The sequence below is a fragment of the Vallitalea maricola genome, from assembly GCF_036985595.1.
Lineage (GTDB): Bacteria > Bacillota > Clostridia > Lachnospirales > Vallitaleaceae > Vallitalea > Vallitalea maricola.
The window spans coordinates 1-57,671 of sequence record NZ_BTPU01000060.1; the positions used below are offsets into that span (position 1 = coordinate 1).

Annotated in this window: 47 protein-coding genes and 1 riboswitch (1 of these 48 running past the window's edge); of the genes, 39 read left to right on the top strand and 8 right to left on the bottom strand. The window is 30.8% G+C overall.

Annotation, left to right across the window (positions count from 1 at the left end; all coding sequences use genetic code 11):
- Positions 1–63 precede the first annotated feature (63 nt).
- The 4 genes from AACQ14_RS16450 to galE are packed head-to-tail and all read left to right on the top strand — an operon-like array spanning position 64 to position 4,459.
- Complete coding sequence (locus AACQ14_RS16450) at positions 64–1,146, top strand: GHMP family kinase ATP-binding protein (RefSeq protein WP_339364681.1); 1,083 nt, start codon at positions 64–66, stop codon at positions 1,144–1,146.
- A 37-nt stretch (positions 1,147–1,183) separates the two neighbouring features.
- Positions 1,184–1,921 (top strand): sugar phosphate nucleotidyltransferase, encoded by a 738-nt coding sequence (locus AACQ14_RS16455; RefSeq protein WP_193774616.1) that lies wholly within the window; start codon positions 1,184–1,186, stop codon positions 1,919–1,921.
- A 59-nt stretch (positions 1,922–1,980) separates the two neighbouring features.
- Positions 1,981–3,387, top strand: a complete 1,407-nt coding sequence (locus tag AACQ14_RS16460; protein WP_339364682.1) for a phosphoglucomutase/phosphomannomutase family protein — start codon at positions 1,981–1,983, stop codon at positions 3,385–3,387.
- A gap of 55 nt (positions 3,388–3,442) precedes the next feature.
- Positions 3,443–4,459: a UDP-glucose 4-epimerase GalE gene (gene galE, locus AACQ14_RS16465; protein ID WP_339364683.1), complete on the top strand. Its 1,017-nt coding sequence runs from the start codon at positions 3,443–3,445 to the stop codon at positions 4,457–4,459.
- A gap of 66 nt (positions 4,460–4,525) precedes the next feature.
- Here galE and AACQ14_RS16470 read toward each other — a convergent pair whose 3' ends face one another.
- Entirely contained in the window at positions 4,526–5,518 is a 993-nt protein-coding gene (locus AACQ14_RS16470) for an SIS domain-containing protein (RefSeq protein WP_339364684.1), read from the bottom strand.
- Positions 5,519–5,734: 216 nt separating this feature from the next.
- Between AACQ14_RS16470 and AACQ14_RS16475 the strand changes: the two genes are divergently transcribed.
- From AACQ14_RS16475 to AACQ14_RS16510, 8 genes are all read left to right on the top strand, one after another.
- Positions 5,735–6,544, top strand: coding sequence for a histidinol-phosphatase HisJ family protein (locus AACQ14_RS16475; protein ID WP_339364685.1), 810 nt, complete (start codon positions 5,735–5,737; stop codon positions 6,542–6,544).
- Between the two features lie 96 nt (positions 6,545–6,640).
- Positions 6,641–7,360 (top strand): GntR family transcriptional regulator, encoded by a 720-nt coding sequence (locus AACQ14_RS16480; protein ID WP_339364686.1) that lies wholly within the window; start codon positions 6,641–6,643, stop codon positions 7,358–7,360.
- 445 nt (positions 7,361–7,805) lie between these two features.
- Positions 7,806–8,702: a PfkB family carbohydrate kinase gene (locus AACQ14_RS16485; protein ID WP_339364687.1), complete on the top strand. Its 897-nt coding sequence runs from the start codon at positions 7,806–7,808 to the stop codon at positions 8,700–8,702.
- A 154-nt stretch (positions 8,703–8,856) separates the two neighbouring features.
- The gene (locus AACQ14_RS16490; protein WP_339364688.1) at positions 8,857–10,176 is read left to right on the top strand and encodes an ABC transporter substrate-binding protein; all 1,320 of its coding nucleotides are present in this window, start codon (positions 8,857–8,859) and stop codon (positions 10,174–10,176) included.
- A gap of 74 nt (positions 10,177–10,250) precedes the next feature.
- Entirely contained in the window at positions 10,251–11,126 is an 876-nt protein-coding gene (locus tag AACQ14_RS16495; RefSeq protein WP_339364689.1) for a carbohydrate ABC transporter permease, read from the top strand.
- A gap of 10 nt (positions 11,127–11,136) precedes the next feature.
- Positions 11,137–11,994: a carbohydrate ABC transporter permease gene (locus tag AACQ14_RS16500; protein WP_339364690.1), complete on the top strand. Its 858-nt coding sequence runs from the start codon at positions 11,137–11,139 to the stop codon at positions 11,992–11,994.
- A gap of 159 nt (positions 11,995–12,153) precedes the next feature.
- Positions 12,154–13,131, top strand: coding sequence for an SIS domain-containing protein (locus tag AACQ14_RS16505; protein ID WP_339364691.1), 978 nt, complete (start codon positions 12,154–12,156; stop codon positions 13,129–13,131).
- 139 nt (positions 13,132–13,270) lie between these two features.
- Positions 13,271–14,116, top strand: coding sequence for a YitT family protein (locus AACQ14_RS16510; protein ID WP_339364692.1), 846 nt, complete (start codon positions 13,271–13,273; stop codon positions 14,114–14,116).
- Between the two features lie 113 nt (positions 14,117–14,229).
- On the opposite strand, the gene AACQ14_RS16515 is transcribed toward AACQ14_RS16510, so the two are convergent.
- The 4 genes from AACQ14_RS16515 to AACQ14_RS16530 form a co-directional block, all read right to left on the bottom strand.
- The gene (locus tag AACQ14_RS16515; RefSeq protein WP_339364693.1) at positions 14,230–14,760 is read right to left on the bottom strand and encodes a metalloprotease family protein; all 531 of its coding nucleotides are present in this window, start codon (positions 14,758–14,760) and stop codon (positions 14,230–14,232) included.
- A gap of 33 nt (positions 14,761–14,793) precedes the next feature.
- Positions 14,794–15,840, bottom strand: coding sequence for a tetratricopeptide repeat protein (locus AACQ14_RS16520; protein WP_339364694.1), 1,047 nt, complete (start codon positions 15,838–15,840; stop codon positions 14,794–14,796).
- A 367-nt stretch (positions 15,841–16,207) separates the two neighbouring features.
- A complete protein-coding gene (locus AACQ14_RS16525) occupies positions 16,208–17,881 on the bottom strand; it encodes a M56 family metallopeptidase (protein WP_339364695.1) in 1,674 nt (557 codons plus the stop codon).
- Between the two features lies 1 nt (position 17,882).
- Positions 17,883–18,260 carry a BlaI/MecI/CopY family transcriptional regulator gene (locus AACQ14_RS16530; RefSeq protein ID WP_339364696.1) on the bottom strand — a complete coding sequence of 126 codons (378 nt, stop codon included), beginning with the start codon at positions 18,258–18,260 and terminating at the stop codon, positions 17,883–17,885.
- A gap of 253 nt (positions 18,261–18,513) precedes the next feature.
- On the opposite strand from AACQ14_RS16530, the gene AACQ14_RS16535 reads away from it, so the two are divergent.
- From AACQ14_RS16535 to AACQ14_RS16595, 13 genes are all read left to right on the top strand, one after another.
- Positions 18,514–19,203, top strand: coding sequence for a GDSL-type esterase/lipase family protein (locus tag AACQ14_RS16535; RefSeq protein ID WP_339364697.1), 690 nt, complete (start codon positions 18,514–18,516; stop codon positions 19,201–19,203).
- 38 nt (positions 19,204–19,241) lie between these two features.
- Entirely contained in the window at positions 19,242–20,525 is a 1,284-nt protein-coding gene (locus tag AACQ14_RS16540) for a hypothetical protein (protein ID WP_339364698.1), read from the top strand.
- A 4-nt stretch (positions 20,526–20,529) separates the two neighbouring features.
- Positions 20,530–21,249 carry an LTA synthase family protein gene (locus AACQ14_RS16545; RefSeq protein WP_339364699.1) on the top strand — a complete coding sequence of 240 codons (720 nt, stop codon included), beginning with the start codon at positions 20,530–20,532 and terminating at the stop codon, positions 21,247–21,249.
- Between the two features lie 289 nt (positions 21,250–21,538).
- Positions 21,539–22,918: a carbohydrate ABC transporter substrate-binding protein gene (locus tag AACQ14_RS16550; RefSeq protein ID WP_339364700.1), complete on the top strand. Its 1,380-nt coding sequence runs from the start codon at positions 21,539–21,541 to the stop codon at positions 22,916–22,918.
- A gap of 148 nt (positions 22,919–23,066) precedes the next feature.
- The gene (locus tag AACQ14_RS16555; RefSeq protein ID WP_339364701.1) at positions 23,067–23,984 is read left to right on the top strand and encodes a carbohydrate ABC transporter permease; all 918 of its coding nucleotides are present in this window, start codon (positions 23,067–23,069) and stop codon (positions 23,982–23,984) included.
- Positions 23,985–23,998: 14 nt separating this feature from the next.
- Positions 23,999–24,853: a carbohydrate ABC transporter permease gene (locus tag AACQ14_RS16560; protein ID WP_339364702.1), complete on the top strand. Its 855-nt coding sequence runs from the start codon at positions 23,999–24,001 to the stop codon at positions 24,851–24,853.
- A 119-nt stretch (positions 24,854–24,972) separates the two neighbouring features.
- Positions 24,973–26,715 (top strand): sensor histidine kinase, encoded by a 1,743-nt coding sequence (locus tag AACQ14_RS16565; protein WP_339364703.1) that lies wholly within the window; start codon positions 24,973–24,975, stop codon positions 26,713–26,715.
- Between the two features lie 13 nt (positions 26,716–26,728).
- On the top strand, positions 26,729–28,108 hold the full coding sequence (locus tag AACQ14_RS16570; RefSeq protein ID WP_339364704.1) for a response regulator transcription factor: 1,380 nt from the start codon (positions 26,729–26,731) through the stop codon (positions 28,106–28,108).
- A 30-nt stretch (positions 28,109–28,138) separates the two neighbouring features.
- Complete coding sequence (locus tag AACQ14_RS16575; RefSeq protein WP_339364705.1) at positions 28,139–29,695, top strand: type 2 periplasmic-binding domain-containing protein; 1,557 nt, start codon at positions 28,139–28,141, stop codon at positions 29,693–29,695.
- Between the two features lie 39 nt (positions 29,696–29,734).
- On the top strand, positions 29,735–31,897 hold the full coding sequence (gnpA, locus tag AACQ14_RS16580; protein ID WP_339364749.1) for a 1,3-beta-galactosyl-N-acetylhexosamine phosphorylase: 2,163 nt from the start codon (positions 29,735–29,737) through the stop codon (positions 31,895–31,897).
- A 394-nt stretch (positions 31,898–32,291) separates the two neighbouring features.
- The gene (locus AACQ14_RS16585; RefSeq protein ID WP_339364706.1) at positions 32,292–38,405 is read left to right on the top strand and encodes an endo-alpha-N-acetylgalactosaminidase family protein; all 6,114 of its coding nucleotides are present in this window, start codon (positions 32,292–32,294) and stop codon (positions 38,403–38,405) included.
- Between the two features lie 253 nt (positions 38,406–38,658).
- Positions 38,659–39,144, top strand: coding sequence for a sigma-70 family RNA polymerase sigma factor (locus tag AACQ14_RS16590; protein ID WP_339364707.1), 486 nt, complete (start codon positions 38,659–38,661; stop codon positions 39,142–39,144).
- Between the two features lie 17 nt (positions 39,145–39,161).
- A complete protein-coding gene (locus AACQ14_RS16595) occupies positions 39,162–40,043 on the top strand; it encodes an RsiV family protein (protein ID WP_339364708.1) in 882 nt (293 codons plus the stop codon).
- A gap of 92 nt (positions 40,044–40,135) precedes the next feature.
- On the opposite strand, the gene AACQ14_RS16600 is transcribed toward AACQ14_RS16595, so the two are convergent.
- A complete protein-coding gene (locus AACQ14_RS16600; RefSeq protein ID WP_339364709.1) occupies positions 40,136–40,792 on the bottom strand; it encodes a GntR family transcriptional regulator in 657 nt (218 codons plus the stop codon).
- Positions 40,793–41,121: 329 nt separating this feature from the next.
- Between AACQ14_RS16600 and uxuA the strand changes: the two genes are divergently transcribed.
- The 9 genes from uxuA to AACQ14_RS16645 all read left to right on the top strand — a co-directional run bounded on the left by uxuA (position 41,122) and on the right by AACQ14_RS16645 (position 48,480).
- The gene (gene uxuA, locus AACQ14_RS16605; protein WP_339364710.1) at positions 41,122–42,213 is read left to right on the top strand and encodes a mannonate dehydratase; all 1,092 of its coding nucleotides are present in this window, start codon (positions 41,122–41,124) and stop codon (positions 42,211–42,213) included.
- Positions 42,197–43,804 carry a mannitol dehydrogenase family protein gene (locus tag AACQ14_RS16610; protein ID WP_339364711.1) on the top strand — a complete coding sequence of 536 codons (1,608 nt, stop codon included), beginning with the start codon at positions 42,197–42,199 and terminating at the stop codon, positions 43,802–43,804. The genes uxuA and AACQ14_RS16610 overlap by 17 nt, the downstream gene beginning before the upstream one ends.
- A 263-nt stretch (positions 43,805–44,067) precedes the next feature.
- Positions 44,068–44,865 (top strand): alpha/beta hydrolase, encoded by a 798-nt coding sequence (locus AACQ14_RS16615; RefSeq protein ID WP_339364712.1) that lies wholly within the window; start codon positions 44,068–44,070, stop codon positions 44,863–44,865.
- A 47-nt stretch (positions 44,866–44,912) separates the two neighbouring features.
- Positions 44,913–45,875 (top strand): DUF3137 domain-containing protein, encoded by a 963-nt coding sequence (locus AACQ14_RS16620; RefSeq protein ID WP_339364713.1) that lies wholly within the window; start codon positions 44,913–44,915, stop codon positions 45,873–45,875.
- 85 nt (positions 45,876–45,960) lie between these two features.
- Positions 45,961–46,512, top strand: a complete 552-nt coding sequence (locus AACQ14_RS16625; protein WP_339364714.1) for a LemA family protein — start codon at positions 45,961–45,963, stop codon at positions 46,510–46,512.
- A gap of 258 nt (positions 46,513–46,770) precedes the next feature.
- The gene (locus AACQ14_RS16630) at positions 46,771–47,181 is read left to right on the top strand and encodes a hypothetical protein (protein ID WP_339364715.1); all 411 of its coding nucleotides are present in this window, start codon (positions 46,771–46,773) and stop codon (positions 47,179–47,181) included.
- Positions 47,182–47,194: 13 nt separating this feature from the next.
- Positions 47,195–48,016: a glycine-rich domain-containing protein gene (locus AACQ14_RS16635; protein ID WP_339364716.1), complete on the top strand. Its 822-nt coding sequence runs from the start codon at positions 47,195–47,197 to the stop codon at positions 48,014–48,016.
- A 7-nt stretch (positions 48,017–48,023) separates the two neighbouring features.
- Positions 48,024–48,356: a hypothetical protein gene (locus tag AACQ14_RS16640; RefSeq protein ID WP_339364717.1), complete on the top strand. Its 333-nt coding sequence runs from the start codon at positions 48,024–48,026 to the stop codon at positions 48,354–48,356.
- A gap of 1 nt (position 48,357) precedes the next feature.
- Positions 48,358–48,480, top strand: a complete 123-nt coding sequence (locus AACQ14_RS16645; RefSeq protein ID WP_339364718.1) for an XkdX family protein — start codon at positions 48,358–48,360, stop codon at positions 48,478–48,480.
- A gap of 27 nt (positions 48,481–48,507) precedes the next feature.
- On the opposite strand, the gene AACQ14_RS16650 is transcribed toward AACQ14_RS16645, so the two are convergent.
- Positions 48,508–48,729: a hypothetical protein gene (locus AACQ14_RS16650; protein ID WP_339364719.1), complete on the bottom strand. Its 222-nt coding sequence runs from the start codon at positions 48,727–48,729 to the stop codon at positions 48,508–48,510.
- Between the two features lie 216 nt (positions 48,730–48,945).
- Between AACQ14_RS16650 and AACQ14_RS16655 the strand changes: the two genes are divergently transcribed.
- On the top strand, positions 48,946–51,729 hold the full coding sequence (locus AACQ14_RS16655) for a hypothetical protein (RefSeq protein WP_339364720.1): 2,784 nt from the start codon (positions 48,946–48,948) through the stop codon (positions 51,727–51,729).
- Positions 51,730–51,828: 99 nt separating this feature from the next.
- Here AACQ14_RS16655 and AACQ14_RS16660 read toward each other — a convergent pair whose 3' ends face one another.
- Positions 51,829–53,334 carry a S41 family peptidase gene (locus AACQ14_RS16660; RefSeq protein ID WP_339364721.1) on the bottom strand — a complete coding sequence of 502 codons (1,506 nt, stop codon included), beginning with the start codon at positions 53,332–53,334 and terminating at the stop codon, positions 51,829–51,831.
- Between the two features lie 454 nt (positions 53,335–53,788).
- Here AACQ14_RS16660 and AACQ14_RS16665 point away from each other — a divergent pair, with 454 nt between their 5' ends.
- From AACQ14_RS16665 to AACQ14_RS16680, 4 genes are all read left to right on the top strand, one after another.
- Positions 53,789–54,664 (top strand): hypothetical protein, encoded by an 876-nt coding sequence (locus AACQ14_RS16665; RefSeq protein WP_339364722.1) that lies wholly within the window; start codon positions 53,789–53,791, stop codon positions 54,662–54,664.
- 78 nt (positions 54,665–54,742) lie between these two features.
- Positions 54,743–54,854, top strand: a riboswitch (FMN riboswitch).
- A 365-nt stretch (positions 54,855–55,219) separates the two neighbouring features.
- On the top strand, positions 55,220–56,365 hold the full coding sequence (ribD, locus tag AACQ14_RS16670) for a bifunctional diaminohydroxyphosphoribosylaminopyrimidine deaminase/5-amino-6-(5-phosphoribosylamino)uracil reductase RibD (protein WP_339364723.1): 1,146 nt from the start codon (positions 55,220–55,222) through the stop codon (positions 56,363–56,365).
- Positions 56,366–56,367: 2 nt separating this feature from the next.
- Positions 56,368–57,015, top strand: a complete 648-nt coding sequence (locus AACQ14_RS16675; RefSeq protein ID WP_339364724.1) for a riboflavin synthase — start codon at positions 56,368–56,370, stop codon at positions 57,013–57,015.
- A 93-nt stretch (positions 57,016–57,108) separates the two neighbouring features.
- Positions 57,109–57,671, top strand: partial view of a bifunctional 3,4-dihydroxy-2-butanone-4-phosphate synthase/GTP cyclohydrolase II gene (locus tag AACQ14_RS16680; RefSeq protein WP_339364725.1) — the start only. 646 nt of this gene lie beyond the right edge of the window; only the first 563 of its 1,209 coding nucleotides appear in the window; the start codon lies at positions 57,109–57,111; the stop codon falls past the right edge of the window.

A 57,671-nucleotide genomic window follows, 5' to 3' on the forward strand; every position in this document is an offset into this window, starting at 1 on the left:
CGTATAATAAGTTTGTAGCCCAGTAAATTAGGTTACAGACTTATTATACGAGGAGAGTATGTAATGAAAATATCCGTATCAACACCTAGTCGTATATGTCTATTCGGAGAACACCAAGACTATCTTAACTTAGAGGTAATAGCATCTGCTATTAATCTAAGATTCAGGGCTGAGGGAACAAAAAGAGATGATCGTATTATTCATGTTCGCCTAAAAGGGGAAGGAATCAGTAGAGAAGAAGTAATTAATCTAGATGAAGAAATTGTTTACGAGAATAACAGGGACTACATAAAGAGTGCTATCAATGTACTTCGCAGAAATGGTTATAAAATTGAATCAGGATTTGACATTTTTATGGATTCTGATATTCCAATCGGAAAAGGAATGTGTTCATCTACAACAATGGTAGTAGTATTTATCAAGGTTTTACTAGAGTTGATTAATCATGAAGATAAGGATAATCCAGAAAAAATTGCTCTATTAGGATTTGAAGCGGAAGTCACAGAATTCAATGAGCCAGGTGGCCTTATGGACCAATATTCATCAGCTTATGGAGGTCTTCTACACTTAACTTTTGACAAGGATAAAACAGTGGTTGAACCCCTTGATACAGAAATTCCTGGTTGTTTTATACTTTTTGATTCTCTAGAAGATAAGCAGACTACTAAGGTATTGGCTAGTGCTAAATATCCAGTTCTTGAAGCCCTAGATGAACTAAAACAATATGGTATAAACAGTATTAGAGATTTTGTTAATGACGAAAAAAATCTTGCTTATCTAGAAAAATTGTCACCAGCAAAATTAGTTAAGGTTAAGGCAAATATTGATAACTATAAAACTTTGAAAGAAGCTCAGGAGATGTTTGAAACAGGAGTTGATTCAGTAAAACTAGGGGAACTTCTTAAAAGACATCATGGTAATCTTAGGGACGGACTTGAAATATCAACACCTAAGATTGAAGAAATCCTTGAAACAGCTTATGAAAATGGAGCCCTTGGAGGTAAAATCAATGGTTCTGGCGGAGGTGGCTGTTGTTACGTATACGCTTATGAAAAAGATGCACAGAAAATATTGGATGAAGTATGTGCCAAAGGATATTGGGGTGTAATCCTCAAGCAAGATTCAGGTGTAAGAGTAGATAGTTAATCAATAATGACATAATACAAACGAAGGGATGATTAATATGAAAGCAATCGTATTAGGAGCAGGAAAAGGTACAAGGTTACAATCAGAAAAATATAATATGCCAAAAGTTCTCAGAAAAGCTCATGGCAAGCCATTGATTGAGTATGTTCTAGATGCTTTATCTTTTATAGAGGAAGAAGATACAACAATAGTTGTAGGTTATAAAAAAGAAATGGTTTATGAAGAGATTAAAGGGGATTATAAATTTGTAAGTCAAGATGAACAGTTAGGAACAGGTCACGCTGTTCTAGTTACAGAAGATACGTTTAAAGATTACGATGGACCTATTTTAGTTGCATATGGTGATATGCCCCTATACAAGAAAAGTACATATGAAAAAATGTTTGAAATACATGAAAAAGAGAATGCAACTTGTACTGTTTTGACAGCTGTCATTGATGACCCACCAGCTTATGGAAGAATTATTAGAGATGAAAATGGTCAGATGGAAGGCGTTGTTGAAGCAAAAGATTGTACTAAGGAACAGTTAGCTATAAAAGAGCTAAATGTTGGAGTATATGTTTTTGATAGTAAATTTTTATTTGAAAACCTGAAACTATTGAAGAATGATAATATCCAAAAAGAATATTACTTGACTGATATACCTAAGATGGTTATGGAAAAAGGTGAGAAACTAGTAACTCATACTATCTATAATACTAATGAAGTTTATGGAGTGAATACAGTAGAAGAATTAGAGTTCTGTGAGAAAGTTTTACAAGAAGAAGCTAATTAATATACAGTTTGGTACTGACGTTTAATGTTGACTAATTGACAAGGGAAGGAATGAGCTATATGATTAAATTTGGTACAGGTGGTTGGAGAGCTATAATCGGTGAAGATTTCATCAAGAGTAATTTACAACTTTTATCACAAGGTTTAGCTAATAGAATGATACAAGAAAATGCTAATGAATTTGTTATTGGTTATGATAGAAGATTCTTGTCTGAGAAAAGTGCACAGTGGATGGCAGAAGTTATGGCAGGAAACGGAATCAAAGTGTATTTTATTAATAAGATTGCTCCTACACCAATGATTATGTTCAGTGTTAAAGAAATGAATTTACGTTATGGAGCTGCCATTACAGCCAGCCATAACCCAGCTGATTATAATGGAATCAAGATATTCACTGAAGGTGGACGTGATGCTTCAGCTGAAATTACTAATGAAATTGAAGTTGAAATTGGCAAAATTGAATCGAAACATATAAAAGTAATGAATTTTGATAAAGCTGTTAACGAAGAAAAAGTTGTTATATATAATCCTTTCAATGATTATATAGATACAATAATTAACATGATTGATCTAAAAGCCATAAAAGATAAACAGTTGAAAATATTACTTGACCCAATGTACGGTGTATCCAAGACATCTCTACAAACAATACTTATGACTGCAAGATGTGAAGTTGAATTGATTCATGATAGACATGATACACTTTTTGGTGGTAGATTACCATCTCCAAGTGCTGAAACCTTAGGCAGACTTAAAAATGATGTAGTTGAAAAAGGTTTTGATCTAGGAATCGGTACAGATGGTGATGCTGACCGTTTAGGAATTATTGATGAAAAAGGTAATTTCATTCATCCTAATGAAATTATGGCGCTTCTTTACTACTACTTATTAAAATATAAAAAATGGACTGGTCCAGTTGTAAGAAACTTAGCTACTACACATCTACTTGATAAGATTGCAGAAGGCTTTGGAGAAGAATGCTATGAAGTTCCAGTTGGTTTCAAGCATATTAGTTCTAAGATGGAAGAAACTAATGCACTTATTGGTGGAGAGAGCAGCGGTGGATTAACTATCAGAGGTCATATTAAGGGAAAAGATGGTGTTTTTGCAGCTTCCTTATTAGTGGAAATGATAAGTGTTACTAATAAGCATCTTTCAAAGCTTCTTGATGAGATTCATGAGCAATTTGGCAAATTTGAAATGGCTGAGCATGGATTTGGATTTGATGTTGAAGAGAAAGAGAGATTATTGAAGATTCTATATACAGATAAAAAGATTCCAGAATTCAGCTTTGAAGTTGAAAGAGTAAGTTACATGGATGGAGTTAAAGTCTTCTTCAAAAATGGTGGTTGGATTATTGCTAGATTCTCAGGAACAGAGCCACTACTTCGTGTGTTTGCTGAAATGGATTGTATGGATAAAGCAGAAATTGTTTGTAAGGAAATGAAAGAGTTCTTAGGAATATAGATTATATATTTTATATTATAATAGGAACAATGTTACTAGAATGGAGGGAAATTAGATGAATATATTAGTTACTGGTGGAGCTGGATATATTGGCAGTCATACAGTAGTTCAGCTTTTAGAAGAGGGATATGGAGTAATAATTGTTGATAACTTTTCTAATAGTAAACCTGAGTCATTGAAAAGAGTGAAAGAGATTACAGGAAAAGATTTTAAATTCTATGAAGTGGATTTATTAGATAGAGAAGCTCTTGATAAAGTTTTTGCTGAAAATGAGATTGATGCAGTAATCCATTTTGCTGGTCTTAAAGCAGTAGGAGAATCTGTTTCAATTCCAATGAAGTATTATCATAATAATATTACTGGTACACTTGTGTTATGTGAATTAATGAAGAAACATAATGTGAAGAACATGGTATTTAGTTCATCGGCTACTGTATACGGTATGAATAATGTATCACCTTTAACAGAGGATTTACCTCTTAGTACTACTAATCCTTATGGAAGTACTAAGCTTATGATTGAACAGATTTTAAGAGATATCTATGTATCAGATAATACATGGAGTATTGCTTTACTTAGATATTTCAATCCTATTGGAGCACATATAAGTGGTAGGATTGGAGAAGACCCTAATGGTATACCTAATAATCTTATGCCATATATCACTCAGGTTGCAATTGGCAAACGTGAAGAATTAAGTGTATTCGGTAATGATTATGATACACATGATGGTACTGGTGTGAGAGACTATATTCATGTAGTTGATTTGGCAAGTGGACATCTAAAAGCTCTTAATAAGGTTATAGGTATGAAAGGTATAGAAGCTTATAATCTAGGTACGGGTACAGGCTATAGCGTTCTTGATGTTATTAACAATTTTGAAAAGGCAACTGATGTGAAGGTTCCATATAAGATTATTGAGAGAAGACCTGGAGATATAGGCACATGTTATGCTGATGCTTCAAAGGCTTATAAAGAGTTAGGTTGGAAAGCTGAAAAGAATCTTGAGGATATGTGCAGGGATTCTTGGCGTTGGCAGAGTAATAATCCTAATGGGTATGTTGAATCTTAATTAGATTATGCTATATAAAAAGAGGCTGCATCATTTTATATGAATACAGCCTCTTTAAAATATTTGTTAATAATCTAGACATCTATAATATCTTCTAATAGCAAGAGGATGTCTTCTTTTATGTTCAAGATGAACAGATATTCTTTGACATATAGCTCTCATGACAAATGGAGAAATCAGACCTCTATATTTTTCATCAATATTATCAAATGAGTAATCTTTTGTGTCAAAAACAGTAACGTTTGCACTGATTTTTTGAACAAAGTTATCCACACGATTCATTATCTGACGAGAGTTATCCTCGCCAACAAATAGGATTACACTTGTATCTCTATCTATGACTTCTAGAGTTCCATGGAAGAAATTAGAGCCAGATACGAATTTTGTACGCATCCATTGCATTTCTTCTAGGATACACATGGCATAACAATAAGCCCATCCTTCCAAGTTACCAGAACCTATAAAATATTGTATAGGGGCATCTTTGTATTTTTCAGCATAATCTTCACATTTTGCATCTGCATCCTTTTGTACTTGACAAAGGATAGCAGGAAGGTTTTGGATGTTATTGATAAAATCTTCATAATCATCAAATTCACCTTTATTATACATAAATCTAAGTGAAGCACTGAACCAAAAATAATATGGACCACTATTACCATTCACAACATAATCAACTTTCTTAGACAAAATTGATTCAGGATTTCCAATATATCCAATCACTTTTGCTCCCAGTGTATGTACATAATCTACAGCATCAACAATTTCTTTGGTATCTCCTGACTTTGATTCAATTATAACAATAGTATCTTTGTTAAGATGACAATTACCTAAAGCTACCAAATCAGCAGCATTCTCAACATGAAGATTTAGCGTGGAATGAGATTTTACAATACTTTCTGTTTGTTTTGCATAAGCGATAGTTCCACCAATACCAACAAAGAATAGATTACTATAACCTTCTTTACAGATATTATCGACTATGTTTTCTACGTTTTTAATGATATCCAAACCGCTTTGTTCTGTTTGTAAAAACTCTTTTTCTTTAAAATTAAACACTAAGATTACCTCCTTGTATGATAGTCAAAATTTATACTTGTATTGTAACATAGTATATTGTATCATAATGTTATAATACAATCAAGAAAAATTTATCAGCCAATTTTAACTATTTAGCATAAATTGATTAAATATGCTATAATTATAAGTTGATAAATAGCTTACTAATAAGGTTGACATTAGGTAAAAAACGTAATTTATCTAGAAGGAGATACAATGAAAAGAATTTATCAAGATTATCATATGCACAGCAGCATTTCTCCTGATTCAAATACACCTATGGAAGAGATGTGTCAGGCAGCTATAGACAAAGGATTTCGAGAAATAGCTATTACAGATCACTTTGAATTTTATTCTACAGGAATAATTGGAAACAGATTCAATGAAGCATATTTGGATGAATATTTTAAAATAATATATGAATGTAAAGAAAAATTTGACGGTAGATTAATAATTAAAAAAGGAATTGAATTAGGGCAGCAGCATTTACAATTAGAAATGTCTGATAGAATAGTACAATCATATAAATTTGATTTCGTACTTGGTTCAGTACATAAAATAAAGAATGTAGACCTTAGTCAGATTATGTATAATAATAGTATTATAGATATCTATTGCAAAAGATATTTGGAACAGGTTTATGAGCTTGTTGATAAAGGTGATTTTGACTCTCTTGCTCACTTGGATTTAATTAAGAGATATGCATCAAAAAGAAATGTTGAAGTTAATTTAATTAATTATAGAATTGAATTAGCTCAGATATTTGATCGTTTAATTGAAAGAAATAAAGGTCTGGAAATCAATACTTCAAGTTTACGTCAAGGATTAGACGAGCCCTTCCCATCAATACCAATACTTAAGATGTATAAGTCTATGGGTGGAGAGATAATAACCATAGGTTCAGATTCTCATAATCCATTTGATATTGGTAGAGATTTTGATAAAGTTATCAATATACTTGAAGAAATTGGATTTAGGAATATATATACTTTTGATAATAGAAAAAATCAGCGAATTGAGTTGTAATAAATTCGTTATAATATGTCCTTGTTTTTTTCATTGGATATGATATACTAAAAATGAAGAGGTTAAGAATAATTATATTAAAAAAGGATGAAAGCTATGAATAAAACACCACTTGATAAAAATTCGAGTGTGCCCTTATATCGACAATTGATTGAGTCTATCAAAGAGGATATTAATAGTAATATTCTGAATCCAGGAGATCAGATTCTTACTGAAATAGAGCTAAGTGAAAAATACGAAGTAAGCAGAATTACTGTAAGAAAGGCTATTGCTGAATTAGTAGAAGAAGGTTTTCTTGTTAAACAACAAGGAGTTGGAACTTTTGTTGCAGAGGTTAAACTCGTAAGGAATATGAATAAATTCATGGGATTCAGTATGTCCTGTGAAGTATTAGGAAAAATACCATCTGCTACATTATTATTCGCTGGGTTAATTAATGCAACAGATAGAGATAGACGAGAATTAAGTTTAGATGATAGTGTTACTAACGTATTGTCAATTAAGCGTATACGATATTGTGATGGTGAACCTGTTATGGTAGAGGATACACATTTTCCAACTGAGTATTCTTATCTTTTAACTAATAATCTAGAAGGTTCACTTTATGAACTATTGAATAAACATGATATTGTTCCATCTGTGGGAAAAACAGAATTAGATGTATGTTATGCAACTGATGAAGAAGCTGAATTATTGGATATAGAGAGTAATACGCCATTGTTGCTATTGAGATGTGCCTGTTATGATAAGACAGGTAATTCTATACATAATAGTAGACAAGTGGTTAATCCTAAAAAATTCAAAATGATAATATAGACTGATTTCCTTATGGTAATCAGTTTTTTTATCCTATGGGAAATCTTCTGCTTTATCTCTTATAATATTATTTAATAAACGTTATGATACATTTTAATACCAAAAATACATAATATTAATAAATTAAAATTTGATTATAGAAAAATCAGTAATAAAAAACATATATTTATATAATAATATAATTATATGTTTTTTATTATACAATTATATGTATGAAAAAGCGTAAATTAATTGACTGAATTATTTTGTTAAATTAATATAAAAATATTGGAAGATAATCTACATGAGGCGAAAATGTAAATAATGCACAAAAATAGAATGAAATAATGTATAAAATAAACAAAATATACAATGAAATAAAATTTTCCATTGCAATTGGTATTATAACGTAATATAATAAATGCAAGAAGATATAAAAACACTACTTGTGAAGGGGGCAGTGATTATGATTCGTGTTATTGGATTAGGAGATAATGTAGTTGATAAATATATAAATACTAAAATAATGTACCCTGGTGGTAATGCTTTGAATTTTGCTGTTTATGCAAATATACTTGGTATAGAAGCTTCTTATATAGGTGTTTTTGGTGATGATAACGCTGCAAAACATGTATATCAGACTTCAAAGTCACTAGGAATAAAGTTAGACCATTGTCGATTTTATAAAGGTGAAAATGGCTATTCAAAAGTTAAATTGGAAAAAGGTGATAGAGTATTTGTAGATTCTAATAAAGGCGGGGTATCTGCAAAATATCCGTTAACCTTAAGTGGGGTAGATTTATCTTATATAAGTGAATTTCATATGGTTCATACAAGCTGTTTTAGTTTTATTGAAAAAGAGCTGGCTATCCTAAGACAGTATTCAAAATTTATATCTATGGATTTTTCTAATCGTTACACTAACGAGTATCTAAAGGAATGTTGTAAGTACATTGATTGTGCAAGTATTTCATGTAGTAAAATGAAAGATGAAGATATTATAACATTAATGAAAGATATTATTTCATACGGATGTAAGCATATTGTTATTGCTACCAGAGGAGCAAGAGGGGCATTAGTATTAGTTGATGGGAAATTATATGAACAATCACCTTGTTTGATTGATGCAGTTGATACTATGGGTGCAGGAGATTCTTTCATAACAGCTTTCTTAACTGGGTATATTAATGATATGAAAGAGACAGTAGATTTTTCTGTAGAATCAGGGAATAAAGGATTAACAAAGGTAGAAGAGTATAAAGATGTAGTAATAAGAGCAAATCTATATAAAGCAGCAATATTTTCATCTAAAATTTGTAGTTGTAATGGTGCATTTGGTTTTGGTAAAAGTTATAAAGAATAGAATTGATTTAATTAGAACTAAAAGCTATTTCTCTTTTGTATCTATTTATAAGTACATATTGTTCAAAAGAGAAATTTAAATAAATTATATTTATTTTATTTTCTTAAGATGTAGCCAAAATACTTTATTATTACTATTATGGGAGGACAATAATATGAGAAAAAAATTAGGTAAAAGTTTGATTGGAGTACTATTGATTATAGTCATGATATCTATGACAGCTTGTAGTAAATCTAATGATAATGATGTAAAAGATGAGGAGGAAGTAAAAGAAAAAAAAGTCATTAAATTATTTCACAGATTTCCAGATGAACCTTTTAATACATTTATTGAAGAAACTGTAGCTCAGTATGAAGCTGACCATCCTGATATTGATATTGTTGTTTCAAGTGCACAAAATCAACCTTATAAAGAAAAGATTAAAGTTGTAGTTGGTAGTAATGAGTGTCCAGACGTATTTTTCAGCTGGTCTGGTGAATTTTCAGAACGTTTTTTAAGAGAAGGCTTAATAATGAATCTTACTGAAGCTTTTAATAATGATACAGAGTGGAAGAGTTCTCTTCTGGAATCACAAGTAAATGAATACCGCAGTGGTGATGTTTTATATGGAATACCTTTTAGACTAGATGCTAAGATGATGTTCTATAATATTGATATTTTTAATGAGAATAATCTAGAAGTACCTAAGACTTGGGAGGAATTTATAGAAGTATGTGAAGCGTTAAAAGCTAAAGATATTACACCTATAGCATATGGGAATCAAGATCAATGGCCTTCATCCCACTATATAGGAAGTATCAATCAAATGCTAGTTGACAATGATACCAGATTAAAGGATTTAGACCCAGCCACAGGAGAATTTGTTGATCCTAATTACGTAAAATCACTAGAATATTATCAACAACTAATACCATATTTTAATGATTCGGTTAATGGTTTACCACATGATATGGCTCGTAATAATTTTGCACAGGGTAGAGCAGCTATGTTTTTTGCAGAATTAGTTGAAATACCATATTTGGGAGAAGAAAATGCAGACCTTAATTATGGAATGTTCGGTTTTCCACTTATTGAAGGAGAGGGTGATCCTACACTATTAACTGGTTCACCAGAAGGGTTTGTAATTTCTTCTAAAACAAAATATCCAGAAGAAAGTATAGAATTCCTAAAATACTTTACAGGACCAGAAGTGGGTACAAAAGAAGTTCAACAAGTAGGCTGGTTTAATGCAGGAGTTGGAATTGTTGAAGGACTTGATGACCAAAAATTACTTGAAGCCTATGATGTTATAAAAAATGCAAAAACTATGTCTGGATGGTTTGATGCTTCATTATATTCTACTATTGCAAATGAATATTTAACAGCGGTTTCTGCTTTAACTAATGGAGATATGACACCAGAAGAAGTTATGGAAAAAATACAAAAAGTTGCAAAAGAAGTTAAGGAAACATCTCAGTCAGAAGTTAAAGAATAAAATTATAAGATGTAAGGTGCTCTAGTTCTTATATAGATGCACCTTTCTAATACAGAAAGGTGGTGGACATAATAATGAAAAGGAAAAAAATGGTTCCTTACTATTATATTATACCAGGATTATTGATGGTTTTATTCTTTGTTTATGTACCAGTAATATCTAACTTTGTCTACAGCTTTTTCCATTTATCTTCGTATTCTTCAGGAAAAGTATTTGCAGGATTTGATAATTATATAAAACTTTTTACAAGTGATATTTTTCCTATAATGATTAAAAACAATACAATGTATGCAGTTATTTCATTAATTGTTCAAGTGGGATTTGGTACGATTATTGCGTTATTATTGGAAAGTAAACTTGCTGGAAGACTACGAAATGTATATCGAAATATATATTTTCTACCGGCATTAATATCTTTAACAGCAGTTGGTTTGTTATTTACATTTGTTTATTCACCACAAGTTGGACTACTTAATTCAGCACTTAGAGCAATTGGACTAGATAACCTTACACAATCATGGCTAGGAACTTCTAAAACAGCAATTTATTGTATAATTGCAATGAGTCAGTGGCAGTTCACGGGTTATATCGCTTTACTCATGGTTGTAGCTATACAGAATATACCAAAAGATTATCTAGAGGCAGCAGCTATTGATGGTGCTGGTCCAATAAAAAGAGCAATCAATATTATGATTCCTCTTGTAAAAGAACAATTATTGGTATGTTCCATTATAACCATTATAGGTGCGTTCAAACTTTTCACAGAGGTATATTCAACCACTAGTGGAGGTCCTGGCAATAGTTCACAGGTATTAGGAGTTTTCTTGTATCAAAATGCATTTTTACATGACAAAATGGGTTTAGCAGCTGCAACAGGAGTGCTAATTTTTATAATAACTGTTACTATTTCTGTCATACAAATAGTTGTTACTAAATCAGGTAAAGTATAGGAGGGTAGCCATGTTAACCAGCGAAGTAATACAGGGAAAGAAAACACAAAAAAATAACATATTAAAAGTTGTGTTAAATATATTCTTTATTATCCTAGTAATAAGTATATTCCTGCCTATAATATGGTTACTAATTAACTCATTAAAAAGTAATAATGAACTATTCAATAATTCATTAGCTTTACCTAGTAAATGGCTATTTAGTAACTACGCAGAAGCATGGGGAAAAGGATTATTTGCTTATTTTAAAAACTCTGTTATAGTAAGTTCGATTTCTTTATTATTAATTATTATCATTAGTGCATCATTAGCTTATGGTCTTACTAGATTTAATGTAAAAGGAGGAAATATTATTTTCTTCATAGTTCTTGGAGGTATGGCACTCTCAGAACAAGTTGCATTAGTTCCTCTTTATAAAATGCTGCAAACACTAAATCTATATAATACCTACTTTGCAGTTATTCTGCCTTATATAGCCTTTAGAATACCTTTTACGGTATTTTTAATGAGAGCGTATTTTCTATCGATTCCAAAAGAACTTGAGGAAGCAGCTTATATAGACGGTTATAATAGTTTTCAGATTTTTTATAAAATAATTGTACCTATTAGCAAACCAATATTTGCTTCTTGTGCAATTGTTAATTTGAATTTTGTTTGGAATGAATTTTTATTTGCCAATGTTTTTCTTGAAAGTAAAGAGATTATGACTATACCTATAGGATTAATGACTTTCCAAGGAGATATGAAAGCGAATTATACTGTAATGTTAGCTGGAATTGTTATTGCATCCATTCCAATGATAATGATTTTCCTATTAATGCAAAAGCAATTTATTAGAGGTCTAACCGCAGGTTCTGTTAAAGGTTAGAGGAATACAATTCATTATTTTATGTTTAAATGCATAAAATGATGCTTAAAATAAAGAATGTTTTAACGTTAAACATAACGTTATATAATGTTATATATTAATTATATACATTTATTAAATATAAATTTATAAAATAAAATAAAAAAAGGAGTAATGAAAATGAAAAGAGAACATATTGAGCAAATTAACGCAGCAGTTGAAGCAGTAAAAGCAAAGAAAAAGATTAATCACTTTTATTTTGTAGCTTGTGGAGGATCAATGGCATTAATGATGCCAGCACAATACGTCATGGACTGTGAATGTGAAATACCAGCTACAGTATATACAGCTAATGAATTTATACATCGTATGCCTAAAGCATTAGGAAAGGATTCTGTTGTTATATCCTGTTCAATGCAAGGAAAGACTCCAGAGACAGTGGAAGCTACAAGGTTAGCTAGAGAAAAAGGAGCTTTAACTATTTCAATGTCACATAATGTAGGTTCGCCACTTTGGGAAACAACACAATACCCAATTCATTATGATTGGTTAGAAGAAACAGATATGAGTAACCATAATCATACAATTTTACATTCTTTAGTATTTAATATTCTTAATACTATACAACCTAATGAAAAATATGAAAGAGCTTGTAAATCTATCGAAAAAATGGATGCCATTTTCAAAGCTAATATAGAAAAATATGCTTCAAAAGCATTAGAATTTGGTGAAAATTATAAAAGAGAAGAAATTATTTATACAATGGCTAGTGGAGGTAGTTATGGTCCTGCATACTCATTTGCAATATGTTTATTAATGGAAATGCAATGGGTTAACTCTAATTGTATACATTCAGGAGAATACTTCCATGGACCATTTGAAATTACTGATTATGATGTACCATTTATCATAGTAAAAGGTATTGATCAAACAAGATATCTTGACGAAAGAGCACATAAATTCTGTGAAAAATTCTCAGATAAGATTACATTAATTGATGCAGCAGATTTTGATATGAAAGATATGGATGAAGATCTTAAAGGTTATTTTGCATCATTAGTTGTAGGGGTTGTTCTACGTGGATATGCAGATGCTCTTGCTGATTTTAGAGGGCATCCATTAACTGTTAGAAGATATATGTGGAGAATGGAATATTAATTATACGTAACACGTCACGATGTTTTATAGAAAAGTGACTAGTCTAAAGTAGAACAAGCTGATATCGTAATATAATTATTGCGGTGTCAGTTTTTCTCTATCTGTTATTAAATTCCTTTATGACATAGGAGGAAAGATCATGGGTGTTCGGCTTAGTAAAGATAAATTAACCAGCTATTTTTTTACAATCATAAGTTGCTTTTTTTTTGCGTTAGCAATTAATCTTTTTATTAAACCTAATCATATTGTTGGTGGAGGAGTAACGGGTGTCGCTCTAGTAATTAATAGATATATACCTTGGGGCATTGGCTTAATTGCTTATTTATTAAATATACCTATTATGATTATGTCTTTTAGGATAAAAGGCGTGTCTTATACTATAAAATGTTTAATTGTAACAACCTTATTAAATTTCTTAATTGATGCATTAGCTTTTTTACCAGCTATGACAAATAACCCTCTAATCGGTGCAGGTTATGGAGGTGTTTTCTTTGGCATATCAATTGGGTTAAACTATAGATATAATGTATCAAGCGGAGGTACAGAACTTCTAGGACAACTCATTATTACCAAGTTTAAGCATATAACCATTGGGAAAATATTAATTATTATCGATGGATGCATCGTGCTTATTGGTAGTTTAATATTAAATAATCCTGAAAATGTTCTTCTAGCGTTAATGATGATTTTTGTTGGTGGCAAGGTAAGTGACTTAGTTGTTAATGGCTTTGATTATGTTAGAATGTGTTATATTATCACAGCTCATGAAGATGAAGTTGCTTCTGAGTTAATGCGACAATCTAATAGGGGTATAACGAAATTAAATGGAGTTGGAATGTATAGTAAAAAAGATTATGGTGTACTAATGACTGCGGTTTCAAAACAGCAGTTTACACGTGTAAAAGAAAGTGTTCTAAGAGTTGATAGAAATGCCTTTGTTATAATAGTTAATACAAGTGAGGTAATAGGTAAGGGATTTAAATAGAATAAGGTTTCTTTTAACCATAAAATTTTCAGTAGAATATACAACTCTGCTTAGCTTCCATTACAGTTAAACAGAGTTGGTTTTATAATTTATAGTGATTAAGTTTATTATAATTAAGCTAATATTTTCATTAAGAGATTTGGGATTAATAGTGCTATAGCCATTCCATAGAGCAGGTCAAGCCATACAACTGATCCTAAAGCACCTATGTATATTAAAACTACTATTGGAAAACATAAAATCTTAGTCAGCCAATTAGTGTCTTTACTTTTAATTAGTTCCCATATATTATTAGCATCTCCCCTGCTTGGGAATGCATGCATAGCTATAGAAATTCCTAACCAAATGAGGAAAAAATCTAGTAAATCACCGGAATTGAATCTCAGAACGGGTATTGCTGCTGACATAGCTATTAGGGCAGCTAATATTGTATTTATAATAAATGGTCCAACACTGATTAATACGTGTTGATAAACTTTTTTTGGTTCTTCATGTACAACATAACCACACGGATTAGCAAATCTGAAATAACAAACATCAAAAACAGCAACTCTTGAAATTCTACAGAAGAATTGATGTGCCATTTCATGTACTATTACTCCAGGAAAAGTAGCTAGTGATATTATTTGACCGGGTATTAACATGTTTTTAATTCCTTTCTTCTATTCTTGTGATTCTTAATCTAAGCTTTCTATAAATTCCTTATCTATAGGACTAATGTCATCATGTTCTTTAATAATATTTAAGATTTCATTTCTCTCCTCTATCATATCATTATAATGATATGTTTCTGCTAAAGTCTCCATTATAGAAAGATTGTCTGAATCAAGTTTATAAGCTTTTTCAATATATTCAAGTGCTTTTTTGTCATTTAATCTTTTTAATTCTATTCTTGCTAATGCAGCATATGCTCCTGCTGATTCTACGTTCATATCAAGAATATGATTACAGTGAGATATTGCAGAATCATAGTTTTCTAGTTCTCTCTCAATTGCTGCCATACATATTAGGGCATATTGGTTGTTTGGATGTTGTCTCAACATTATTTCCATGTAATATTTTGCTTGTTCATAGTTACCTTGAGTACAGTAGAGGTCAGATAACATATAAGCAGTCATATTATTATTAGGGTGTACATTAATATATTCAGTTAATTTTTGTATTTTTATATCATCTGTATCAGTTTCGATTATATCTATAAGATTACTAAGTTCACCATCTAGCACATAGATATCTTGCAGATCAAGACTTATATCATCTATTTGATCATATAGTTTTTCATTATCAATTGTAGTACCTTCTAGAGCTATTAATAGGTCAATAACGTCAGCATAATTACCATTGTAATATTGAGCTATAATTATTTTGGATTTTATATTTCCTGAGTTATTATACTGTTCATTTGCCTTTTTATATTCCTCTAAAGCTGTAGAATATTTCTTTTGTTCTTCTGCCTGTTTACCTCTTTCATAAGCTATTGCACCTTTCATTGTTGTTGGAAATCTCATCAATGAATAAATGACTAATCCTATAACAATCAAAAATACGAACTTGATTGATGGAGGAATAGGTCTTTTGGAAAGCTTGTCTCGACAATCTTTACATAAATTGAATTTGTAGCCTTCTTCAACAATAGAACTTCCACAGTTTTCACAACCATAATGATAGGTCTGGTCATAAAAATTGCCATAGTTATATTCGTTGTTCATGTTCTCCTCTGACATAAAAGTCTCCTCTCCTGTATATTTCCTCGTATAGCTATACTAAATATTGTTCTGCTATATAAATGAAAACTTAACCAAGATTATATTGTCATTTGATAATATGAGTTAATTTATCGCATATCAAAACAATGCCAGTAAATGTATCGGCATAATTATTATTAAAATTAGTATTAATTCTAATAAAATATTGTAATTATAGATTGTATTCAAAATTACCATCTTTAAAATATATAACAGTAGAATTACAGCATATCTATCCAAAAAAGATTGTAAAAGGTATATTTAACAAGGTAAACCTGACAAGTATCTATGGGTTTGTATTATATCACCAATTTATTTCCCAGTGATCATGTATCCTCTTCTGTTTTTATTGATTAAACAAATTATCATATTCTTTCTTACTTACTTTTACAACCCCTACCAAATCATTAGCTTCATTACGAATAGCCTTAGTATTGACTAACCCATTAGGATGGGTAAATAGAAAATAGCTGTTATCATCTTTTTTATCATAGAAACTTTTAACTGTTTTACCATCATAATAAAACATATCTTTATCTTTTTCATATATCAAACCATATTTTTCATATATTGAATATTTATTTGCTACTTTATCAGTTCGCTTGTTATCTTTATTTTCTTCAGCAATATTGGTGGAGATAGATTTATCTTCTTGTTTAGGTACAGGGATTTGATTGCTTTCGGTTGATCCCAATATTTTATCTGCTTCATCTTTACTCACTAAGGTAATACCTATCAACTCATTGTTTTTATTACGAAGAGCCTTGAGATTCAATTCACCACTGGGACGAATTATAAAGTAATATTTTTTTTCATCACTAAGTTTGTCAAAAAAGCATTTAACTGTTTTATTGTTATAATAAAATTTATCTTCATCTTCATTATAGGTCAAACCAAATTTCTCATATATAGCAGAATCTTGTTTGATTTTCCCTATACGTTTATCTTCAAATTCATTTCGTTCAGGTGATTTTACTTCAATTTGTTCAGTGATAATATTATTTTTTTCTTTAACTTGCTCTTTAGCATTAGAATTACTAGTAGCTAAAACTTCTCCTGTAGTTATAGTAGCTATAATAATAAAACCTAATATAAGAAAGCCTAATTTTTTCTTCGTACCATTCATGATAGAAATAATCCTCTTCTTCATACTACTTTTTCCTCCATAAAAATTAGTTGATAATGCAGTTTGATACCTTGTTTGTCTTCTGCTTGCATTAATAATTGTCTCAGCATATAGCTTTTTACCTTTTATATCCAAATATTTTGTTACCCTTTCATCACATGAGATCTCACATTGTCTATTGGTTATTTTCGCAATAAAATATACCATCGGATTAAACCAGTGAATACCTATAACCATTAACATTATTGCTTTGAATAATATATCTTTTTGTTTGTAGTGAATCAACTCATGTCTTAATACCAGGGATATTTCACTATAGGACATCTTGTTTTCGGGTAACAATATTAATGGTTTATAAAATCTAACAAGCATTGGAGTTGAGATACATGGGCATATTTTAATGTTGACCCTATGATTAATATTCATATTTGCCTTTAATTCTTCTAATAAGTCTAAGATTGAAATTGATTCAACTTCCTCATTCCACCTGTTTATCATTTTCATAAAATGAATATGTCGCAATATATAATAAGTCATACAAACAGCACAACCAGCCAGCCAAATGATAAATGCAACTTGAAACCAATGTATTTGGGGGGAATTCATAGATATAGAACTGGTATCTTCAACTATTGTACTAGTTGTAAATTCTATATCAGGGTTAACAATTGGTGTATTGATATAACTAGCTGTTGGTGGGTTAATTTCAATCAATGGATTACTGAATTGTGGTCTAAAGGGAATCAAAAGTCCGAAAATTATAATCAACCATCCAAAATAAATAGATCTAGCAGAGTATTTTTTTGATAGTAAAGGCTCTAAAACCATATATAACAATGCAATGGCTGACATGGTTATAGAACTTGTTATTAGAGCTGTCATAAAATATTCCAAATCATTCCCCCCAGTCTTTTAGCAAAGCTGACAATTCCTCTATATCTTTATCTTTTAGTTTTTTATCATTATATAATGTATTCACTAGGCTTATTATTGAGTTCTCATGAAATCTTTCTATAAAATTTTCTGTCTCGAATTTTAGATAATCTTCTTTTGTGACTAATGGCAGATAGGTTCGTTCCTTACCTTTTTTCTCTGTACTTAGGAATTCTCGTTTTACAAGTCTATTTAACATAGAAATCAGTGTTTGAACTTTCCATTTCTTTTTCTCGCCTAATCTCTCCATAAGTATGTTGGTAGTTATAGGTGGTGTAGTTTTCCAAATCTCATTCATTATTACAAATTCCGCATCTGGTAATTTTTTTTTACTGTTCAAGATATCATCTCCTTTTTAAGGCAAGAACATATAATAGATGTGTTCTTTGAATCATATTATACATTTGTCTAAAATGGATGTCAATAGATTTAAATAAATTTCTTAGACATTTGACTAAAACCCATATTGATTATATATGTCAAGTATTATAAACACTATATTTTAGATGGTTAAAAACTTCCTGAATAATTTTCCTTATTAAAACACCTACTAATAATAAAATAATAAAAATAACATTAATAAGGAGTTAAACATGCTTAAATGGATTATATCATCAACTTTTATAATTGTAGCCCTTAAAACATATAATATAATCTGTAAAATACCATCAACATGGTTATTTCACCATTATAACGAGAGGGTAGATTACTTTAGAAGATTAAATAAAAAACTAAAACCAGGGGGTATTGTGTTCATAGGAGATTCACTAACTGAACATTTCATGGTATCAGAATTCTATCCAGAACACTATGTAATTAATAGAGGAATATCTGGTGATACTACTTATGGCGTTCTATGCAGATTAAAGGAGAGTGCCTTTGACTTACAACCTAAAAAGGTCTTCTTGCTTATAGGAATAAATGATATAGGTAATGAAAAAGAATCTAGATATATAATAAATAATACTAAGGTGATTATAAAAAAATTAAAAAACAGATTACCAAAAACTAAGATTTATGTTCAATCAATATATCCAGTCTACAAAGATGTTAATAATAGAATCAAGAAGAGGATTGTAGGAAACAGAGATAACAAGCAGATACAGATAATAAATAGACAATTATATAGAGTATCAAAAAGATATAATTGTACTTATATAGATATGAATAAAAAATTAAGAGATAAACGTGGTCAGCTAAAATATGAATATACAACAGAAGGTTTACATTTATCCCCATGCGGATATGAAAGAGTTGCTAGAGAACTAGAAAAGTATCTTTAATAAAAATCAAACAAATCTATGAATTAGAAAGTGATTATATGGCAGCAAATAGAAGATGGTATAGATTAGATAATACCGGGAAAATATATCCTTCCATTACATCAACAAGAGTATCAACAGTATTCAGGGTATCAGCAACACTAAAGGGAAAAGTTGATCCTGTATTATTACAGAATGCATTAGACAACATAATAGAACGTTTCCCATATTTCAAAGTAAACCTGAAAAAAGGTCTTTTCTGGTACTACTTTGAATATGCATATCATAATCCTAAGGTTAAAAAAGAAGTTTTTTATCCTTGTATGTTCATGTTCTTCAAAAAGAAAAAGACATTCCCTTTTAGAGTATTGTACTATAACAGGAAAATAAGCTGTGAATTCTCCCATAGCATTACAGATGGAACAGGAGCTATAGCATTTCTTAAGACTTTATTGGTAGAATATTTTAAATTGAAAGGTATCAAATCAACCATATCAAAAGATATCTTGGATATAAAATCTTCAGTAAAACAAGAAGAATATGAAGACTCTGCTCACAAATATTATAAGAAGGATATACCACCTCCAGATTTACCTAAGAAGGCTATGCATTTTCCCTTTAAACTAAATAAAAAAGGGGAGTATTACATTATAACGGGAATATTAGATGTATCACAATTAAAAGAGCAGTCTAGAATATATGGTTGTTCAATAACCGAACTACTATTAGCATTATATTTTGAAACAATTCAGGATTTTGTTTATTCCCAGGATAAAAGGAAAAGAAAAAGATTGAAAAAAAGAGTAGTAATCAATCTGCCAGTCAATCTAAGAAGAATATTTCCTTCTAGTACCATGAGAAATTTTTTTATTAGTATAACACCTTCCATTGACTTAAGATTAGGGAAATATAATAGAGAAGAGCTGATAAAACAAGTTAAGAACTATCTTGAATTGAATTTGAATGAAAAATATCTAAGTATGTACATTAGTAGAAATGTGAATAATGAAAAGAATAAATTGATAAGGATAATTCCCCTGTTCATAAAAAATCTGATAATGCCAGTAATCTATCAGAGGTTTGGAGAAAGCGGATATACAAGTAGTATATCCAATCTAGGGCTTATAGTAATGCCTAGTGAAATAGAGGGATTAATAGAAAGATTTGAATTCTATCCACCTCCAAGCAAAGGTAACATAGTAAAGGTCGGGGTGGCTTCATATAAAGAGAATATCTATATATCATTTGGAAGATTAACAAAAAATACTGAAATAGAAAAAAGCTTTTTCAGGAAAATAAGAAAGATGAATATTTACGTGAAGGTTGAAACAAATTTGAGGTGATTTTATGCCCTATTGTGCAAAATGTGGTGTGGAAGTTGATAATAATATAAAAAAATGTCCTCTATGTGATTTCCCAATACCAGATGTGGGACAAGAAATAGATGAACAATCAATTAATGTATTTCCAGAAGCAGAAAATATATATAAGGATAGAGTAAGTATTGTTAAGAACAAAGTCTTTTTTATATTTGAGATAATATTAATTTTTGCCATACCAATACTGATAAGCATAAGAGTTTTCTATCCGTCAATAACATTAAAAATAAATTATATAATCAACTGTATAATAGCATCTGTTTTCTATCTTTTTTTCCTATTTGGGTATCTAAGGATTTATTATAATATATTAGGTATTGGTTTGATATCTATTGTTTTAACATATAAATTAGACAGTATAGATAATAATATTTCCTGGTTCTATAGTTATGCTATATTAATAATATTATTAGTTATGGCTATTTTATATATATGTGTTTTCTTATATAAAAGAAGTAAAAAAGAAAACAAAGCTATATATATTTTGAATTATATATTTGAGGGTATAGGCTTATTATGTTTAGGTATTGATTCAATTATATCATATAGGATTAATAATATGATAAAACCAAGCTGGTCAATAATTGTACTTATCAGTTCAGTAGCTATAAGTCTTTTGATTCTAGGATTATATCATGGTTTACCTGATAGAGTCAGAAATAAAATTAGGAGAAAGCTACATGTATAAAAAAGAACAAACACATTCCTTTCTATTGCATCTCCAGTGATTTCTATATAATGTTTATTGTATAATCAATGATGTTATCAATACAATATTAAAAATTCTTGAATTGGTATATTTCTTAGGTATTTATGTGTTATTCTTATATACTAATAGATATTAACAATAAAATCTAATTTTTGTTATAAAAGTTATGCTATTTGTATAATTTTTATCCATTGTATGATTTGTGTGGAATTACTATAATGTGAACTATAAACAAATATAAAATATAAAAGAGGAAGGAAGTTTAATTATGAAAAGAAAAATTTCTTTATTCGTTGCACTAATTATGGTTGTAGCAATGTTTGCAGGTTGTGGTTCAAAAACTAAACCAACTACAGATGATAATCAAAAAAGTACTACAGCAGATACATCAAAATCATCTGAAGAAAAAAACAATGAGCAAGAACCAGAAATAAAAGAACAAACTCTAAAAGTTTCTGTTTTCCAAGGTGGGTTTGGACGTGAATATTGGGATGAAGTAGCAAAAGCATTCGAAGCGCAAAATGAAGGTGTTACAGTAGAAGTTACAGCTGATCCTAATATAGGTGAAAGAATTAGAAATGACATTTTATCAAATGATTCACCAGACTTTATATACTTATCATCAAGAGATAAATCAGGTACAACACAATCTCTTATAAAAGATAAAGGAATCGCTGATATTAGTGATGTAATGAATAAATTAGAAGACAAAATGATTGATGGAGTGCTAGATAACTCACTTCTAAGTCCTTATGGTGATGGAAAAACATATCTTGCACCATTCAATTTCTCATCACTTGGATTATGGTACAATGAAAATTATTTCAAGACAAATGATATTACAGCACCAGTAACATGGGATGATTTCTTTGAACTTCAAAATAAAATAACAGACAGAGCACTTATTACATATGCAGGTATCTATCCAGGATATCTTGAATCATTAGTATTCCCTGCAATTGCTTCAGGTGCAGGAAAAGATACATTTGATAAGCTTGTAAAATATGATGTAGCAACTTTAGACTCAGATGAATTCAAAGCAATCATGGAAAAATTTGAGAAAATAGCATCAACTAAAGCGATCATGAATGGTACAGCAGGTATCAACCATACAACATCACAAGCAGAATTCCTTATGGGTAAAGCAGCTATGATTCCTAATGGTTCATGGATTGCTAATGAAATGAAAGATGCACCAAGAGAAGATGGATTCACATGGGGATTTGCAGCAGCACCAGTATTAAAAGCAGATAATGACAAGTATGTAGTTGCATCAATGGATGAAATGTATATACCAAGTGCATCCAAGAACAAAGAATTAGCTAAGAAATTCTTAGAATTCCTTTATTCAGACGAAGCAATAAAAATTCAAGCTGAAAAAGCACAATCAGTTCCACCATTAAAAGGTGTAGCAGATGTAATCAAACCTTTTGTTGATGAAGCAACAGGAGCATCATATACATTATTTGATGAAGGATACAAACCATTAATCAGTAACTTTGCAGCTGTAGATAATATGACTCTTGTTCCTAGAAAAGAATTCTTTGGTACAGTAGGTCAAGTTATAACAGGAACAAAGACTAAAGAAGAAGCTATTGATTATCTAAAACCAATTTTTGAAGAAGCAGCTAAAAATATAGTTAAATAGTAATTATATGAATTATTAACTTTGCACATGGGGCTGTCGGATAATACATTTTTAGGATGGCTATCTTCCTTAATCATTAAAAATGTATTATTAGACAGCCCTTGTTCAAATTTTTTACTCGAACATAAATAGTAAAGGAGGTAACCAAATGTCTACAGTAAAAAAAGGAATATTTAAAAAAAGCAAGATTAGTTCTAGTAAAGGTTTCTTTCTTGCAGTTTGTGTTGCCCCTGCATTTGTTTTGTACTTAATATTAGGTGTTTATCCAGCTATCAAAGTATTTATTAATTCACTTTACAAATGGAGTGGATTATCACCTACAAAAACATTTATAGGGCTTGATAATTTTAAGACATTATTACATGATCAGAAATTTGCACTAGCTTTTAAGAACACTGTGTTTTTAATGATTGTAACAACAATAGTAACTATGGTAATCGCACTGTTCTTTGCTTCAACATTATCGCGCAGTAAATTCAAAGAAAAAAATCTATACAGAGTATTATTCTTCTTCCCTAACGTATTATCAATCGTAGTTATTGGGATATTATTTACATATATATACGAACCAAACAGAGGACTACTTAATGCAGCACTTAATCTTATAGGATTAAATGGGAAAACCTGGCTTGGGGATTCAAAAACCGTATTGTGGGCTATTTCAGGAGCAATGATATGGCAGGCTGTAGGATATTACATGGTAATGTATATGGCTGGTATGGATTCTATATCACCTTCATTCTACGAAGTAGCCGATCTAGAGGGAGCATCAAAATTCAAACAATTCTTCTTAATCACAATACCAATGCTTTGGGAAATAATCAGAGTAACAATAGTATTTTTTATAATATCTTCACTTAATATGAGTTTTCTTTTCGTTACGGTCATGACAGGAGGAGCACCTAACGGTGGATCAGAGGTTTTACTGTCATATATGTATAGTCAAGCATTCACCAACTCTAACTTTGGATATGCAATGGCTGTTGCTGTAGTAGTATTTTTATTTGCATTCACTTTAGCTGTTATTAGTAGAAAACTGACTGAAAAAGAAAACGATAATTATTGATGGAGGTGAAATAAATGAAAAGTAAAAGTAAAGATAATAAGAAAATAAATGTTGGTAATGTAGTCACCAGATTAATATTAATTATTGCATCAATACTAGTGGTATATCCTATATTCTGGGCTTTCGCAACGTCTTTCAAGACTAATAGAGAATTCTTGACCAGTCCTTGGAAGTTACCATCAGGTTTACATTGGGAGAACTATACTAATGCATTAGTAAAAGGGCATATGGGTTCATATTTCATGAATTCCATCGGTATTACAATCATTGCAATAGTAGTCTTACTTGCATTGGCTGTTCCAGCGGCATATGCACTTTCTAGATTTGATTTCAAATTCAATAAATTGATTAGTCTAGTATTCATGGGAGGACTTTTTGTTTCAGGATCTTATACAGTTGTTCCATTATTTACTCTAATGAATAAAATGCATTTATTGAACAATAGGCTAATGCTTGCAATTCTATATTCAGTTACTACGTTACCATTTAATATATATCTATTAAGCGGATTCTTCAAAGGTATATCCAAGGAATATGAAGCGGCGGCTTCCATTGATGGATGTGGATATTTTAGAACTCTTTATAGCGTAATAGTTCCTATGGCAAAACCTGGTATGGTAACAGTACTCATGTTTGCATTTATGAGTTATTGGAATGAATATATTCTAGCCTTTACTATGATAAGAGATGATACTAAAAAGACTCTTTCAGTTGGTCTTAAGAATCTCATGGAAGTCCAGAAATATGCTACTGATTGGGGTGCCATGTTTGCAGGGCTGGTTTTAGTAATGCTGCCAACAATGATATTCTATATGGCTGTTCAGAAAAAACTTACTGGAGGATTATCTTTAGGAGGATTGAAGGGATAGGATAATATTCGACATTATAAAACAATTAAATGGATAAAGTACAATTTTACTACAAAAGCTTCTTGATGTTTTTTTTATAATAAGGTAGTATAAATTATGATATCTAAGGATGTGGTTAGATGAAAAAAAGGATACTACCTAGTCTGAAATTACAATTTACAGTATTAGTATTAAGCATTATCATTGTATTCATATTTCTTAATATAATAACTGGTAAATTAATTAGTAAGCTATTATTTGAAAAAAATCTTCAATATAGTAGAACCATATCACAGAAATTAGTACGTGAACTAGAATATACTAATAAGAGGATGGTAGCTGCATCAAGTACATTACAATATGAAAGTATTTTACAGAAATATTTTAAGGAAGAATTGGATTTTGATACAATAACTAAAGTAGAAAAAAGTATTTCGGTGTTAAAGCTATATTATGATGATATTTTTGATATTGCTCTTATAGATGATGAATACATAAATAGTATTTACTTGGAGAGAGATACCCTTGATGAAATAGTTAAGAGGGCTGAGGATGATAGAAGACTTAAATGTGTAGGTTTATATGAACAAAATTATATGGATAAAAATATAACAACCATAGCATTTGACAATAAAGTGTTTGGTATGGATATGGGAGATACATATGGAGAGTATTTTGGCGATATAATTATATCTATTGATGTAGACACAATACTAAAAAACTTTGAAGCTAGAACAGTTCAAGGAATCAGTTTTGTGATTCTTGATAAGTATAATAAGTTCTATCCCATAAACTGTACAAAAGAAGTTGGTAATAATATTATTAATAAAATTGATGGAAACACTACAAAAACAGATATGTTCACTGATGATAAAAGTATCATAATAGTGGAAGAAATAAAAGATATGGATTTGTTTATCGTAAGTAATATAGACAAGAAATATACTAAAAAGGATGTTGGATATATTCAATCCATAATATCAATCATCTGTATAATATTTATAATCATAGTATGTTTTGCATTTATGGTCATATATAAGAATACAGTTAAGCCTATTCATAGTATAGGTGATTATCTTAAAACAATAATAGCTGGAAATTATAAGAAATTGAAAGAAAAAGTAATTGTAAATGGTAATAAAGAGATAGTTGAACTTGCTGATGACCTTAATGATATGATTGACGAGATAAATACTCTGACACATAAATTAGTCAATACAAGCAATAATCTATATCAAGCTGAGATTGAGAAAAAGAGGGCAGAGATATCCTATCTGCGAAGTCAGATCAATCCTCATTTTCTATACAATACACTTGAAACTATGAAAGGTATTGCTATGTCTAATAACATTGTTGAAATATCAACCATGGCTCAATGTCTAGGGGATATATTCAGATATAGTATAAAAGGGTCAAGTGAAGTAACTTTAGAAGAAGAAGTCAAGATGATAAAGGCTTATATTGATATTCAAATGTTCAAGTTTGGTAATAAAGGAACAGTTTTCTATAATATCAATAATGAAACTCTTAATATCATAATACCTAAGATGATTATGCAGCCCATTGTTGAAAATGCATTTGTACATGCTATTGAAAAAAATACAGATGATACAACATTATATATTGGAACTAAAATAGATGAACATAATCTTATTATTATCATACAAGATGATGGAGTAGGAATTGAACCATCTCAATTGGATGGAATCATTACAAATCTAGATTGTGAAAAAGATGATTCTAGTCATGTAGGTATATCAAATGTACATAGAAGGATAGGAATGATATATGGTAATGAGTATGGAGTCAAAATAGAGAGTGAACATGGAGAGGGAACTAAAATAAGTATCATGCTTCCAATAAACAGGAAACAATTTGAATGAAAGGTTGATTTAGATGTATAAAGTAATGATAATCGATGATGAACCAATGATTATACAATCTATAAAATCAGGAATTAATTGGGAAAAACTGAATTTGGAACTGGTATACACTGCAACCGATAGTCGCCACGCGCTGGATTATGCAAAAGAAAATCATATAGATATTGTAATATCGGATATTAGTATGCCACCATTCAATGGTCTTACATTATGTAGTGAAATCGCAAAATTAAATAGCTCAATTCAATTTATTATAATCAGTGGTTATGCAGATTTTTCTTACGCAAAAAAAGCTATACAGATTGGAGTAGCTGGATATTGTCTAAAACCAATAGACTATACTGAGATGATGTCTGTTCTTAAGTTAGCAGTAGATAAGATAGAGCCTAAAAATGATTTTATGGAATATGATTTCATGGAATACGTGTATGAAAATAAAGTAGATGAAATACAAAAATTCCTCATAAGGAATAAGATAAAAGATAGATTCCATATGATTATGGTAATTGGCAAGGAAAATCTATCTAAATATATTAAGGTACACCATCTTATGTTCAATATAGGGATAAATAAATATCTTTATATATTGAATGATGATACAGATAAATTAATGCTGAATAATGAAATAAAGAATAACCCTTTAATAGATGGGATAGGTATAACGACTAATAAAGTAAGCTATGATAATCTTCTAGAACATATAGATGATATTATGGTAAAAAGCTATTATTTCTTTTTTTGCAAACATGATAAGATTTTAATGGATGAGACTAATAAGCAAGACGACTATTACAATAAGATATGCAAAGATATAGATAAACCAGCTAAACTTAAAGAAAATTTACTGGAATATTCTGGAATAACCAGCAAAACAATGAATATCAAACAAGCAATGAAGCTCCATAATATGATATTAAATAAATATCGAGGACCTATAGGTGAAGAGGATGACCTTAATATATATAGTTTTGATGAGCTTGTAAGAAACTATGAAAGCTTTGATAACTTGATAAATAGCCTGCTCGTGGTTATCGAGAATTCATTCGAGAAGAATGACTTGACTTTTGAAAGTTATAATAAGAATTTTATAAAAGTAATCAAATATATAAATGCAAACTTTACCAAGAATATTTCCATAAAAGATATTGCTGAAGAATTATTCCTGAATCCTAATTATATAAGTCAATTATTTAAGAAAGAGACAGGAACAACTTATGTAAAATATCTGACTGGACTTAGGATAGAAAAAGCTAAAGAATTATTACAGAAAACGGATATGTCCATTAATGATGTATGTATTAACAGCGGATTTAATGACTACTTCTATTTTATAAAGAAATTCAAGAAATATACTAATATGGCACCATCTTATTATAGAAAAAGCAATATATAATCATTATCAAAATTATTGAGGTGTTATTTTATGAAGAAGTACAGATTAATATATATATTATTACTGATTATAATCATGATTTTTACAGGGTGTAAAAAAAATAATAATGAAGTAGTTGATAATAATGAAAAACAACCAATCGAGATTTCAATAGCCTTTTGGAATATTGGTAATGCCTTGAGTGGTGGAGATAATGATAAGATGTTACGTGAAATTGAAGAAAAATTGAATATTAAACTTATTCCCTACGAAATTACTCATGATGATGATAGAAGAAAGATAAATCTACTAGCATCATCTTCACAACTCCCAGATGTTGTAGCAATTGGAGCTATTGGCACTCCTTTATACTATCAATGGATTGATAAAAAGATTATTAAGCCATTACCAAAGGATTTGTCCAAGTGGACAAACCTTAACAGCTATATGAATTGTGCTGAGATGAACCAATTCAGACATTCTGATGGAAATTATTATGGTATACCAAGAAAGACATACGATAATAGTCATAGTGTAAAGTTAAGTGGAATGGATCGTAAGATTTTTTACCGCTATGATTTAGCAAGGAAGGCTGGGATAACTGAAGAACCTGAAACCTATGATGAGTTTCGGGCTATGATTAAGACTATTATGAAAAATGATGCTGAAAACAAGGATATAGAGGGAATGGCTGTTACAGTACCATTTATCTTAGACAGTTTTTTCATGTCTTACAGCGTTCCTTTAGGAATGAGTGATGGTAGTGGTAGTGATTTCAAGTGGGTCAAGAAGAATGATAAGTATATCCCTGCCTATTTTGCTGGAGACTTAAAATCTGCTTTTGAACTTGCACGAGAGATGTATGAAGAATCAACAATTGCTAAAGATATTCCTTTGGCGAAAGAGGAACAATCCATAAACAAATTTATAAATGGATCATCAGCGGCTCTGCTAGGTAATATGATAACATGGAAACTGGCTAAAAGATGGAACGAGAAGTATCCAGATAAAAAGTTTGAGGATCATGTAAAAATTCTATCGCCTTTAAAATCAAAAGATGGAAATACCTATGGAAGTGTATTCAAAAAATATTGGTCGGAATCATATATAACAACTGATGATCCTGTCAAACAGGAAGCTATTCTTAATCTATATGAGTATTTTTTGAAAAATGAAGATATGCTTAGACGAGGATATGAAGATGAAGATTATATATCAGCGAATGGTGTGAAAATAGCAAAACAAGGTAATGATATTAATGACAAATATCCTATTACTTTACTTGCTGATTTGGTGCAATGGAATAATGTATATAGATATTTAACTCTTACAGGGGACCCAACGAAAGATAAGTATTATAAAATGGATGTTGAGTATAGCTACCAACTATTGGAAACTGATTTACCTAAATACTATGAAATAAATTTATCCATGCAAACTCCAACAATGAGTAATTTTATGATAAAACCAGCAGATGATATCATTAAGGTTATGATAGGCAGAGAAAGTGTAGATAAGATGTACAATGATATAATGAAAGATTATGAGAATAAAGGGCTTTATAAGATGATAGATGAAGTGAATGAATTAATGGATGATTTGAATTAATTAGTCTTAGTGATTAATTAAATGATGAAATTAGGAGGTATGGACATGAATAATAAAGGAAGAGTAACTCTACCAACAGATGTAGATATTATAAATGAGACTCTTGAGACTATGGAAAGATTAGGTGTTGACGCACTTCGTGACTGTGATGGAACTGAGTTTCCAAAAGAACTATTAGGCAAAGGTGCCAAGGTATATGCTACATATTATACGACTAGAAAAGATAATGAATGGGCTAAAAATAATCCTGATGAAATACAGCAAATGTATCTTGTAACAGAACCTGAGACAGCAATTGGTGATACTCTTGATATAGAGTTGTTACGTGATTTCTATAAGCCACAATTCAAGGTTAATACCATGCATGATATTAAACGCTGGTGGGAAGTAATAGATCGTACTACAGGAGAAGTTGTACCTGTATCTCATTGGGATTATGATGAGGAAACTGGTAAAGTAACAATAAAGACAGACAAATATCATGAGTATACTGTTAGTTTTCTTGCATTCATCATGTGGGACCCAGTTCATATGTATAACTACATCACTAATGACTGGAAAGATGTACCTCATCAAATGACTTTTGATGTAAGACAGCCTAAAACACAAAAATATGTTAAGGATAAGCTGGCAAAATGGTGTGAAGATAATCCTAACGTTGACGTAGTAAGATTTACAACATTTTTCCATCAATTTACACTTAATTTTAATGATGAAGGAAAAGAAAAGTTTGTTGATTGGTTTGGTTATTCAGCAAGTATCAGTCCTTATATCTTAGATAAATTTGAAAAAGAAGCAGGTTATAAGTTCCGTGCAGAGTATATCATTGACCAAGGATATCAAAATAATACTTTCCGTATACCATCAAAAGAGTTTAAGGACTTTATGGATTTTCAGCAGCGAGAAGTTGCCAAATTAGCGAAAGAATTAGTTGATATTGTTCATAGTCATGGTAAAGAAGCTATGATGTTCCTTGGGGATCATTGGATTGGAACAGAACCTTTTGGAAAATATTTTCCAGAGATTGGATTAGATAGTGTTGTTGGTTCAGTTGGAAATGGTACCACCCTAAGACTTATCTCAGATATACCTGGAGTAAGATATACAGAAGGTAGATTCTTGCCATACTTTTTCCCAGATACATTCCATGAAGGTGGAGAACCTAAAAAAGAAGCAGTGGAAAACTGGGTAACTGCAAGACGTGCCATTCTACGAAGTCCAGTAGATAGAATCGGTTATGGAGGTTATTTAAAACTTGCTCTTGATTTTCCAGATTTTATGGATTACATTGAGAGTGTCTGTAATGAATTCCGTACTCTCTATGATAATATCGGAGAGGGAAAACCATATGTAGCACCATTCAAAGTAGCTGTCTTGAATTGCTGGGGTAAGATTCGTTCTTGGGGAACTTACATGGTGGCACATGCATTATGGAATAAAAAATGCTACTCATATGGTGGAATATTAGAAGCATTAGCAGGTATGCAGTTTGATGTGAAATTCATCAGTTTTGAGGATATAAAAAATGATAAATCCATATTAGATAACGTAGGTGTAATCATAAATGCAGGAAGTGCCTATACTGCAAACAGCGGTGGAGAAAATTGGGCTGATGCAGAGATAGTAACAACAATTAAAGAATTCGTTGCTAATGGTGGTGGATTCATTGGTGTTGGTGAGCCAAGTGCATATGAGCAAAATGGACGATTCTTCCAAATGGCGTCAGTACTTGGTGTAGACCGTGAGCTCGGTTTTAGTCTATCAACTGATAAGTACAATTGGGAAGAGAAACCACATTTTATTACAGAGCAATGTAATGATGACATTGATTTTGGAGAAGGAATAAAAGATGTCTATGCATTAAAAAATGCACAGGTAATTGTTAATCGTGGTGGAGATATTGAGATGGCTGCAAATGAATTTGGAAATGGACGTAGTGTTTATCTAAGTGGACTTCCATATAGCTTTGAAAATACACGTATCTTATACCGTTCTATATTCTGGGTGGCTGGTAAAGAGAATGAAATGAAAAAGTGGTATAGTGATAATATTAATGTTGACGTACATGCATATATGAACACTAAAAAATATTGTGTTGTAAATAATACATATACAAAACAGTCAACTACAATTTATAAAGGTGATGGAACATCGTTCGAAATAGATTTACAAGAGAATGAAATTGTATGGTTTAATATGTAGGATTTCAAGGAATATAAACATATTTATATATTCAGGCAGGTATTTATTTAATGAAATAGATACCTGCTTTGTTTAGTTACAAAAGGAATATATGATTAGTATTCTAATACCTATATGTCTATAAAAAAGTTCTATTAATTTATTTATGTTATGTAATTTATAAGAAATGCATAAAAGAATAATAAATATCTAGTAAATAATATAATAAATATATAATCAACTAAGATTTAGACATAAAAGAATAATATTTTTACATACAGACTAATGAAAAAAATTGTTAATATATATATGTTATTGGTAATAATAACTTAATTCTATTTTTTATTTGTATCGAGGGGTTAAATCAATTCACAACAGTCTAGAAAAAACTACCAAAATTAAGGAGAGTGAAAAAATGTACAAAAGAAAGTTAGCTAAACGAATAGCTGCATTGGCTATGTCAATTATGATGATGGCTTTTTATGTTCCAATATCAGCAACAGAAGGTGAGACAACAACAGAACAACCAAAAGATATTATTATAGAGGAAGTAAGCGATAATCCTGTAGAAGAGCAGGTGGAGGAATCAAAAGATTCATCGGTAGAGCAACAGGAAAATCCAATAGAAGAATCAGGAGGTAAATCAGCTGATAAAGAATCAATAGATGAAGCAGACAACAAGCTAGATGAAGCAAAAGATTCATTAGCAGAGCAAGAGGCAAATCCAGCAGAAGAACCAAAAGAGAGTCCTACTGAAGGACAAGTAGTAAAGCAAGATGTAGAGCAACAGGAGAATCCACTACAAGAAGCAGAGAATGAACAGAAGGAAACATTAGAAACACCAACAGATAGTTTTTACAAACAAGATTATGATGGTGTATGTGAATTCTCTACACTTGAAGGTGGTGGAACAACTGTAACTGAAAACGGTGTATTAAATTTTACTAATGTGGGGGATACAAGAATAATTGATACAAAATCAAGTGAAATTGCAGATGGTGAAATAGAGATTGTATTCACTGTTCCAGACGATACAATGGGACGATTTGGAGTTTTAGTTCGAAGCATAGATGATAATAATTGGGTGTTAATCGGAAATGATGGAACTGGTTGGGGAGTAAACAAAGTAGGTAAATGGGATTTTTTCACTCAAGGAAAAACTTTCATCAAAGACGAAATAGTCAAATTACGTGTTAAATATGATGAGACAAATATAGTTATATGGGCAGCAAAAAAAGATGGTGATAATGGTTTCGAGGATTTTGGAATGCCAATATTGAATAAATCCTTTGATTGGTTGCCTAAAAATAGTGGTTACCAAGGATATAGAAAATGGTTTTCAAATGTAACAACAAAAGTTGAATATATGTATTCTGGCGGTATTGGAGCAATAAATGGAGAACCACAAGGAATCAAAGATGATACTATTGTTGTTGCACAATACCAAGATGTAACACTTCCATCAACAGTGAAAGTTATCTATAATGGTGGTGCTTTGATTGAAGAAAGTGTAACATGGAATACTCAATCAGTAGATACATCAAAGCCTGGTACAGTACAAGTTAAAGGTACAATCAAAGATATGTCTTTTGAGCCTAAACTTAATGTAAAAGTAAACTCTAGTATTGTTTCAGAAGTTACGCCAATAAAAGTTAACATGATTAAAGACAGCGTTGATAAAAGTCATCTACCTACTAAGGCATTTGTTAAATTGAAGGTAGATGAAAATACTACAATAGATACAGTAGCTAATATAACAAGTTGGTCAGAACTTACTACAGAAAATGAAAGTTTTACAGCTACGGGCGTACTCGATCAGAAAACTGAAGATAATTCTTTTGCAACAGTTACTGCCTCTGGAAAAATTATTGATAAGTCTTCTTCAGTAAAATATACTCAAGAATATACTGCTCCAGAAGGTATTACATGGAATACAATAGATGGTTCAGGTAGATACGATATTGATAAAACCCAAGGGGAACTTACTATAATAAATGATGCAGATAGTAATTATAGTCTAGTAGAAAATGAATCCCCAACTATAGTAAATGGGGAATTTAGTGTCATAATGAAAGCAACTGAGGCATCACAGTATGGTATCTTGTTCAGAGCTATAAGTAATAGCCAATATGCTGGAATAATATATAAAGGCGGAACAGATTGGGCAATAACAGGATCTAATAACTTAGAAAAATCATTCACTGGTCCAGAGATTGCTGAGAATACTAATGTAACAATTAAATGTAGATATATTGGAAACAAAGTAACTGTTATCATAAATGATAATGTATGTCTTAATCAGATAGTTACTGGTATAACCCTTGAAAAAGGTAAGGTTGGTTATGTAAACTACGGTACAGCAAAAACTCTAAAGGTAACTGAGCTGATAAATGGTGAAGTTGGTACAATCATCAAGACAGCTATTCCTCAGATTACATATATACCAACATACAAAGCGCAAACATATCCACGTGTAATGCCATCTCTTCCATCAATTATAGATATTAAATACTATGGTGGTATAAGTGGCAGGTCACAAATAATATGGAATCATGTTCCTATTAAAGACATAGTTGCTAACACTACCCTACAAGTTGGTGGAATCATTGAAGGAGAGCTTTTTGAAAATTTAGCTGCCATAGAAGTGTTAAATGAAGAACCACGTTCCTACGAACTTGATTTTGAGAATAAAGAAACAGCAGCAAATGGTTGGAAAATAGGCAGGGGGTCTGGTTCTATATCTGCAACAGATGACGGTAAACTTCTAATTAGTGGACTTTCGGATCAAGGAGTCGCTTATTTCAAGCTAGATGATACTCCTGCTCTAAAAAACATGATATTTGAAGCAGACGTAGAATTTGTTCTAGCTACAGAAAATTCAGTATTCAGGGGCGGACCATTAATCAGATATATAGATTCCAATAACTGGGCAAACATTTCTCTAGATGTTGGAAAGCTAGTATGGAAAAACGGACAAGGCTATGGTTCATTTCCAGGTTCATTTTCTCCACAAAAGGGAAAAGTGTACCGAATGAAATTAAAAGCCCATGAAGGTAATTTTTCCATATCCTTTGATGGAAATGAAATTGGTAAACAATCAGTATCATCTCTTCCAGATGGCGAAGGATATATTGGTTTCCATAGCTGGGCCGGACAGTCTTTTATTATTGATAATGTGAAGGTAACAGAGATACCTCCTCTTGCTCCTCCAGCAATAGAAGAAAAAACAACTATAATATCTTCCGAAAAAATGGATGTTACAGTTGATGAGAATTTCCCAAGGGTATTAAGTTACAAATGGAAAGAGGACGGTTCAATACTCCATGGTGAAGATGAACAACTGTTCATTATGGAAGTTAATGGTGAACAATATATCCCTACAGTTACATCAACAATTGCAGAAGATAAGTCTTCAATCATATATACAATGAAGGATTTTGGTAGTACAGGAATTGAACTTCAAGGAAAGATGAGTGTCATTGATAATAAACTAAAATTTGAAATCATCAACGTAATAGAGCCAAATGTTAAATTCCAGACACTTAATATTCCAAAACAAAGCTTAGCATCAGTTAAAGCTTCTGAAAACGGTAGAATAGCATCTGTTATAACTACAGGTGATTGGAACAACATTATTGAGAAATTTTCATCAGTACAAGAGCAGACACTTGGTGTACAAGGGAAAACCTATGCTTTTATCAGCAATAATGATTTTGCAGTAAGTGTTGATTCAAATGTTACAACAGGTGGTTCAAGAATTTCTCTCTCAACAGATAACAGAGGTGCTGATAAGAAAACTGGAATAGGAGCAGGAGCTTGGACTTATAGAGAAGAATTAGGAAAAGCAGATACAGGAGCAGACTATTTCCAAGAACATAAACCATGGGTGCAGATTGCCATAGCAAAAGATGAGAACAATGATAGTACCATTGACTGGCAGGATGCAGCGATATTGTATAGAAAAGATATGAAAATACCTTTTGGTGGAGAAGATATCAAGAATAATATTTCATATGTATCAATGAATATTGGATATACCCAAAATCCATTTTTAAAAGGTCTTGACATGGTTAAGAATATATACAATTACACTGACGGTTTCGGTCAGATAGTTCTTGAAAAAGGTTATCAGGCTGAAGGACATGACGATTCACATCCTGACTATGACCATTTTGGTATTAGACAAGGTGGTATAAAGGATTTTAATAAACTTATTGAAGCAGGAAAAGATTATAATGCTAAGATTGGTATTCATATTAACGCTACAGAATATCATCCAGATGCATTTACATATCCACAAAATATTGTAAATCTTAATTCACCAGGCTGGGGCTGGTTAGATAAAGCCTCTTATGTAGATCAAAGAAAAGACATAACTACTGGAGAACTATATAGGAGATTAGATTTATTGAAGAAGGCAGCTCCAGAGCTTAATTTTGTATATGTGGATGTATACACAGGTAATGACTGGAATGCGGCTCAACTAGGTGAAAAGGTCAATTCACTTGGATATATGCTTGGAACTGAGATGAATGGACCACTAGAACAATATGTTACATGGACTCATTGGGGAGGAGATGCAGCATATCCAAACAAAGGTAACAATTCACAGATTATGAGATTCATCAAATATAATACACAAGATACTTTTATAGGTGATCCTTTACTAAAAGGTAACAAACACTTATTACCTGGCGGCTGGGGTGATCAGCAAACAGTACTAGGTGAAATGGGTACAGGAATATTCTACAATAATAATTTACTTACTAAATATATGCAGCATTTTGAAATAATAAAAATGACATCTGACCAAGTTGATTTTACTGAGGGAGTAAAAGCTGTTCGTGAAGGTGATGATATCAACTATTATAAAGATGGTAGATTAATAGCTGCAACTCCAGAAGATTCATATAATGATACCTATGTAGGTAAAACAAAATTATTCTTACCATGGGTACCTAATGCAGATGATGGTAACAAATCAACTAGTATAGAGAAGATATATGCATGGACACCATTTGAAAATGATACAACTCAGTGGACACTACCTTCTGAGTGGAGTGATAGTACTAGACTAAAACTTTACAAGCTTGATGATCTAGGGAGACATTATGTTAAAGATATTGATGTAACTGAAGGGAAGATTATACTTTCACTAGAACAAAATATTCCTTATCTAGTAACACAAGGAGAATTATCAGAAAATAGATTAGACACTTGGGGCGAAGGACAGCAGATTGTTGATCCTGGATTTGATTCAGCGGGATTTGTTAACGATAATGTAACAGGTGCTGGATGGACAAAAACAGGGGGAAATGTATCAATAGTAAAAGAAGTTGAAAACGCACATCAAGGCAGTCCACGTGGTGGTAATGATATTCTTAAGATAACAAATGGCGAAGGTGGTATCAGTCAAGTCATCAATGGACTTGTAGAAAGTAAAACATACTCTATATCCACTTGGATTCAGAATAATGATGAAAGAACCGTAACACTGAATGTTAATTGTGGCGGTAAGGATTACTCAACTGTAATTACTAGAAGAGGTAAAGAAAGAAGTGGACAAGCTGTAAAATTCAGGGGTGATACATTTTTAAGAGCAAATATTGAATTTACAGTTCCAAAAGGTATATCAGCAGCAACCGTTACAGTTAATGTTGCAGAAGGTAATGGAACAGTATATGTTGATGATTTTAGATGTTATGAAGAGCCTGGTGTGACTAGTGAACAAGGATATGCATTCTATGAAGATTTTGAGAATGTAGATGAAGGTATTTCACCATTTGTACTTGCTTCAGGAAGAGGAGGCTCTAATAGAAGCCATTTAGCTGAAAAAGATTTATATGGCCGTCAATTCATGAGTTGGGTTATTAACGGAAGATTTTCATTAAAATCCAATCAGCAGGATGGTGAAACAGGTGAGATGCTTATAACAGAAAACGGAGCATTTACACTAAAACCAAACACAACGTATGAACTTGGTTTGACCTATGCACTTGCTAGAGATGATATAAATTATTCATTGAATATTAAACAACCTGATAAAACAGTAGTAGCTAATATTCCTCTAACAGTAACAGGCAGTTCAAATGAAATTGAACAAATTGATAGAGGCGTAGCTAAAAAAGTTACAAAAACATTTACAACTGGAAATAATACAGATGGATTGTATATGACTCTTGATAAACAACAAGGGAAAGAACAAATTATCTTAGATGATATTTATATTAAAGAAGTAACTAATAATGCAGAGCCAAATCTAGCTTATGTAAACTTAAATACATCAGTTAATGAGATAAGTCTAGATATGGAATTCATACCATTCAATGTTACTGCCCTAATGAGTAATGGTGTTGATGTAGATATGAGCAAAGCAGAATTGACTTATGATATATCAGATACAACAGTATTACAGATCAGTGATAATAAGATGAAACCATTGAAAAAAGGTACTGCTGATATTACAGCTAAAGTAACAGTTGATAACAAAACAGTTAATTCTAATACTGTGACTATTAAGGTTGGGTGACTGTTCATTATTAACTCTATTAAATAATTAAAAAGTGTAGCATAAAACCATCATAGTTTTATTTAAATATAGTCCCAAGGGTTAGACTAAGCTTACAGCCTATCCTTTGGGGCTTATTTTATTGAATAAAATATATGTGTAATGTTACAATATAAAAATGTATTTGAAATAGGTAAAACTTTTTTTTATAGGTATACGTCTATATAGTGTCAGACAATTTATGATGCGTATCAGTAAGGAGCTTTATTCAATTATGAGAAAAAAGGATTTAGAAACAATAGTAACAAATTATATTATCGATAATAAAGAAAAGTATTATAGATTGGCGTATAGCTATGTAAAAAATCCAGATGATACTTTGGACATAGTACAAGAATCTATTTACAAAGCTCTTTTGTCTATAAATAAACTAAAGAATCCTGATTATATTAATACTTGGTTTTATAGAATAGTTGTTAATACTTCTTTGGATTATTTACGTAAGCAGAAAAAAGTATATTTAGTAGATACAGTAACGTTAGAAAAATACAGTGATGGAATACATGATAGCTACCAGAATGTAGACTTATTAAGAGCTCTAGATGATTTACCTGTAGATTATCGAAGTATTGTAGTACTTCGATATTTTGAGGGGTTGAAGATAGAGGAAGTCGCAAATGTGTTAAATGAAAATGTAAATACTATAAAAACTAGATTATATGCTGCACTTAAAAAATTAAAGATTAAGCTTGATGCTTAACTTTGAGGAGGTAAATTATGAGTGATAAAAAATTAGAAAATCTAAAAAATGAATACATGAATATACCTGTATCAGACAAATTGGATTTTATAGTAAAGGATTCTATAAAAAAAGGAGTTAAGAAAAATATGAGAAAAAATAATATTATAAGATGGGCTGGAGCAGTAGCTGCTTCCTTAGCTATATTTGTAACAGTAATAAATTGCAGTGAGTCATCTGCTAAAGCGTTAGCTGATGTTCCAATTATAAGTAATCTAGTAAAAGTATTCACATTCAGAGAATATAAGGTCAATGAAGATAATCATGAAGCCAATATTAAGGTGCCTTCCATTGATGGGTTAGAAAATGAAGAATTAGAACTTAGCTTAAATGAAAAATATATTCAAGAAGGTAAAGAACTATACAACAAATTCATGGATGAAATAAAAGACAAGGAGGAAAATAAAGGACCTTCAGCAGTAGACAGTGGATACAACGTGATAACTGATACTGATAAAATATTTGCTATAGAAAGATATATAGTTGAGATAAAAGGTTCAGCTTATGAACAGATAAAATATGATACAATTGATAAAGAGAAAGAAATACTAATAACTCTACCATCATTATTCAAAGATGATTCATATATTGAAATAATCAGTGATAATATTAAAGAGCAAATGGAACAACAAATGAAGACAGATGAGAATGTAACATATTTCTTTGCTGATAAAGAAAAAGGCGAGACTGGATATGATAAAATAGCTAGTGATCAGAACTTTTATATAGATGATAAAAATCAATTAGTTATTTCATTTGATGAATATGAAGTTGCCCCAGGATATATGGGAGTAGTTAAATTTGTAATTCCAACAGAGGTCATATCTGATATTTTAGTTGGAGATGAATATATTAAGTAAAAATAATGGGGCAGTCTGATAAAACATTTTTTTAAATGGCTGCAATTTTAGAAGATAGACTAGGTATAGAACAACCTATTCTATCTTCCTGTTTATTTTTTTATATACTCATCAAAGTTTTCTTGGAAATAGAAAGAATTTACATCTGCACGGATATGATGATGAACAAGCTGTTCTATCTTATCTGTTTTTCCATCAATGATATATTTTAGTATTAATTGATGTTCTTCCAATATTTCAGTAAGTTTTTCTTCTTTTAACATATTCAGCTTTCTATATCTTATATAATGAGCATTAAATTGTTGAATGATATCCCATAAAAACAAGCGTCCAGCCAATGTGAATAGATTTTTGTGAAAAGCATCATCTAGATACATGAAATCGTTGAAGGAATCATGGTTTTTTATACATTCTTCCTGTTTTGTCAAGATGGTTTTCAATTCATGCAATCCTTTTAAAGGGATATTTAGAGATAATTCTTTAATGATTTCCTTTTCAAGTGTACTTCTAAGATATATAATCTGTTCTACAGATTCTAAGTCGATGTATGAAACTATACTGCCTTTTTGAGGGTATATATCTATATATCCTTCGGCAGAAAGCTGTTTCAGAATATCACGAATGGGAGTTCTGGATATCTGAAAACGTTCAGATAAAGTTGTTTCACTAATTATAGTGCCTGGTTTTAATTCCATACACAATATTTCTTCTTTCAGTTGCTTTATAATTTCTTCCTTTTTTGATGCCATCTAAGTTCCAACTTTCTATATATGTTCAACCTATTGTTAGTATACAAGTTGATTATTTAACGATAAGTATTATAAATTATATTACATCTAACAAGCAATAGGTGGGGCTAATCATTAATCAATTAGCGGTTTTGCTGATATATTCAAGTATACATAAAAATATATGATTGGTAAAGGGAAAAATGAAAAAAAATACATTGACAAAAGGTATATGGTTATTATACTATTAAACCATAAGAACTTGTATACAAGAACTTTTCCTAGGAAATAAACAGATTTAGAATGATTATTGAAATTTTGTAATAGCATTGAATACAAGGAGGAATACTATGCAGATGACATGGAGATGGTATGGAGAAGGAAATGACTCCATAACCTTAGACCATATTCGCCAGATTCCTGGAGTTACAGGAGCAGTTTGGTCTTTACATGATAAAGTGGCTGGTGAAGTATGGGAAACAGAAAGAATCCAGGAAGTAGTAAGTCAAATAACTAGCAAGGGGTTAAGCCCAGCAGTTGTTGAAAGTGTAAATGTTCATGATGATATAAAGTTAGGTTTACCTAGCAGAGATAAGTATATTGATATTTATATTGATACTATCAAGAAACTATCCAAGGCAGGTGTGAAAGTTATATGTTATAATTTTATGCCTATATTTGATTGGACTAGAACGGAATTATATAAGGAATTGCCAGATGGCTCTAATGCTCTGTTCTATGAGAAGAATGCTATTCAAAACGATCCTAAAAAAATGGCTCAGAAGATACTAGATGGAGCAGGAGAATTCACTATGCCTGGTTGGGAGCCAGAACGTATGGCAAAATTAGACGATTTATTTAAAGCTTATGAAGGAATGACAGAAGATATTTTGTTTGATAATTTAAAATATTTCCTTGAGCGTATCATTCCAGTATGTGAGGAATATGATGTGAAAATGGCTATTCATCCGGATGATCCACCATGGCCTATTTTTGGATTACCTCGTATTGTTAGAAGCAGAGAACATATTAAGAGATTTCTTGAATTAGTAGACAGTCCTTATAATGGATTGACTCTATGTACTGGTTCTCTAGGTCCTAACCTAGAAAATGATATACCAGGTATTATCCGTGAATTCCATGACCGAATACATTTTGCACATATACGTAATGTCAAAGTCTATAAAAATGGAGATTTTATTGAAGTATCTCATAGAGGTAAAGATGGTAGTGTGGATATCTATGAAGTATTGAAGGCATATCATGATAATGATTTTGAAGGATACATTCGTCCTGACCATGGTAGACATCTATGGGGTGAGGAAAAAGATTGTAGACCTGGTTACGGATTATATGATAGAGCTCTAGGTGTCATGTATATGTTAGGTGTATGGGATAGCCTTGATAAGAGAAAGGAGGAGCCTGATGTTAAAGTTAAATAGAGAAAGCATAGAGAATAAATCAGCATGGGAAGCAATAGGTGTAGAATTACCAGAGTTTGATTACAACATTGTTTTACATAAAACAAAAGAAGAACCTAAGTGGGTACATTTTGGAGCTGGTAATATATTTAGAGGATTCATCGCTAATGCTAATCAAAAATTACTTAACTCAGGAAAAGCAGATACAGGAATAGTAGCTGTGGAATCCTTTGATTTTGAAGTAATGGACAAAGTATATGAGCCTTATGATAATCTAACATTATTAGTATTAATGAATGCTAATGGTGATTTTAATAAAAAGGTTATTGGCAGCATAGTTGAAGGAATAACAACAGATAAAAGCAGGACTTCTGACAATGAAAGATTAGTCAGTATATTTGAGAATCCAAGCTTACAAATGGTAAGTTTCACTATAACTGAAAAGGGATATTCCTTAACAGATGCTTCTGGTAACTTTATGTCAGTTATACAAAAAGACATAGAAAATGGACCCAAAAACCCTCTTCATACTATGAGTATCATTACTTCATTAGCATACCGGAGATATCAAAAGGGTAAATTCCCAATGACATTTGTCAGTATGGATAACTGTTCTCATAATGGAGATAAATTAAAACAGGCAGTAATAACAATAGCAAAAGAATGGTTAGGAAAAGGTTTCGTTGAAGAAGATTTCATCAAGTATCTTGAAGATGAAAATAAAATAACATTCCCATTATCAATGATTGATAAAATAACTCCAAGACCATCAGAAACAGTAAAAGAAGCCTTATGTAATGAAGGAATAGAAGATATGGCTGTAATTATTACATCAAAGAATTCTTATATGGCACCATTTGTCAATGCTGAAGTAAGCGAATATCTTGTTATAGAAGATAAGTTCACCAATGGCAGACCAATGCTTGAAGAAGCAGGAATCATATTTACTGATAGAGAGACAGTCAATAAGGTAGAAACTATGAAAGTAACAACTTGTCTTAATCCTTTGCACACTGCTTTAGCGGTATCAGGATGTTTGCTTGGACATACTTTGATAGCTGATGAAATGAAAGATGAGACCTTGAAAAAATTTGTTACAACTATTGGATATGAAGAAGGGTTAAAAGTTGTTGTTGACCCAGGAATCGTTAATCCAAAAGCCTTTTTGGATGAAGTAGTGAACGAAAGGTTCGCTAATCCTTTTATACCAGATACTCCTCAAAGGATTGCTACAGATACATCACAGAAAATGGGTATCAGATTTGGTGAAACAATAAAATCTTATGTAAAAAGAGATGATCTTAATCCAGAGGATTTAGTAGCTATTCCATTGGCTATTGCAACTTGGTGTAGATATCTGTTAGGTGTTGATGATAACGGCAAGGAATTTATTCTTAGTCCTGACCCATTAATTGATGATTTACAAGCCTTAGTAGAAGGAATTAAGCTAGGAGATACCTCAGCAGACATTAGTGGTATTCTATCCAATAAAAAGATATTTGGTATTGATTTATATGAGGTGAATCTAGGTAAGAAGATTGAAGGTATGTTTATGGAAATGATTAAAGGTACTGGAGCTGTACGTAGTACATTACAAAAATATGTTGGTTAAGAGATAATAGAAATTAATGAAACTGAGACATGAGTATGTAGATGTCTCGGTTTTTTTATGTATTTTATTAGGAACTATTAGTATATCAACTACTTATTATTGCTTTTACTATACAACCATTATTGATATAAAAACTACTTAATCATAATAAAATTGTAGATTTTTATGTAGAGATTAATTCATTATTGTGATGGATTAATACATGATAATCTGATAAAATAAAGTCATATAATTTAGAATAAATACGAATAGGAGATAATAATATGGCACTAATTGAATGTAATTTTACTTCCAAAGTACTCGACTTAACAACTGAATTAATAGCTATTCTACCAGAAAAAAGCATAGGGTCCAATAAGAAATATCCAGTACTCTATCTACTACATGGCTTATCTGGAGGACATAAAGACTGGCAGAGAAGGACCTTGATCGAAAATTATGTCAGAGATAAAGAATTAGTAATTATAATGCCAAATGTTCATAGAAGTTTTTACACAGATATGAAGAATGGTTATAAATATTTTACCTTTGTAAGTGAAGAACTCCCTGCTGTCGCTAAAGAATTCTTTCCTATCTCAGATAAAAGACAGGATACATTCGTAGCAGGATTATCAATGGGTGGATTCGGTGCAATGAAACTTGCTCTTAATCATCCTGAAAAATTCAGTAAAGCAGCTAGTCTATCCGGTGCACTAGGAATGCTTAATAATATGGAAAAAATGGAGGAATACATTAAAACCAATGAAGAAAACCCTGTACCAGATAATATTTCTTTTCAGATAGAGGAAGTAAGGAATATATTCGGCAGTTATGAAGAGATGAAAGATAGTTGCAATGACTTATTTTACGTTATGGATAAGAATATAGCTGAAGGCAAGGAGATGCCAGACTTATATCAATGCTGTGGTACAGAGGATTTCTTATATGAAGATAATATCAATTTTAGAGATTATGCCAAATCAAAGGGATTGAATCTTACCTATGAAGAATGTCCTGGTGAGCATACATGGGATTTCTGGAATAAGATGATTGAACATGTTATTGAATGGTTAGATATTTAATAGATTATACAATAAGGATTAATAATAACTAATCAGGGGGAATTTTGATGAAGTCTTTACAAGAGTATAGAAATTTTTATAATGATAGGTTAAAACCTAAGTTGGATGATATTGAAAAACAAAGAACTGAAATAAGAAGTAAGAGGAATAGAGCTTTGATTATCTATTTTTCCATAGCTGCAATAATAGCTATAATTATTATATCGTCCACAAGATCACCATTTGCAATATTCATTATATTTGGGCTGATTATCATTGGATTAATGATTGTTTCTAGTTTCAGTGGTAATTTTAATAAGATATTCAAGACAGAGATAATCAATGAAGTTATCAAGTTCTTTGGAGAAGATTTAACTTATACACCAAAAGAGCATATAACAGAAAGAGAATATAAACAATCCAATCTTTATGGAAGTTATGACAGATATAATGGAGAAGATTTGATTTCTGGAACTATATTTGTAACAGATGAAGATGAGAAAAATGGAAATGGCATTAATGTAAGGATGTCTGAACTACATACTGAAGATAGACATACAGACAGCGAAGGTAAAACACATTATTCAACTATATTCAAAGGCGTTTTTATGATAGTTGATTTTAATAAATCATTCAAGAGTTCAACATATGTACTAAAAGACAGTGGCATATTGAATTGCATAGGAGGAAAATCTGGAACTAGTAGAGTCAAGCTGGAAGATGTAGAGTTTGAAAAAGAATTTGAAGTATACAGTGAAGATCAGATTGAAGCAAGATACATATTAACACCTAGTTTTATGGAAAAACTTAAAAGATTAAAAGATAAAGCAGATGGAGAAATGAGAATTGCTTTTAGGAATAATCAAATGTATTTAACTATATATACTTATGACAACCTACTAGAAGCAAGCCTTGGACAGTCACTAGAAAAATTTGAGGATTTGGCAGTATACTATGAACAATTGAATTTTTATTTTAGCATTATTGAGGATTTGAGTCTTAATAATAATATATGGAATAAAGATTATTAAGAGATTTATCTAAGGTATCGTGGTAAGTGGATAATTAAGTAAGTATAGAGGTGTTCTATACTAGAAAAATTAAGGAGAGATGAGAATGATTTATGTAGTTATTGGAGTTGTACTAGTATTTTTGATTGGTATTATGATGTATAACAGTATCGTTAGAAAGAAGAATCAAATAAAGAATGCTTTTGCAGGGATTGATGTTCAACTAAAAAAACGTTATGATTTGATTCCTAATCTTGTAGCAACTGTTAAAGAGTATATGCAGCATGAAAAAGAGTTATTGAATCGTATTACAGAGTTGAGGACTAAGGCAAGTAGTCCTAATCTAAGTAATAATGAGAAATTACAATTAGACCAACAGACTAACTCAGCAATGAAAGAATTCAATGTAGCAGTGGAAAATTATCCAGACCTAAAAGCTAATACTAACTTTGTTAATTTACAAAGAACTCTTTTTGAAGTAGAAGAGCAGTTATCTGCGGCTAGAAGATTCTATAACTCAGCAGTAACTGATTATAATAATAGTATCATGACTTTCCCTAGTAATGTAATTGCTTCTATTGGTGGTTTTAAGAGTGAAGAAGTATTCAGTATTAGTAGTGAAGAGAGAGAAAATGTTAGTGTGAAGGATTTGTTTTGATAAGGGAATAAAGATGGAATAATAATGTCGTGTTATGGTGTGATTTAACTAAACGGTACAATGGATTAATATTGTACAGTTTAGTTTTTTTGTTGTATTAATCTGGTTTAGAGCTATTGTTTATAATTTGGAAAACGTGTCGTGTTAATGTCGTGTTGCATGATGTTATTATTAATTCAAGCAAAACATGTTTTTGATAGTAATTAATACGTACGTTATTGAATTATAAAATATTAAACAATTTAGGAGGTATCAACAATGCCACAATATACATCAAATATGGATTTGTATAAAGTAGATTTAGAAACAGATGGTAATTCCACATTTAATATTAAGACTATGTTGAATGATAATTGGGATAAGATTGATAGTAAATATGATGAACAGGAGGGGAGGATAAGAGGAAATAGCGAGGTTGTTAATGAGGTTAAAGAGGATATAGGTGATAAGAGTGAGTTAAAGACTGAGGAAAAGAGTAGTTTGGTTGGGGCGGTTAATGAGGTTAGTACGGGTATGGCTGATATTGCGAACGATGTAAGCGACAATACTACTGCTTTAGCTACCAAAGAAAATATCCTAAATACTGACCAAAAGAGAAAGATTACCTTATCAACATCTAGTCCTAGTGGAGGTACTAATGGAGACATATGGATAAAATATAAAGCATAGGAGATGAAAATAAATGAGTATTAGCGTAAACGTTGATGGTAGCAAAGAGATGAATAAGGGCTATGTTAATGTTAATGGTAGTTGGAAGGATATTGATAAGATATTTTGTAATATAAATGGTAATTGGAAAGAGGGGTATAAGAAAAGTCCAGATTCATTTATTCGTGTTTTTACATCATCTCAAATCTGGAAAGTACCAGAAGGAGTTGAAAAAATTGATGTATTCATAGTTGGCGGTGGTGGAAATGGTAATACAGCAGAATACTATGGTAACGAGAACCTTTACGCAAGCGGAGGCGGAGGCGGTTCAGGACATGTTGACTATATATTAGATTTTTCTTTAGAAACGTATTTTGAATCAGGTGTTTCCGTAACTATTGGAGGTGGAGGCGGGGGGATTACCCGTTTTGGATCATTATCTGCAGGCGGTGGATATGGTGGCATTCAAAGGAGTGGTGGAAGTTCAGGAGGTTCAGGTGGAGGTGGAGGTGGAAATTCAAAGCACGTTCAAACTGAATATCGTTCTGGCGGTAATGGAGGTATTAATGGAGGTTCAGGTAAAGGTGGTTGGGGAAATAATGGTGGTACAGGAAGTGGAATAAGTACCCTTTGCCCAATTAATAATGTTTACTATGCTGGAGGAGGCGGCGGTGGTACAGCAAATATAAATTATTCAATAGGTACTGCTTCTCATGGTGGTGGAAATGGTGGATATTATACAGGAAAATCAGCAACTGCAAACACTGGAGGTGGTGGAGGTGGTTCTGGTAAAGACACGAAAGAAAGCGGATATGGAGGTAGCGGTGTTGTTATAATAAGATATAGAGAGGAGTAAGAGTATTATGAGATATGCTTTAATCAAAAATAACATAATAGAAAATATTATTGTTGCAGATTATACAATGGCAAATATGATAGGTAATCAAGACGGATATGATGAAGTAATAAATTGTGATAATTATCCTGTAAGCGTTGAGGATATATATGAAGATGGTTCTTTTTTGACATCAAAAGACTATGTAGATGAAGAGGGTAGAGTTTTAATTCCAAAAAGAACAGTAATTCAGAGAGATACAACAAGTGAGGAAAAATACAGCATGTTAAAAGCAGAGAATACAAATATGCAAGAAATTATTGACCAATTATTAATTGATTGTTTAATGGGTGGTGAATAATTTGTTTGAGAGACTAAAAATATTGTATAAGAAAGATAAAGTTAATGAAGATGGATTAGCAAAAGCAGTAAATAAAAAATGGATTACACAGGAACAAAAAGAACAAATAGTTAGTGCGTCATAGGATACCATTACGCACTAATAAACAAAATTATCCATCATCATCATTTCCACCTTCATTACCATTTCCTTCTTTGGAAGGTGAAAATATAAAATGAATATAATGCTTAAAAGTTCCAAATATAGTTTTAGCTTCAGTATATGTATTGATTTTTTTGATCTTATCTAATTTAACAAGAGATAATACTTTGTATATAATAAGAAGCATTAGAGCTAAATTCAATAATATTAATGGTGGTAAGTAACTTGTCATATTTATCACCTTTTTATATAAAAATTATATTTATAAGAGTATATGTCCAAATATACAAGCTTAGAACAAAAATATAAGAAAAAAATAACATAATAGTAAATATGTAATTGAAATACAGGGATTAAAGTGATATTATATTGGTTATATATTGTATAAAATATATAACTAATAATAATGAATTATTATAATTATACACAATAAGAGAGGTAGAAAAAGATGAAATTATTTAATAAGATTATTGCTATAATGATAGTGTTTGCATTAATGTTCAATGTAAGTTTTTGTGAAAGTTTAGCTGCAGAACAAGATAATACAATATCAACTAATATACAGGATAATTCATTGGATGATGTGAATTGTGAACAAAGTAATGATAACAATCAAGTTTGTTCAGAACAAGTTAAACCAGAAGTACCATACATAGAAAAAGAACAAAACGATATGGTAGTATTTGTAGATGATGGAATAGAATATATGCCAATCCAATATAGATATGATTTTACAAATACAGAAAATCAAGTAAATGAAGTAAGTGCTGCTATAGATGACAGAAATTTGTATATCAAGTTGAAGTATACAGCAAGTGCAAATAATACTCTATGTGTATTCCTACAAGGAGATGTACCAGGATTAAAAGAAATATATCAAAATGGTACCAAAACAGGAGATAATACAGTTATAATAAAGTTGAATAAAAAGAAAATGTTGAACTATGAAGCGGGATTAGCTGTGAATACAGGAGATAGTAATTTTATATTTATAGATAAAGCCTTATTAGATGAAATATGCTATGACCCTAATAATAATGATGACGGTTCAGAAGAAGATGATAAACTAGAAGTACCATACATAGAAAAAGAACAAAATGAGATGGTAGTATTTGAAGACGATGGAATAGAATATATGCCAATTAAATATTTCTATGATTTTGCAAATACAGAAAATCAAGTAAATGAAGTAAGTGCGGCAATAGATAACAGAAATGTGTATATTAAATTAAAATATACAGCAAGTAAAAATAATATTCTATGTGTATTCCTACAAGGAGATGCACCAGGATTGAAAGAATTATATCAAAACGGTACCAAAGCAGGAGATAATACAGTAATCATAAAACTGAATAAAAAGAGAGTACTAAATTATGAAGCAGGATTAGCTGTAAATACAGGAGATAGAAATTTTATACTTATAGATAAAGTTTTATTAGATGAAATATGCTATGACCCAAATAATAATGATGACGGTTCAGAAGAAGATGATAAACTAAAAGTACCATACATAGAAAAAGAACAAAATGAGACGGTAGTATTTGAAGACGATGGAATAGAATATATGCCAATTAAATATTTCTATGATTTTACAAACACAGAAAATCAAGTAAATGAAGTAAGTGCGGCAATAGATAACAGAAATGTGTATATTAAATTAAAATATACAGCAAGTAAAAATAATCTTCTATGTATATTCCTACAAGGAGATGCACCAGGATTAAAAGAATTATATCAAAACGGTACCAAAGCAGGAGATAATACAGTTATAATAAAGTTGGATAAAAAGAAAGTGTTGAACTATGAAGCGGGATTAGCTGTGAATACAGGAGATAGAAATTTTATATTTATAGATAAAGCCTTATTAGATGAAATATGCTATGACCCAAATAATAATGATGACGGTTCAGAAGAAGATGATAAACTAGAAGTACCATACATAGAAAAAGAACAAAATGAGATGGTAGTATTTGAAGACGATGGAATAGAATATATGCCTATTAAACATTTCTATGATTTTGCAAATACAGAAAATCAAGTAAATGAAGTAAGTGCGGCAATAGATAACAGAAATGTGTATATCAAGGTGAAGTATACAGCAAGTGCAAATAATCTTCTATGTGTATTCCTACAAGGAATTGCACCAGGATTAAAAGAATTATATCAGAACGGTACCAAAGCAGGAGATAATACAGTTATAATAAAGTTGAATAAAAAGAAAGTATTGAACTATGAAGCGGGATTAGCTGTAAATACAGGAGACAGAAATTTTATATTTATAGATAAAGCTTTATTAGATAAAATATGCTATGATCCTAATAATGATGACGATGAAGATGAACAAGACGAAAATAAGGTACCATATATAGAAAAAGAACAAAATGAAGTAGTAGCATTTGGTGATGACGGGATTAAATATATGCCAATTAATCATAATTGTGACTTTACAGATACAGAAGATAAAGTAGATGAAGTTAGTGCAGCAATAGATAATGAGAATATATATATCAAGTTAAAATATACAGCAAATGCAGATAATTATCTATGCATATTCTTACAAGGAGATACTCCTGGATTGAAAGAAATATATCCAAATGGTACTAAAGCAGGAAATAATACAGTAATAATAAAATTAAATAGAAAAAATGTATTAAACTATACAGCAGGATTAGCTATTAATATAGGAGATAGAGAATTTATATTAATAGAAAAATCTTTATTGGATAATATATGCGATGATTCTAATAATAGTAACAATGACGATAATATTAAAAAATATAATGATGTCAATAGAAATATTGATTTTAGAGTATTACCTTATGTCAATAAAGAACAGAATGATTTAATTGTATTTGAAGATGACAATATAGAATATATGCCAATTTCCTATGGAGTTGAATTTGATGAAAAACAATGTATAGTAAATGATATAGGAGCTGTAGTAGACGATAACTGTGTTTATATAAAAATGAAGTATGAATCAAGTGAAATGACAGATATAGGTATTTTCTTACAAGGTAATGCAGAAGGTCTTCAAAAATTTTATAAACAAGGTGTAAAACAAGGTGAAAACACTGTAATTATAAAGCTAGATAAAATGACTGCTTTAAATTATCCAGAAGGCATAGGCATAATTATAGGAGATAGAAACTATGTATTTATTGAAAAACAACTTATAGATATAATGTGTTTAATAGATGTTAGACTAATAAATAAATTACCAGTAGATTAGTAAACAGAAAGCCTAGAAGTCCTTATATAACAAGATAACAAGGGGTCTAGGCTTTTGCTCATCTTCTCTAAAAACTATTCTTAAATTAACTTTTGTTTTTTATTGTTGTTTAATAAGATTATAAACGTATTCAAGCTGAGTATCTATTTTTTTCATATAATCATCATAGGTCAACTCTACTGGATAATCAGGTTTAACCCCAGATACAAGTGGTATATTTTTAACGGGTTCTTCATGCATAATGAGTTGCTGCAATGGTATAGTCAGTTGTAATTTTGTATTTGGAAGATAATATGTAGGAAGAATACCTGCTGTTGTGCTATAGTAATTTCCAGAAGCTTCTTCTCCCACTAAATATCCATTTTTTAACTCTTGAATTCTTTGAGGGAAGATAGACCCACAAGAAAATGATCCTCCGTCTACTAGAGCATATACATTACCTTTGAAATTATTTTCTTTCATAGGTTCAATTTGTTCTAAATCATAAGAATAAAGAGCTTCTTTAATAAGTTTGACCCCTTCTTCTGTCAATTGTTCTTCTGTCATTCCTTCGAGTTCTGATAGAGATTCTTTTAATTGGGTAAAACTTTCCAAGCTTTGTTGACTTTCAGGTGTGAGCAAATCATTTCTTACTAAGTCATAATCTTTAATTGTTTCACTTTTTATAGCATTGAATGGTTGTGATTTTACATATGCCAATATATAATTTAGAAGTTCAAGATCTCCACCTAAATTTCCTCGTACGTCAAAGATTATATTTTTTATTTTAAGGTAGTTAACATCTTCAAAGAATTTATCAACATATAATTTAAAACCGTCGTAATCACTAGGAGCAAAAGTAAAAATTCTAAGAACAGCAGCATTTTTTTCTGGGTGGAATTCTGCTTTTAAAGGTTCTAGTGGATTGCCATAAGAGTCTTTAATATAATTGGAATGTGCGAAAGTATAGATTTTCTGTGTATCCACATCCTCAGATTTAATAACCACTGTTTTAATCTTATTATCTTTCATGTCTTTATATTTAATTGTATGTTTATCTGTATACTTAATCATTTGTGGATATAGAGAATCCAGCATAGCTTCAAGGATTTTATAGTTTAAACCATTTGTTCCAGTTTCACTTCCAGTAGAATACATTAATTTGGATACGATATCATCTACTTTATCGCCATTTATTTCAAGAATTTCAGCTCCTACAGGAATATAATCATTTATGAAATCACAATACATTTTTTTGTTAATAAATTTAACTTTCAATGGTAAATATGATTTATCCTCGTTTGTATTCATTGAAAATCTATTACTTGACATGATTGATGTATGACCATCATTGATGGCATTGACTATATAGGATAACTCATTGTAAAAATCACGAATGGTTGTTTTGTCATTTATCTTAGATTTAGCTTTTAAAAATAGTTCGTCTAGTTTTTCTTTTTTTACACTTTCATATAGATTCCCATGATTCTTTTCTAGTAATTCTTCAAAGACTTGTAAATCTGCTAGGTATGCTTCTTTACTATACTTTAATTCTTCTCCGTAAGCAGTTGTCGCCGTAAACGACAACATACAGATGATAATAAAACTACTGATTATTCTTTTCATTTGTTGTGCCTCCTTATTAATTTTTAATATGTTTTTTATTTAGATTAATTTACTATCTTTATAGATATTACTTTATAAAGATGAATTATGGAATTAATTACCATAATTATATAATAGATTATTAATCTTAATTAATTCTTAAATTAATCTGAAACTTTTCTTGTTTTTATATAGAATTATATTTTTTTATTTCATAGAGTGATGAGGTAATATTATAAATCCTTGATCTATATTTAAGATTTAGTAGATAATATGGAATACGTTTAGTTTAATATTAAGATTTAATTAAGGAATATTTAAGCAATTATTCAAAAATGAATAGTAGAATATAATCCGAGAAGGGTATAAGCCAAAAGAGATATTCTAGATTGAGTCTAATGTAGTTTTAATAAAAGTCTTAGAATATGATACCTAGAAAAGATGAAGATTATTAATCAGTAAGGAGGAATTAAGTGTGAAAAAAACAGTTATATTAATAATGAGTTTATTACTTATTACATCATTATTTACAGGATGTGGGAAAAAAGAGGTAGAAAAACAAGAAGAAGCAGTAACAACAGAGTCAACCAAAACAAAAAAAGTAACAGAAACAGAAAATGCAAATGAAGTAACAGAAGAAGTAATAAAAGAAACAACCCAAGATACTGAAGAACAAGAAATAATGGAAGGAACAGAAGAAACGGTAGTAAATGGAACATGGACACTTTCTGAAAATGGAGATACCTTACGATTAGATGGTACAATTACAGAAACTTCATATGATGATTTTATGAAAGTTTTCAATTCAGATGTCAAAACATTAGTTATAAACTCAGGAGGTGGAGATACTTATTCAGGATTACGGATAGCAAAAGTTATTTATGACAGTAAGATTGATGTTGTTGTAGATAAAATATGTGCTTCCTCAGCAGCAAACTATTTATTCATGGCAGGTAGAAATAAAGTAGTAAAAGAAGGTTCTTTACTAATGTTCCATGGTGGAGTAAATAGTTTTGATATGAAAAATTTAGAAGAGGAACTAAAGAATCAAGGTGCATCTGAAAAGATGATAGAAGAGCAAAAAGGCTATATCACTATGCAGAGAGAATTAGAAAAAGATTTCTATGAGTTAATAGGTATTGATTTAAAGCTTTTAGAATATTCCCATGAGATTACTGAAAAAGTAGGATTCTGGGCACCAAGCCCTGGAGTCTTAAGTTCATTTGGTGTTACTAACATTGAAAGAATGTGGTATCCTGCTACAGATGAAGAGTTTAATAAAACAGTGACAAGTATTAACGAAATGATGGGAACTAATACCACTGTTAGCAATGAAGCTGTTGAAAAATAACGGGAATAGTTGTGGCTATTGCAAAATTTTCTTCTTGATTTTTACAAGCAAAATATGATATACTAAAAAAAATTGAATAGAAACCTTCAGGGCAGGGTGTAATTCCCGACCGGCGGTAAAGTCCGCGAGTGAAAACTGACTTGGTGAAATTCCAAGACCGACAGTAAAGTCTGGATGAGAGAAGGAAAATAACAAAGAGTTTATTGAAAACTTTTGTTATTAAATTAGTCAATGTTAATATATTTATTAATATTTAATTTGACTAACTCATGTATGAATAGATGACCTTGAAGAATTAATTCTTCAAGGTTTTTTGATGTTTTTGATGTATAACAAAGTAATTATCTTTTTTATTGAGTATTTGTATGAAATTATAATTAGTTATACATACATTAGTACTTAACAATAGATACCAACCATCATTTTATTATCTATTGCAAATCAAAAAATCACTTCTCACATCATAAATCAACCTTGCAGATTTCTACTTACAATTAGTATAACCAAGTAACATTATGTTACGAATACTTTGTACTAGGAGGTAGATAAATTGCAATGAAACAATTAAATCCCAAGGAATTAAAAAACAAAGAAAATACTTACAATGAACATATTAAGTACATGCAAAGAGCCATAAGCCTATCAAAAAAAGGTATAGGATACGTTAACCCAAACCCGCTTGTTGGAGCTGTTATCGTAAAAGACGGTTTAATAATAGGTGAAGGCTATCATGAAAAAATAGGTCATAACCATGCTGAAATTAACGCTCTTAATAACTGCAAAAAAAGCACAAAAGGAGCCACTATGTATGTTACTCTTGAACCCTGTTCTCACTATGGTAAGACCCCACCTTGTGTTAACGCAATAATAAAAAGTGGAATAAAGCAGGTAATAGTAGGTATGAAAGACCCTAATCCATTAGTAGCTGGAAAAGGAATCAAAATGCTTAGAGATAATAACATTACAGTTACATGTGGCATCTGCCAACATGAGATACAAGAACTAAATAAAATATTTATTAAGTATATAACAACCAAAAAGCCCTACTGCATTATGAAAACAGCTATGACACTAGATGGAAAAATTGCTACCTCAACAGGTGATTCCAAATGGATAACTAGTGATAGATCAAGAGAATATGTCCATGAAATAAGACATAGGGTGACAGCAATAATGGTAGGTATAGGTACTGTCATAGCAGATAATCCATCATTGACAACTAGATTGACTAACCAAACAGGTGTTAATCCCATACGAATTATAATTGATACAACATGCCGAATTCCTCTACAAGCTAGAGTATTATCAGAAAAAGGAAAAACAATAATTGCAACAACTAATGATGCACCTATAGAAAAAGTGAAAGTACTAGAAAAAATGGGTATCACCATCCTTATGATTGATAAAAAGAATAATAGAGTTGATATGAATAAACTAATGACTAAATTAGGGGAAATGGAAATTGACAGTATTCTATTAGAAGGAGGAAGCAAGTTGAATTATAGTTGCCTAAAAGCAGGTATAATTGACGAAGTATATGCTTTTATCGCTCCAAAACTTATTGGAGGACAACAAGCAATAACACCAATAGGAGGAAAAGGGATTAAACAGATAAAAGATGCCTATACCCTAAAAGATATCCAATTAGAAAAGATAGGTGATGATATATTAATCAAGGGAAAGGTTAATTGGGAGGGCTGAAAATGTTCACAGGGTTAATTAGTGAAGTAGGAGAGATAGTTAAAATAGAAAAGGGAAAACATTCAGCTAAATTGACTATAAAAGCCAGTAATCTTCTTAATGATATTAGGTTGGGCGATAGTATTGCTGTAAATGGCGTTTGCTTAACTGTAACAACCTATAATAAAAATACCTTTACAGTTGATGTTATGCCTGAGACCATGTCCATGACCAATATAAAATATCTACAAAATAAACACTCAGTTAATCTAGAACCTGCTTTAAGAGTAGGGGATAGGTTTGGTGGACACATTGTTACAGGACATATTGACGGTACAGGAACAATAAAAAGTCTACTGAAAGATGACAACGCAACAAGAGTAACCATTAATATCTCAAAAGACCTTAGAAAATATATTATCTATAAGGGTTCAGTTGCTGTAGATGGGATAAGTTTAACAGTCGCTGATATTTCCACGGATAGTTTTCAAGTATCAATAATACCTTTAACAAGTATTGATACGACTATTTTAGAGAAGAAAATAGGTGATACAGTTAATATTGAATGTGATGTTATTGGAAAATACGTGGAAAGTATGTTGCATAATAACACAGATGATAGTCAATCAACAATAAATAAGGATTTTTTGAGGTCAAATGGTTTTATGTAATTAAAGGTATATGACGAAATTAGATATTTAATTTTAGGGTATGAATTTAAAAGTATCTAAAAATAGAATAAATAAATTTAGAGGTGAATAGAAATGAAATTCAATACTATTGAAGAAGCAATAGAAGATATAAAACAAGGTAAAATGATAATCGTGGTAGATGATGAGAATAGAGAAAATGAAGGAGATTTACTTGTAGCAGCTGAGAAAATTACTCCTGAGATAATGAATTTTATGATAAAGAATGCAAGAGGAATAGTGTGTATTCCTATGATGGAAGAAAGACTTAATGAATTAAACATACCATTAATGGTTGATAAAAATACCGACTCCAAAAAAACAGCTTTTACTGTATCAGTAGATTATTATGAATCAACTACAGGAGTATCCGCTTACGAAAGATGTGAAACTGTTAATAAGTTGGTAGATAAAAATATAACTGGGGATAAGTTTACAAGACCTGGTCATATTTTTCCATTGATAGCCAGAGATAATGGTGTATTTGAAAGAAACGGGCATACAGAAGCTGCTGTAGACATGACAAGATTAGCTGATTTGTATCCTGCAGGAGTTATATGTGAGATTGTAAATGAAGATGGAACTATGGCTAGGTTGCCACAATTAATGGAGTTTGCCCTTAAGCATAGTCTTAAAAT

Bases quoted from the DNA above. Each gene is read 5' to 3' on its own strand.
- AACQ14_RS16480 (WP_339364686.1), top strand. From the start codon at position 6,641: ATGAATAAAACACCACTTGATAAAAATTCGAGTGTGCCCTTATATCGA.
- AACQ14_RS16630 (WP_339364715.1), top strand. From the start codon at position 46,771: ATGCCACAATATACATCAAATATGGATTTGTATAAAGTAGATTTAGAA.
- AACQ14_RS16650 (WP_339364719.1), bottom strand. From the start codon at position 48,729: ATGACAAGTTACTTACCACCATTAATATTATTGAATTTAGCTCTAATG.
- AACQ14_RS16585 (WP_339364706.1), top strand. From the start codon at position 32,292: ATGTACAAAAGAAAGTTAGCTAAACGAATAGCTGCATTGGCTATGTCA.
- AACQ14_RS16620 (WP_339364713.1), top strand. From the start codon at position 44,913: ATGAAGTCTTTACAAGAGTATAGAAATTTTTATAATGATAGGTTAAAA.
- uxuA (WP_339364710.1), top strand. From the start codon at position 41,122: ATGCAGATGACATGGAGATGGTATGGAGAAGGAAATGACTCCATAACC.
- AACQ14_RS16640 (WP_339364717.1), top strand. From the start codon at position 48,024: ATGAGATATGCTTTAATCAAAAATAACATAATAGAAAATATTATTGTT.
- AACQ14_RS16600 (WP_339364709.1), bottom strand. From the start codon at position 40,792: ATGGCATCAAAAAAGGAAGAAATTATAAAGCAACTGAAAGAAGAAATA.
- AACQ14_RS16540 (WP_339364698.1), top strand. From the start codon at position 19,242: ATGGCAGCAAATAGAAGATGGTATAGATTAGATAATACCGGGAAAATA.
- AACQ14_RS16490 (WP_339364688.1), top strand. From the start codon at position 8,857: ATGAGAAAAAAATTAGGTAAAAGTTTGATTGGAGTACTATTGATTATA.
- ribD (WP_339364723.1), top strand. From the start codon at position 55,220: ATGAAACAATTAAATCCCAAGGAATTAAAAAACAAAGAAAATACTTAC.
- AACQ14_RS16460 (WP_339364682.1), top strand. From the start codon at position 1,981: ATGATTAAATTTGGTACAGGTGGTTGGAGAGCTATAATCGGTGAAGAT.
- AACQ14_RS16595 (WP_339364708.1), top strand. From the start codon at position 39,162: ATGAGTGATAAAAAATTAGAAAATCTAAAAAATGAATACATGAATATA.
- AACQ14_RS16590 (WP_339364707.1), top strand. From the start codon at position 38,659: ATGAGAAAAAAGGATTTAGAAACAATAGTAACAAATTATATTATCGAT.
- AACQ14_RS16520 (WP_339364694.1), bottom strand. From the start codon at position 15,840: ATGTCAGAGGAGAACATGAACAACGAATATAACTATGGCAATTTTTAT.
- AACQ14_RS16535 (WP_339364697.1), top strand. From the start codon at position 18,514: ATGCTTAAATGGATTATATCATCAACTTTTATAATTGTAGCCCTTAAA.
- AACQ14_RS16485 (WP_339364687.1), top strand. From the start codon at position 7,806: ATGATTCGTGTTATTGGATTAGGAGATAATGTAGTTGATAAATATATA.
- AACQ14_RS16660 (WP_339364721.1), bottom strand. From the start codon at position 53,334: ATGAAAAGAATAATCAGTAGTTTTATTATCATCTGTATGTTGTCGTTT.
- AACQ14_RS16455 (WP_193774616.1), top strand. From the start codon at position 1,184: ATGAAAGCAATCGTATTAGGAGCAGGAAAAGGTACAAGGTTACAATCA.
- AACQ14_RS16500 (WP_339364690.1), top strand. From the start codon at position 11,137: ATGTTAACCAGCGAAGTAATACAGGGAAAGAAAACACAAAAAAATAAC.
- AACQ14_RS16495 (WP_339364689.1), top strand. From the start codon at position 10,251: ATGAAAAGGAAAAAAATGGTTCCTTACTATTATATTATACCAGGATTA.
- gnpA (WP_339364749.1), top strand. From the start codon at position 29,735: ATGGACATGAATAATAAAGGAAGAGTAACTCTACCAACAGATGTAGAT.
- AACQ14_RS16575 (WP_339364705.1), top strand. From the start codon at position 28,139: ATGAAGAAGTACAGATTAATATATATATTATTACTGATTATAATCATG.
- AACQ14_RS16450 (WP_339364681.1), top strand. From the start codon at position 64: ATGAAAATATCCGTATCAACACCTAGTCGTATATGTCTATTCGGAGAA.
- AACQ14_RS16565 (WP_339364703.1), top strand. From the start codon at position 24,973: ATGAAAAAAAGGATACTACCTAGTCTGAAATTACAATTTACAGTATTA.
- AACQ14_RS16610 (WP_339364711.1), top strand. From the start codon at position 42,197: ATGTTAAAGTTAAATAGAGAAAGCATAGAGAATAAATCAGCATGGGAA.
- AACQ14_RS16555 (WP_339364701.1), top strand. From the start codon at position 23,067: ATGTCTACAGTAAAAAAAGGAATATTTAAAAAAAGCAAGATTAGTTCT.
- AACQ14_RS16635 (WP_339364716.1), top strand. From the start codon at position 47,195: ATGAGTATTAGCGTAAACGTTGATGGTAGCAAAGAGATGAATAAGGGC.
- AACQ14_RS16615 (WP_339364712.1), top strand. From the start codon at position 44,068: ATGGCACTAATTGAATGTAATTTTACTTCCAAAGTACTCGACTTAACA.
- AACQ14_RS16675 (WP_339364724.1), top strand. From the start codon at position 56,368: ATGTTCACAGGGTTAATTAGTGAAGTAGGAGAGATAGTTAAAATAGAA.
- AACQ14_RS16515 (WP_339364693.1), bottom strand. From the start codon at position 14,760: ATGTTAATACCCGGTCAAATAATATCACTAGCTACTTTTCCTGGAGTA.
- AACQ14_RS16655 (WP_339364720.1), top strand. From the start codon at position 48,946: ATGAAATTATTTAATAAGATTATTGCTATAATGATAGTGTTTGCATTA.
- AACQ14_RS16570 (WP_339364704.1), top strand. From the start codon at position 26,729: ATGTATAAAGTAATGATAATCGATGATGAACCAATGATTATACAATCT.
- AACQ14_RS16550 (WP_339364700.1), top strand. From the start codon at position 21,539: ATGAAAAGAAAAATTTCTTTATTCGTTGCACTAATTATGGTTGTAGCA.
- AACQ14_RS16545 (WP_339364699.1), top strand. From the start codon at position 20,530: ATGCCCTATTGTGCAAAATGTGGTGTGGAAGTTGATAATAATATAAAA.
- AACQ14_RS16560 (WP_339364702.1), top strand. From the start codon at position 23,999: ATGAAAAGTAAAAGTAAAGATAATAAGAAAATAAATGTTGGTAATGTA.
- AACQ14_RS16505 (WP_339364691.1), top strand. From the start codon at position 12,154: ATGAAAAGAGAACATATTGAGCAAATTAACGCAGCAGTTGAAGCAGTA.
- AACQ14_RS16510 (WP_339364692.1), top strand. From the start codon at position 13,271: ATGGGTGTTCGGCTTAGTAAAGATAAATTAACCAGCTATTTTTTTACA.
- AACQ14_RS16475 (WP_339364685.1), top strand. From the start codon at position 5,735: ATGAAAAGAATTTATCAAGATTATCATATGCACAGCAGCATTTCTCCT.
- AACQ14_RS16625 (WP_339364714.1), top strand. From the start codon at position 45,961: ATGATTTATGTAGTTATTGGAGTTGTACTAGTATTTTTGATTGGTATT.
- galE (WP_339364683.1), top strand. From the start codon at position 3,443: ATGAATATATTAGTTACTGGTGGAGCTGGATATATTGGCAGTCATACA.